The organism is Aeromonas sp. 603404 (genome assembly GCF_049171775.1).
GTDB lineage: Bacteria > Pseudomonadota > Gammaproteobacteria > Enterobacterales > Aeromonadaceae > Aeromonas > Aeromonas veronii_A.
Map to the genome: position 1 here is coordinate 1 of NZ_JAAKPE010000010.1, position 57,671 is coordinate 57,671.

The following is a 57,671-nucleotide window of genomic DNA, read 5'->3' on the forward strand; positions in this document are numbered from 1 at the left end:
TGGTCAGCAGCACCTGTACCGTGCCATCCGTTTCGGTCGCACCCGCATTCAGCGCCTCGACGTTGAAGTCGATGTCACCTTGTGGCGTCACTATCAGCGTCAAGGTCGAAGTAACAACATCAGAACTATCGGTGACCAGATAACTTACTGTAGGAACTGCACCAGAATAGTCAGGAGCGGGGGTAAAGGTGAAAGAGCCATCACTGTTGATGATCAGCGTACCAATGCCAGTAAGGGTCGATGTAACACCTGCGGGAACATCAATATTACTACCCCAGCTATAGCTGATGATGGATTGAGCCAAGGGACCATCCGGGTTGGAGCTATTGGCCAAAAGATCACCACTGACAGGGTTATCTTCATCCATCGAAAATACTTCACTCTCATCCAACAAGAGATTAGTTAGTGGCTCCGGTTCTAACAGTGGTTCAGCCGCTTGCTCAGTGTTGATAATGGGTTCAGCCTGATAATTGGTATCAAAACCGGCCTCGGCAATGGTCGCATCACCGGTTCTATCAATGGTGACAAAGCCACCATTGCCGCTTGCTCCTGCTACCCCGCCAATACCACCGCCACCACCGGCAGCAGGTGCACCACCTGCTGCTGAAGCCTCAAAGTTTTGCGTCGGGTCAACGCCTTGCAAAATTGACTCTTGCAATGCAGCAATGTCAGAAGGAGTGCCCTCCGTGCTGGCACCACCTTGCGGTTGTCCCGGTTCTGCTAATTCGGAACCGGTGGGTACATTCTGCGCTGGTGTATCGTCATAGGGGGAAAGAACAAGCTTGGCATCATCCGCTATGGTCAATTTGGCACCGGGCTGGAGTATTTCCCCCTTTTGCAGGGGGCGACTGCTGCCATCAGCCAGCACAATCTCCACATTCCCTTCGATAGCTGAGACAACCACGGACTTGTCGATGATTTGGGTACGCATATCCATTGCTCCAACGTGACAGATCTTGATGTCTACACCGTAGAGGGAGATAACGTGCTTTTCCGTTGCAATAATCTATAGGTTTGACTGCCCTCAAACCGATATAGAGAATAAAATCGAAAGGTTATTTTTTCTTCATTAAAATCATAACGATATAAATGGAACCAAATAACACCCATATTAATTTGATAATAAAAAAATCAAAAAATATATTGTATTGATATAAAAAATGACCCCATTCGGGGCCATTTCTACACTGCACATATCAATCAAGACAAGGGGAAAGCAGGATGCACAAATCCCTGATAACCATCGATATGCAACTTGGAAAGCAGTTCCACTTGATGTTGATCTTCGACGCGGGTTGCAATGGTGGTCACACCGGCATTGTGTGCAGCTCGGCACACTGCAGCCAAGAATGAGGTGTCAGCACCCGGCTCCATGACCTGACTGGTATAACCGTGATCCACCTTGACATAGGCAGGCGCTAACTCCTCCAGATAGCCCAGTGACTGGAAGTGACGGCCGTAGTGGTCAACCCCCCACTGGAAACCATGGACCTGCAATGCGCCTACCAAAGCGGCCACATGATCTTTGTGCTTCATAATGGCTGCCTCGGGTATCTCGAATAACAGCCGTTCTTTCAATTCGCCATGTTCGACCAGATAGTGCGTCAGCCAGGTCAAAAACTCATCCGAACAAAGCGAACCTGCCGTTATATTAATTGCCAGCACTAGATCCGCTTGTTTGTGCAGTAAGGGAACACATGCATCAAGTATTGCCTGATCAAAATCGCCCCCCAATTTGAACTGTTCGATGGCAGGCAAAAACTGACCGGCAAAATAGTCCGTGCCATCGCGAGAGATAGATGCAAACAACTCGGCATGCAACCTGGCCCCGTTATCAAATCGGCAAGCTGGCTGAGCCTTGAATCGCCAGAGGTGATGCGAAATAGCATCCTGAACCAAATCACGCCATGCCAAGCGCCCCATCAACCCCTGCTCGGCTCCCCCTTCCATGACAACAGCACCACGGCGTTCATTACGCGCCTTGCCGAGTGCATTATCCGCTTTAGTCAACAGGACGGAGAGATCATCATTACCATCACGGCCTGCAATACCAATGACGGAGAGAGGATTACCCTCCGCCATTGGGTTCACGACCAGATCAGCAATACGAGAATTGATAATTTCTGCCAACTCCTTAAGCTGACCCAAATCATCTGTCGGGCAGAGCAGAGCATATTCGGTCGCTGATATCCGCGCCACAGCTGCACCATCCCATCCCTTAAGCTGTTCGCGTAAGATTTGTGCTATAGATTTGACCATATTATCACGGGCAGCAAAACCTTCATCACGGTAGATATCATCGAGCATATCTACCGCAACCAACATGATGCCCCCTTGGCCAGATTCTGCAATCCAGGCATTAACCTGACCAACAAAATAGGCTCGATTACCCAAGCCAGAAACGGCATCCACATAAACTCGTTCACGCAGTTTCTCCGCCTCGTCGGCCTGCTCTTTGAATTGCACCGCCAACTTTCCGGATAAGATGTTGATCGCTTGTACAACCTGCTTCAATTCATAGGTCTTGGGCTCTGGAATGGTATGCCCAAAATGATGCAATTCAATCTCGACGGCCTGCTCACAAATCTGCTTGAGCGGTTTTAACAGGAAATTAAGTGCACGCATAAGCAAGATCGTGGTTACCAAAAATCCAATCACAAACCAGGTCGCCAGTTCGCTCATCCCTGCCCACAGTTCGTGATAGGCTTGTCCTGGGTGGCCCACCACCTTGAGCTTGCCAAGTTGCAGCCAGCCAGACGTCAGAATTGACTCATTGGATACTTCCGGAAACAAGCCAAGTTCAATAAACCAGTCAGGTACACCTTGAATACGGCTGCTGTTTTCTTCTTCAATCACATCTTTCGACGCAAGCAGGTCAAGACGAACCATACGGTAATAACCACCATCAAATATGGCCTTAATCACCGACTCAGCTCCCACCTTGTCGCCATTTTCAAGATAAGGAGTTAATGCCAGTCCCAGTGACGTAGCGGTGTTGATTACCGTTGTCTCCTGCTGTTGTGCCAGATAAGTTCGTGTCGAATTGAATTGCACCCAATACGTAGCTGCAAACAACAGTCCAAACAACAGCAACATGGTGGCCAATAACTGTCTATAAAGCGTCATAGGTTAATCATCCAAATTCACCACAGGCCTAGCCAATCGCCCCGATGTCATGCGATTGCGTAAATCATTCCATAATCCCAAGCGAGATGATTGGCCAGCCAGCTCCCCTTGGCCTCGCGCCTTCATCAACCACAAGTGACTACCGTTAAAACTATAGATAGGTACCAAATCTCGCCGTTGGGTAGCAGGTCGAATAGAGCCTATCAAATTATCCAAAATAACCGGAACAGAAGAGGGGGTCTCATAATATGCCACCACCATGTGGAACTGGTTGTAATCAAGGGCCTTGACATAAACCATCCGCATTTTTTCATCCGGGATCCCCAATTCCAGTAGTGTGGAATATTTGGCAATACTGAAATCTTCGCAATCTCCTCCGGCAGCCCCCAGAAACTCGAGCGGGGTTGCCCAGTAATCTTTCTTGCGCCACAACTTGATGTCATCAACAAAGCGCATTTGATTAAAAAAGTTGTTCACTCTTTCGAGCTTTTTCGCCTCGCTCAGTGCCTTTCCCTTCGTTTCCATCACCAGCATGCGCCAACTGGTTACACGCTTGCCGGCTCTGGCACCATAGGTCTGCTCCGCCCGCTTGATCAAGTTGAGATCTTCCTGTGGCAGAGGCTGGCTGGCACAGAGCAAAAGTGAGAAGGGTAACAGCAGGATCCATAAGGAGTGGCGCAGAGTACGTAGAGATCGGTATCTCCATTTATTGAGGAGATCATACCATCTGCTTCCGGTACCACGCAGGAGTGTCACGTCATATGCCTGCTGCATGATTGCTACTGCACTCCTCAAAAACCGTGCAACCACCTGCTTTAGCCAAACATGGTGACTGCCAGCAGCAGTCACCATGTTGGCGTCCATCATCATCCCGGCGGGATCATTGGCAAACGGTTATTGCCTGGGCTGCCATTCAGCGGGTTGCTTGACGCTAAATGCATTGAGCAGACTTCCTGTCGCATTGAGGATGCGATAGTCCGCCAGCAATGCATCATACTCAGCAGTGATATAACTGCGACGCGCTTCGAACAATTCGTTTTCGGTGTTCAATACGTCCAGCAAGGTTCGCTGACCCAAGCCAAACTGCTTCTTGTATGCCTGAACGGTATCGTAGCTTGCATCCACATGCTCTTTAAGGAAGGTTTTCTGTTTGGCCAGCGACTCTTTCGCATTCCATGCCAAACGGGTTCCCTCTTCTACCTGACGAAATGCATTCAGATGAATGTCTTTCGCCTGAGAGTACAGTGCCGAAGTTGCATTGCTCTCGGCTACGTCAGAACCACCTCGGAACAGGTTGTAACGCATCCGCACCATAGCTGTCAGATCGTCATTGCGACCTTTAACGGCATCAATATCCTCATTCCAGTTTTGGTCCACTTCAAAAGTGACGTTAGGGTAGAAACCGGATTTGGCACCTTCATGCTGATACTTGGCCGCTTCAATATCTTGCAGGGATGAGAGCAGGGTCGGGTGAACTTCTGTCGCCGTTTTCAGGGCAGTATCGAGACTAGCCGGGACCAACTCGGCATTAGGTACCGGTTGAACGAGATCTTTTGGTACCTCGTTAACCACCCGAATAAACTCGCTTTCCGCATCACGGTAGTTGTTTTCAGCGGCGGCTTGGTTGGCGTAGGCCCTGGCAACACGACCATCAATCTGGGTCTGATCAGCAGTAGAACCAAGCCCTGAATCAGTCCGTTTCTGAATGTCGCTACGGATCTGTTCGTGGGTTTCCAGGTTCTGTTTGGAGAGTTCCAGGATCTCCTGCTGGCGCAGCATATTGAGGTAGACCTCAGCCACTCGCAGCGCGGTATTCTCTGCTTCGGAGATCATCGCCAGACGCTGGGCGTTGGCTTCAGCTTCAGTTCGGGAGACGTTGTTGCTGACATCAAAACCATCAAACAACATCTGCCGCAAACTGAGTCCAGCCTCTTTGCGAGTCATGGAGTCATCAATATTGCTGTTTGAACCAGCAGCCCGGGTAGAAGGGCTGTCAGTCTTTTCATAGCCTACGCCGCCACGCAGATCGATCGTAGGATAATAGCCACCCTTGGCGCCATCATGCTGATAGAGGCGTGCCTGGTAGAGATCAAACGCTTCCTTGATCTTGGGATGCGTAGCGAGTGTCTGTGCCACCGACTCTTCCAGAGTCTGGGCCTGACCCAAACTAGGGATCAGGGTGATGCCACTGACCAGCATGGCAACAATCGTTTTTTTCATGTTATCTCCAGTCATGTTTTGTTTTTAGATTGTTGGCTTATCGTTCTCTCAGTGCCGACTGCTTAGCCCGTAAAATCGGCTTAAGTAAATAGTCTAGGACACTTTTTTTACCAGTAATGATATCAGCACTGGCTAACATACCGGGGATGATGGGAAGTGCGTTAAGCTCATCGCCCAAGTAACTCTTCTCGGTACGCACCCGAACCAGATAAAAGGAGTTCCCCTCCTCATCCTGGATCGAGTCCGCACTTATCTGTTCAACCTTGCCATGCAATCCTCCATAGATTGTAAAGTCGTAGGCAGTGATCTTGACGATGGCATCCAGCCCCGGTCGCAGGAAGGCGATATCTTTCGGCGACACCTTGGCTTCAACCAACAAGGTGTCCTCCAGCGGCACTATCTCCATCAAATCCATGCCGGGCTGCACCACGCCGCCCAGGGTGTTGATCTTGAGTTTCTTGATGGTACCCTTGAGCGGAGCAATCACGCTGGTCCGATCAACCCTATCTCGCAAGCCAACCTGCCCTTCTGACAACTGGCCAAGTCGCCCCTGCTTCTCATTCAGTTCCGTCTGGGAGTCAGCACGGAATTTCAGCGCTATGTCATTGCGCTTGGAAATAGTCTCACGCAACACCGAATTGAGTTTTGGTATCAGCAGACGGTTGCTCTCCAGCTCCCCCTGCATCTCGTTGACCTGCCGCTCCAGCTTAATTAGCTCCACTTGAGGCACTATACCCTCTTTTGCCAGTGGACGGCTAATATTGAGCTCTTGTCTGGCCAGATCCACACTGCGATTTACTGTGCGAATTTTGGCATTCAGTTCAATCAGTTCCTGCTCTTTCTGCTCGATCTGTTGACCAAGAATATAGAGCTGGTTCTTCAGGTTATTAAGGCGATCCCGTTGTACCGAGCGTTCACGGTTGGCATATTCGGGAAAGACGGTTTCATAGCCATCCGGGAACTGAATTGGCGCTTCTCCCACCACTACCTGTTCACGCCACCCCAGTGCGGGATCATTTTTAACCTCAACACTGGCCATTTCGGCCCGTAACCGTGCAATATCTCCTTTCAGAGTGACCAGCTCCTGCTCACGCTCTCGAAAATCGGAGCGGAAACGGGTGTCATCGATGCGCAGCAGCGGCTGTCCCTTCTCGACGATATCCCCCTCTTTGACGAAGATCTCTTTGACTATCCCCCCTTCCAGATTCTGGATCACCTGTAGTTGGCGGGATGGGATCACCTTGCCCTGACCCACGGTGACTTCATCCAGCTCGGCCCAGGCAGCCCAGACGATGGCACTCATGAAAAAGAGGAAACAGCACCATAACAGGATGCGGGCACCGGTTGGGGTAGTAAGCAACACAGCTGCCGCGCCGTCATCGACAAACTCCAGATGCTCGGGTGCCGGCAATACATCACCGGAAGGCGCATTTTTGCTGCGTTTTAACCAGTTCATGAGCCCCTTAACCATGGGACACCTCCTGCACGCGCACCTTGCCTTCCTTCAACTGCTGCAACACCACCTCTTTGGGACCATCTGCCACAATCTGTCCCTGCTCGATGACGATAACTCGCGAGGCCACATCCAGCATTGAGGTCTTGTGGGTGATGAGGATCAAGGTGGTTTCCGGGCCCAGTCTGGCGAGCTCCTGTTTGACCTGCATCTCGGACTGGTTGTCCATGTTGGAGGTAGGCTCATCCATCACCAGAATGGGGGGATCATTGAGCAGGGCGCGTGCCAGCAGGATCGACTGACGCTGGCCACCGGAAAGCTGACGGCCACCCTCACCTATCTGCCGATCCAATCCGTTGGGATCACGGTTGGTAAAATTGGTGACGCCCGCCCGCTTGGCAGCACGCAAGACTCTCACGTCATCCACCAGCGGATTACCCAGCATGATGTTGTCTCGCACCGAACCAAAAAAGAGAATGACATCTTGGGGAACACAACCGATATTGCGACGAATCACCGAGGGAGGCAACTGGTCTATTTCGAAACCATCGATCCGGACCGAACCGTCAGTCGGCCGATACAGCCCCATCAACAACTTCTCGAGGGTCGTTTTACCCGCCCCAATCCGGCCGATAATTGCCACCTTTTCACCCGGCTGAATACGCAAATTGATATGGTGCAGGGTGCTGGTTTCCATTCCTGGATATTTGAACGAAACATTTTCGAATTCAATTCGACCGGCAATCACCGGATGATGGATATATTGCTTGCCTTCCTCCTGCTCACCCGGGGTTTGCATGATTTTTTCCAGAATATCCAGTGCAGACTTGGCCTGGTTATAACGGGTCGACAACACTGAGAGTTGCACCATGGGCGCAATGGCACGGCTGGAGAGCATCACGGCAGCAATCATCCCCCCCATGGTGACTAAGCCTTCGGAGATCTGGTAAACACCGACAATCACCAGACCGACCGTCACCACCTGCTGGATATAACTGGCCAGTGACGACATGGAGTTGGTAATTCGCCGTGTTTGTACACCCCAGGTGGAAATATGGGAAACAGCCTGCTCCCAACGGTGCTGGAACAGACTCTCGGCGCCAAAAATTTTGACCGTTTCCAGCCCGGAAATACTTTCGATCAGGTTGGCATTTTTCTGAGAGGCCAGCCGGGAACCCTCTTCGATGGACTTTTTGAGCGGCTCTTGAATATAGAAGCTGTAGGCGATCAGGATCAGCATGGCGACGATGGGGACCACCACCATCACACCGGCAAACATCCAGATAATAAAAAGGAAGAAGACGGCAAAAGGCAGATCGATAAGAGTAGAAACCGTCGCGGAAGTGAAAAACTCCCGCACCGATTCAAATTCCTGCAGATGTTTGGCGAAAGCGCCGGTGGAAGCGGGACGAGACTCCATCCGCATGCCCATCACCTTGGCGAAAATCTTGGCGGACAGCAGCACATCAGACTTTTTGCCAGCGATATCGATAAAGTAACTGCGCAACTGCCGCATCACAAAATCGAAGGTAAAGACCACCATGGCCCCGACCGCCAGCACCCAGAGCGAATCAAATGCCAGATTGGGCACAATCTTGTCATAGACGTTCATGGTAAAGAGGGGGCTGGCGATGGCAAACAGGTTGATCAGAATGGAGGCGATCAGCACATCGCGATAGATTCCGCGAGATTCAAACAAAGTGCTCCAGAACCAGTGGCCATCACGGGTCTCCAGCACCTTGGGAGAGCGCTCGTCAAATTTGAACTGCTTCTTAACGTAAAAGAGACGCCCCAAATACTCATCACCCAGCTGGGCAGCAGTCAGCCATTGGGCGGCATCACCTGCCTGCGGGAAAATCACTTTCCCCTGGCTGCGATCTTCGTTCCACTCCAGCAAAATACAGGCGCCACCGTTACGCATCTGCAATACGCAGGGCAGCAGCAAGGGAGAGATCTGATCAAGCGGCTGGATCACTTCACGGGCAGATAGCCCGCCCCGCTCGGCAGCACGACAAAAGAGTGCTGTAGTCAGTCGTCCGGAGACCAGTGGCAACCCGGTCGTCAGGGCATCCTGGCTGTTGGGCACACCATAAAAGCGGGTCAAGAAGACCAGACACTCCAATAACTCATCGATACGACTTGTTTCTGCTTGCATAGCATCCCGTCACTGCATTAATAAGGTCGATACGAGAGGGGTATCACTCATATTTTCCTGCTATAGCGACTCTAAAAACGAGCCCCCTCCCACAGATGAGCCTGATCAGGGAATAAACCTATCCGGATACATCGTGACACTCACCACCAATTTTCCTTGCATGATGATTGGTAAAACCAGCCTGTGAGCATCATGCCGACGCCTCCCTCAGGTAAATGGAGGTGTTAATTGATAATGGCATTTATTGTGGCGCATCACTATATCAACCTGCAGGTACCAAAACTATAGTTTATGGTATGAACTTTTTATATAACCCTATGTTTTACGTGAAAATAATAATTACGAACTCAATTATAGGTCAGGAAGTATGAAGGGTCTTCCCAGTGCATGACCCTGAGGGCCACTCAAGGAGAGTGCTCGTGCAATGTCCGCCATCGCCGTCCAGCGATTCTCGCACCAGGCGGGAGCAAGCAGGGTTGGGCGGCGCGCCGATGCCGAAATCCGGTGATACACCACCTCGGGTGGTGTGTGCTGGATCATGGCGACAGCGGCTTCCACATACTGCTCCAGCGTCAATACCTCAAGGCGCCCCGCTTGCCACGCTTTGCCAAGAGTACTGCCCTCTACCACATGAAGCGGATGCAGCTTGATCCCCTCAACACCGGTCCCAACGATACGATGCAGGGTATCGAGGCTGTCCATCGGCACTTCGCCCGGCAGGCCGACGATCAGATGAGCACATACCTTGATGCCGCGCTGATGGGCACGTCTTACCGCATCCTCATAGGCGGCATAACCGTGGCCGCGGTTGATCCGTTGCAGGGTCTTGTCATTGGCACTTTGCAGCCCGAGCTCCAGCCATACCTCGTAACCCCGAGCCTGATAGCCCGCCAGCAGATCCAGCACCGCATCCGGCACGCAATCGGGGCGAGTGCCCACGCAGAGCCCCACCATATCGCTCACCGACAGCGCCTCTTCATACATCCGCTGCAGATATTCGACCTCGGCATAGGTGCTGGTATAGGCCTGAAAATAGGCAAGATAGCGCTTGGCACGGGTGACTTCGTCTCGGCGAGCCAGCAGTTGTTGCACCACTGAGAGTTGCTGAGCCGATTCGTCAGCAAAAGAGGATACATTGCAGAAGGTGCAGCCACCGCGGCCCAGGGTGCCGTCCCGGTTCGGGCAAGTGAAGGCCCCGTGGATGGAGAGTTTGTGGATCTTCTGACCGTGACGTTGCTTGAGATCCTGACCGAATGTATTGACGAGTTCGTGTAACTGCATGACACCTCCGCTAAAGGAGCGCCATTGTACGAGCTTGCGCAAAACAGGGGCTGAGCTGGATCAAGCTAGCGGAGAGGGTAAAACATATAAATACCCGACCAATTTTGAATAAATATAGAGAAAAAGCGCAAAAAAAGGATTTTTACAGTTCTTTGACGATTCAAACAGTAAACATCCATATGAAAATGAGACCTGATAACCTACTGTTGAACAATGAAAAATTCAAAGAGACCCGACAGCACACAATTGCAAGCATGGGATATTGAAAATGTGATCCCTTCCGCTGTCGGCCACATCGGGTTGGTAAAATTACTACATTCGCCCATCGTCGCCGAGCACACCATTGAGCCCGTCAATGGCGATATATTTAACCAACAAAATCAAATTACACAGAATAAACACTTCATAACTGCGAGCGAATCCCCCTAACCCGACATTTTGTTATGCGAATGTAACCATGAAGACAAACCTGACCTGCGATTGACCTCGCCAGAAAATCCCATTAGTTTGGAGATTCGCCACGTCAGGCAGACGGAACCACAAGAGCCAATCGCAATTTATGCAGTCAGGTGATGACTGTGCGATACAAGGCCGAGCAAGGGAGAAATGCAATGTCACTATATGATCCAAAGCTGGAGAGGGATAACTGTGGCTTCGGCCTGTTGGCCCACATGGAAGGGGAAGCCAGCCACAAGCTTGTCCGTCTCGCGATGTCAGCATTGGCTCGCATGCAGCACCGCGGCGGGATCTCCGCCGATGGCAAGACCGGCGATGGTTGCGGTCTGCTGCTGCAAAAACCGGACAGCTTCTTCAGAGCTGTCGCCGAGGAGAAGGGATGGCACCTTGGCCGCAACTATGCGGTCGGCATGCTGTTTCTCAACCCCGACCCCGTATTGGCCCAGCAGACCCGAGACATCATCGACGAAGAGCTGGAAAAAGAGACCCTGAGTCTGGTCGGCTGGCGCAAGGTGCCGGTCGATACCAACGTGCTCGGTTCCATTGCCAAAGCCTCCCTGCCCAGCATTGAACAGGTCTTTGTCAACGCCCCGCCCGGCTGGGTCGACAAGGATCTGGAGCGCCGCCTCTATATCGTGCGTCGCCGCATCGAAAAGCGCGTCAACGACGACTACTTCTATGTGGTCAGCCTCTCCAACCTGGTCACCGTCTATAAAGGGCTGTGCATGCCGGTGGACTTGCCGCGCTTCTATCTGGATCTCGCAGACATCCGTATGCAGGCGGCCATATGCGTCTTCCACCAGCGTTTCTCCACCAACACCAGCCCGCGCTGGCCGCTGGCCCAGCCGTTCCGCTATCTGGCCCACAACGGCGAGATCAACACCATCGCCGGCAACCGCCAGTGGGCCAAGGCACGCAGTTACAAATTTGCGACGCCGCTCATTCCCGATCTGCAGGAAGCGGCCCCCTTCGTCAACACCACGGGGTCGGATTCCTCCAGTCTCGACAACATGCTGGATCTCTTCCTCGCCGGTGGTATGGACCTGTTCCGCGCCATGCGCCTGTTGATCCCGCCTGCATGGCAAAAACATCCGAACATGGATGACGACCTGCGCGCCTTCTACGACTTCAACTCCATGCACATGGAGCCGTGGGACGGCCCCGCCGGTATCGTCATGACCGACGGCCGCTACGCCACCTGCGCACTTGATCGCAACGGTCTGCGTCCGGCCCGCTACGTCATCACCAAGGACAAGTTCATCACCCTCGCCTCAGAAGTCGGTACCTGGGACTACACCCCGGACGAAGTGCTGGAGAAGGGCCGGGTCGGCCCGGGCGAGCTGTTCGTGGTGGATACCAGCAACGGCAAGGTGTGGACCAGCTTCGAGATCGATGACGACCTCAAGAACCGCCACACCTACAAGCAGTGGATGGATAAACATTGCCGCCGACTGGTCCCCTTCGAGCAGATGGACGACAGCCAGACCGGTAGCCGCGAGTTCTCCGACGACCAGCTGAAAACCTATCAGAAGCTGTTTGGCTACTCCTTCGAGGAGCTGGATCAGATCATCCGGGTGCTCGGTGAAAATGGTCAGGAGGCGGTGGGCTCCATGGGGGATGATACCCCGATGGCGGTGCTCTCCTCCGGCCCGCGCACCCTTTATGACTACTTCCGCCAGATGTTTGCCCAGGTGACCAACCCGCCCATCGATCCGCTGCGGGAAAACCACGTGATGTCGCTGGCCACCTGTATCGGTCGCGAGCAGAACGTCTTCAACGAGACCTTCGGCCACGCCCACCGGGTGCTGTTCCAGTCGCCGATCCTGCTCTACTCCGACTTCCACCAGCTACTGGCACTGGAAGGTGAGTACTACCGTCATCAGGTGATCAGCCTCAACTTCAAGCCCGAAGAGGGGCTGGAAGCGGCCATCTTGCGTATCTGCGAGGAGGCAAAAACCGCCGCAAAGAGTGGCACCGTGCTGCTGGTGCTGTCGGATCGCGACATCAGCGCCGACACCCTGCCGATCCCGGCCGCCATGGCGGTGGGTGCAGTGCAGCGCACCCTGGTGGACAATAACCTGCGCTGCGACGCCAACATTCTGGTGGAGACCGCAAGTTGCCGCGACCCGCACCACTTCTCGGTGCTGCTGGGCTTTGGCGCGACCGCCATCTACCCCTATCTCGCCTACGAAACCCTGGCCAAACAGGTTGAAGAGGGCGTGCTCACCATGTCCCTGCGCCAGGCGATGGTCAACTACCGCAACGGCATCAACAAGGGGCTCTACAAGGTGATGTCCAAGATGGGCATCAGCACGGTCGCCAGCTACCGCTGCTCCCAGCTGTTTGAGGCAGTGGGTCTGGCCAAGTCGGTGGTCGATACCTGCTTCCGCGGCGTATCGAGCCGTATTCAGGGTGCCGATTTTGCTGACATCCAGCAGGATCAGCACAATCTGGCCCGTCAGGCCTGGCTGGTGCGCAAGCCCCTCCCCCACGGCGGCCTGCTCAAGTTTGTCCACGGCGGCGAGTACCACACCTACAACCCGGATGTGGTGCAGACCCTGCAAACCGCGGTGCGCTCCGGCAACTATGCCGATTACAAGGAGTATGCCCGTCTGGTGAACGAGCGCCCGGTTGCCACCCTGCGCGATCTGCTTGCCCTGAAGAAGGTCGACAATCCGGTCGCGCTGGATCAGGTTGAGCCGGCCGACAAGCTGTTCCCCCGCTTCGACTCCGCCGCCATGTCCATCGGTGCCCTCGGCCCTGAGGCCCACGAGGCACTGGCTGTTGCCATGAACCGCCTCGGCGGTCAGAGCAACTCCGGCGAAGGTGGCGAAGATCCCAAGCGCTTCGGTACCGAGAAGAACTCCCGCATCAAGCAGGTGGCTTCCGGCCGCTTTGGCGTCACCCCCCACTACCTGATGAACGCCGATGTAGTGCAGATCAAGGTGGCTCAGGGGGCCAAGCCCGGCGAAGGGGGCCAGCTGCCCGGTGACAAGGTGACTGCCCAGATCGCCCAGCTGCGCTATTCCGTGCCCGGCGTGACCCTGATCTCGCCGCCGCCGCACCACGACATCTACTCCATCGAGGATCTGGCCCAGCTCATCTTCGACATCAAGCAGATCAACCCGAGCTGTCTGGTGTCGGTGAAACTGGTCTCCGAGCCCGGCGTTGGCACCATTGCCTGCGGCGTGGCAAAGGCCTATGCCGACTTCATCACCATCTCCGGTTATGACGGCGGCACTGGCGCGAGCCCCCTCACCTCGGTCAAATATGCCGGCTCCCCGTGGGAGTTGGGCCTGGCCGAGACCCAACAGGCGCTGGTCGCCAACGGTCTGCGCCACAAGGTGCGGCTGCAGGTGGATGGTGGTCTCAAGACTGGTCTCGACATCATCAAGGCGGCCATCCTCGGCGCCGAAAGCTTCGGCTTTGGCACCGGCCCCATGGTGGCGCTCGGTTGCAAATACCTGCGTATTTGCCACCTGAACAACTGCGCCACCGGCGTTGCCACTCAGGATGAGAAGCTGCGTCGCGAGCACTTTACCGGCCTGCCGGAGATGGTGATAAACTACTTCAAGTTCATCGCCGAAGAGACCCGCGAGCTGATGGCCCAGCTCGGCGTCACCCAGCTGACCGACCTGATTGGCCGCACCGATCTGCTGGAAGCCCTGCCCGGCCTCACCGCTCGTCAGGCCAAGCTGGATCTCTCTGGCATTCTGGCCCGTCCGGTAGCACCAGCAGGCTCCAGCCTGTTCAGCCAGCAGCACAACCCCACTTTCGACAAGGGGCCGCTCAACCTGAAAATGGTGGAAGATCTGCTGGAAGCGGTGGAAACCTCAAGCGGCGGCGAGTTCCGCTACGACATTCGCAACACCGACCGCTCGGTGGGTGCGCGCCTCTCGGGCGAGATCGTCAAACGTCACGGCAATCAGGGGATGGCGGCGGATCCGGTCAAGGTGCACTTCAACGGCACCGCAGGCCAGAGCTTCGGCGTCTGGAACGCGGGTGGCCTTGAGATGATCCTCACCGGTGACGCCAACGACTATGTGGGCAAGGGGATGACCGGCGGCAAGCTGGTGATCAAGCCCCATGTCGGCGTGGCGTTCAAATCCCATGAAGCGGCCATCATCGGCAACACCTGCCTCTACGGCGCCACCGGCGGCAAACTCTACGCCGCAGGCACTGCCGGCGAGCGTTTCGCGGTGCGCAATTCCGGCGCCCTGGCGGTAGTCGAGGGAATTGGCGACAACGGCTGTGAATATATGACCGGCGGCATCGTCACCGTGCTCGGTCAGACCGGCGTCAACTTCGCGGCGGGCATGACCGGCGGCTTTGCCTACGTGCTCGACGAGTGCGGCAACTTCGCCAAGCGCACCAACCCCGAGCTAGTGGAACTGCTGGACGTGGCGGATCTCGCCATCCATCAGGAGCACCTGCGCGGCATCATCACGGCGCACCTCAATGAGACCGGCAGCTCGCGCGCCGAGGAGATCCTGGCCAACTTCGACTCCTATGTGCCCAAGTTCAGGCTGATCAAACCCAAGTCCAGCGACGTGAAATCGCTGCTGGGTCACACCAGCCGTTCCAGTGCAGAACTCAGAATCCAGGCGCAATAAGGAGGGAACCCTATGAGCCAGAACGTATTCCAGTTTATCGATGTCCAGCGGGTTGACCCGCCCAAGAAGCCGCTTAAGATCCGCAAAATCCAGTTTGTGGAGATCTACGAGTCCTTCAATCAGCCGCAGGTACAGATGCAGGCGGATCGCTGCCTCGAGTGCGGCAACCCCTACTGCGAGTGGAAGTGCCCGGTCCACAACTACATCCCCAACTGGCTGAAACTGGCCAAAGAGGGGCGCATTCTGGAGGCGGTGGAGCTCTCCCACCAGACAAACAGCCTGCCGGAAGTATGCGGTCGGGTCTGCCCGCAGGATCGCCTCTGTGAGGGCTCCTGCACCCTCAATGATCGCTTCGGCGCGGTGACCATCGGCAACATCGAAAAATACATCACCGACAAGGCGTTCGAGATGGGCTGGAAGCCCGATCTCTCGAACGTGGTCAAGACCGGCAAGCGGGTCGCCGTCATCGGCGCCGGCCCAGCGGGTCTCGCCTGCGCCGATGTGCTGGCACGCAATGGCGTCACCCCGGTGGTGTTTGACAAGTATCCGGAGATCGGTGGCCTGCTTACCTTCGGCATCCCCTCCTTCAAGCTGGAAAAAGAGGTGATGCAGCGTCGCCGCGAGATCTTCCAGGGGATGGGCGTGGAGTTTCGTCTCGAGACCGAAGTGGGCAAGGACATCACCTTCGCCGACCTGCTCGGCGAGTTCGATGCGGTCTTCCTCGGGGTCGGTACCTACAAGTACATGAAGGGCGGCTTTGCCAACGAAGAGGCGCCGGGAGTCTATGACGCCCTGCCCTACCTCATCGCCAACGCCAACCGGTTGCTGGGCTTTGAGAAGGCGCAAGCCGACTACATCGACTTCGCTGGCAAGCAGGTGGTGGTGCTGGGCGGTGGTGATACCGCCATGGACTGCGTGCGGACCGCCATCCGTCAGGGGGCTGACAAGGTTATCTGCGCTTATCGCCGCGACGAGGAGAACATGCCGGGCTCCAAGCGGGAGGTGAAAAATGCCCGCGAGGAGGGGGTTGAGTTCATGTTCAACCTGCAACCGGTAGCGGTCGAGCTGGATGCCAGCGGTCGCACCGTCGGCATCAAGGTAGTGAGCACCGAGCTGGGTGAACCCGATGCCTATGGCCGCCGCAATCCGGTGGTCATCGAGGGCTCCGAGCAGGTGTTGGCCGCCGATGCGGTAGTGATGGCGTTTGGCTTCCAGCCCAACCCCCAACCCTGGATGGCGGAGTTCGGCATCGAGCTCGATAACCGGGATCGCATCAAGGCCCGCGAGCAGGCGGAATATGCCTTCCAGACCAGCAATCCCAAGGTGTTCGCCGGTGGCGACGCGGTGCGTGGCTCCGATCTGGTGGTGACCGCCATCTACGAAGGGCGCAAAGCGGCCGAAGGGATCATGGACTATCTGGCGGTCTGATCTGACCGGCCACAGCCGTGATGTTCCCTAACAGTCAGCCCCGCCAATGCGGGGCTGATTTTCTATGCGCGCTCACCAACCGCTCATACGCTCCTGGCAGCCGTGAAGATAACTAGATGCAGTGCCTTGCGATGGCTCCTACACTGGGCAACTGCCACGGGAAAAACTCCAACCATTTGAGGCAGAATTTGTGACGTCTATCTGTTACACTTCGCGCCCGCCATTTTCCGGCTCACTCTCTGACTTGATGTCAGGCGCAGCCGTCGGTGGTTACAACCTCCGTCTCGCTCATGCCGAGCTAACCAAGCCAAACACACCCCAGCTGGAACACAGGAACCCATTATGAGATTTGAATCGTTCGATTTTGCCCCCGAGATTTTGCGTGCTGTCTCAGATTGCGGTTATCAGGAGATGACCCCTGTGCAGCAACAGGCGATCCCGGCCATTCGCCGTGGCCGCGATGTGCTGGCCAGCGCCCAGACCGGTACCGGCAAGACCGCCGCCTTCGCCCTGCCCATCTTGCAACGTCTGGTAGACAATCCGGCTCCGGTCCAGCCTTCCAACGCCCGTGTGCTGATCCTGACCCCGACCCGCGAGCTGGCGGCTCAGGTGGCGAGCAACATCAATGACTTCGCCAAGTATCTCGATATCACCACCATCACCATCGTCGGTGGTGGCAAGCAGGACGTGCAGGCCAAGAAGCTCAAAGCGGGCGCACACATCATTGTGGCCACCCCGGGCCGTCTGCTGGAGCACCTCACCGCCTGCAACCTCAGCCTCTCCGGCGTCGAGTGTCTGGTGATGGATGAAGCGGATCGCATCCTCGACATGGGCTTCAGTGCCGATGTGCAAAAGATCCTGCAAGCGGTCAACAAGACCCGTCAGAACCTGCTCTTCTCCGCCACCTTCTCCGACGCGGTGAAGAAGCTGGCCAACCTGATGCTGGATCGCCCGCAGATCGTCAGCGTCAACAAGCAGAACTCCACCGCCGACACCGTCAGCCACACCGTCTATCCGGTCGAGCAGAAGCGCAAGCGCGAGCTGCTCTCAGAGCTGATTGGCAAACAGAACTGGCAGCAGGTGCTGGTGTTCGCCAGTACCCGCGAAAGCTGTGATGTGCTGGTCGAGGAGCTGAACCTCGACGGCATCAAGTCCGCCGTGGTCCATGGCGAGAAGGCCCAGGGCAACCGTCGCCGCGCCCTGCGCGAATTCATGGAAGGCAAGGTACGGGTACTGGTGGCCACCGAAGTGGCCGCCCGTGGTCTGGACATTCCGGATCTGGAATATGTGGTCAACTATGATCTGCCGTTCCTGGCGGAAGATTACGTGCACCGTATCGGCCGTACCGGTCGTGCCGGCAAGCGCGGCATGGCCATCTCCTTCGTCAGCCGTGAAGAGGAGCGTACCCTGCTGGAGATCGAGGCCCTGATCGGCCAGAAGATCCGCCGCATCATGGTGCCGGGCTATGAGGTGAGCAGCCGTGACGAGTTGATCAAGCATTTGCAGGAGCGTCGCCGCTTCGGCAAGCGGCCGCAGCGTGAAGATAACGCCGTAGCCCAGGTGATGGCCGAAGCCAAGCTGCAGGGTCAGCGCCTCAAGCGTCTGGCCGCCGCCAAGAAGCCCCGTCAGCCGAAATAAGGCGGGCAGTTGCTCTATTGAACCGCAAAGGCGCCACTGGCGCCTTTGCCATCTCTGTCATCGGTGTTGACCCCTGGTGGTCAACTGAAGGATTGCTTATGACCTCTCCGACCTACAATCAGGCCCTGCTCGAGATGGCCACCCAGAGCCTGGCCGAACTGGCCCGCACCGCCGAACAAAAGGCGGGCAAGCGCACTCCAGCCCAAGAGAGCCACTTTCTCTGCACCTGGATGGCCGACTCCCTCAAGGAGAAGCGCTTCTCCCGTCTGGTGATGGAAGATTTGAAAGCTTGGGTGCAGCTTGGCCGCACCCTGGGCGCGGGTGCCGATCTCAAGGGATTGCTTGCGCGCATCGCCTTCCAATACCAGTGCGCCATGACCAACCCGCAACAACTGGGGGCCAAGCTGGCTGCCCTGCTGGAGGAGCTCTCAGCAGCAGGCTGGCTGGTGCTGACCGAGAGCGAGGTGGACGCCAAGCTGCGCCTACAATCGGGCGGTCAGGCGAGTCTGGTGGTAAGCCATAGCGAATATGAAGGCCATATCGAGGACGGTGAGCTTGTCAAACCCCTCACCCTCTATGTGCGCGGTGAAGAGAAGGTGCTGGCCGAGGCGGCCTTCAAGCACGGCCTGCTGCTGAGCCAGGGCAACAAGAAAGCCACCCTGGTCAAACACCACAAGGCCTACCGGCTGATGCCGGACAACGCCCAACCGGCGCTGGCACTGCTGAGCGAGGCTCGCCAGAGCGCCTGATCTCGCCTGTTTTCAGCAATAAAAACGGCAGACCCTCATTTAAAGCAGGGCCTGCCGTTTTTTATTGTTCGATGTTTGGTGATGAGGTCTGGTAGTCGTTTAGCGGATCTTGATGCCAATCTGGCCCGCGTCACACCACTCGAACATCACCTCTTCGCTCTTGCCGCAGCAACTGCCACCACAGACCCGACTCTCGCGCTTGATGACCCGCCCCTTGCGCATCCAGACGCCGAGCATGGCCTCCACCGCATCTTCCGAGGTGTGGAAGTGGCGAGCCAGATCACGCCGGCTCACCTTCTGCTGCGCGGCGAGGTAATCCCCCAGCTCGCGCAGGATCATAAGGTCACCACCTTGCGGGCGACGATGTCACCGTGACGGCGACCGGCCCACCAGAGCAGTACCAGAGAGAGGCCATAGCTGACGATCCAGAACAGGCTCTGCTCCGGATGAGCGGCGAAGGTGGCCACCTGATAGAAGAGGGTCGCGCACATAAAGGCCATATAGTTGCACCAGGCCGCGGTAAAGAGGGCCCACTGGCGACCGGTTTCCCGCACCAGGGCACCCATGGCGGCGGCGCAAGGCATGTAGAGCAGCACGAACAAGAGGTAGGCAAAGGCACCAGCCGCCCCATCGAAGTGGGTCTGCATGTTGCCGTAGGTGGAGACATCCACTTCCTGCGCCTCGGCGGCAGCTTTCTGGTCGTCGAGGTTGCCAACATCAAGCCCCATAGGGTCGCTCGGGTTGATCTCCGCCAGATTGGCTGCCACGGCATCGATCGCCTCATGGAAGCTGGCCACCAGCGAGAACTCGCTCGCCTCCTCTTCATCTGCGCCACCACCGGCGTAGAGGCTGTTGAGGGTACCGACCACCGCCTCTTTGGCGAAGATACCGGTGACGATACCGACCGTAGCCTGCCAGTTGTCATCGCGCACACCGATGGGGTGCAGCACCGGGGTCACCGCCTGGCTGATCTTGCTCAGGACCGAGCTCTCCTGCTCCTGATGGCCAAAACTGCCATCGGTACCCAGGGAGTTAAGCACGCTCAGCACGGCAACCACCAGCACGATGGTTTTACCGGCGCCAAAGACGAAGGATTTGAGCTTCTGCCAGGTCTTGATGGCAACGTTGACAGGACGCGGCCACTCGTAATCCGGCATCTCCATCACCATGGAGTCGCTCTTGCCCGGCAGCAGGGTATTGCGCAGCAGCAGGCCAGTGAGCACCGCCACCAGAATACCGATGAGGTAGAGACCGAACACCAGGTTCTGGCCTGATTCAGGGAAGAAGGCCACCGCAAACAGGGCGTAAACCGGCAGACGGGCACCGCACGACATGAAGGGGGCCATGGCGGAGGTCATCAGCCGCTCCCGCTCGGAGTTGAGGGTACGGGTCGCCATCACCGAGGGGACGGTACAGCCAAAGCCCATCAGCATCGGCACGAACGCCTTGCCCGGCAGGCCGAGGCGGCGCATCAGGGCATCCACCACGAAGGCGGCGCGGGCCAGATAGCCGGAGCTCTCCAGTACCGCGAGGAACAGATAGAGGCAACCAATCACCGGAATAAAGGTGGCCACGGTCTGCAAACCAACCCCGAAGCCGTCAGCCAGAATGGCGCCCAACCATTCGGGGGCATTGATCAGCCCCAGCAGGTGGTGCACCCCATCGACAAACAGGGCGCCGCCCATGATGTCGAAGAAGTCGATAAAGGCACTGCCCACCTTGATGGCGAACATGAACATCAGGTACATGACAAACAGGAAGAAGGGGATGCCAATCCAGCGATTGAGCAGCACCCGATCCAGCCACTCACTCTGGGCCTCGGTGAGCTTGCCCTTCTGCTGGCGAGCCTGTTGTACCCACTGGTGGATATGGCCGTAGCGGATATCTGCCAGTTGCAGGTCGATATCCTGCCCTTGATGAGCGCGAGCTACCACATTGGCGGCGGCCGCCTGCTGACCGGGCAGCAGGGTCTCCTGCATCACCGCATCCTCTTCCAGCAGGCGCAGGGCGCGGCCACGGGTAGTGAGGTGATGCGGGGCGAGCAGGGTCTCCAGCTCCGCCAGATCGGTTTCAAGCTCTTGGCCGTAATCGAGTTGCAAGGCTGCTTGCGGCTGACCGATAAACTGCCGGATCTGCTGCTTGAAGGCGGCAACCTGCTTGCTGTTGTGGGCAGAGAGGGCCACTACAGGGCAACCGAGGGATTTGCCGAGCTTGCTATCGTCGATGACGATGCGGCGCTTTTGCAGGATATCCAGCTTGTTGAGCACCACCACCATGGGCAGGCCCAGTTCGCGCAGTTGCAGCGTGAGGTAGAGGGAGCGCTCCAGATTGGCGGCGTCGATGACGTTGAGCAGCAGGTCGGGTTGTTGGCCCTGGGCAAAGCGGCTGGCGATCTGCTCGTCCAGACTGCCATCCTGACCCGCCAGGCTATAGATGCCGGGCAGATCCATCAGCTTGAAGTGATGCTCACCCGCGCTGAACTCACCCATCTTCTTGTCTACGGTGACGCCACTCCAGTTGCCTACCTGCTGGCGGGCGCCGGTCAGGGCGTTGAACAGGGAGGTCTTACCGCTATTGGGGTTACCTACCGTTACCAGGGAATAATTCATACCAGCTCTACCTCTATTTTCTTCTGAACCCACCGCGTGCGAGTGGCAAGCTGCTTTGCAGGTTCGACTTCTTGTCTCTGAACCGCTCCCGGTGACTTTCTTGACCGAAGCGGTAGCCGAACAGGGGGTTATACCGGCTCGACTTCTATTTGCTGGGCCAGACTCTTTTGCATGGAGAGACAGATCCCCTGGCACTGGATCTGGAGCGGGTCCCCCAGGGGGGCGGAGCGCAGATAAATGACTTCAGTCTGGGGCAACAGGCCCATCACCATCAGTTTGCGGCGCAGCGGCCGGGCGAGCTGATTCATATTCTTGATGCGAGCACTCTGTCCCGGTGACAACTGCGTGAGTACCATGACTGACTCCTGAAGTTAAACAATAATAATTCTCTTTTACTTGGGGCATTATAAGCTGTGTCTTCAACTTTTATTTGAGTAAAATCAAACTCCGCTTAGCTAACCCATAAAGTAATGCCATGAGTCACGACAACAACAGCCGCCTCGTTTACAGCACAGATGGCGGCATGATCAAGGAGCAGAGCGCTCCCCAATCCGCCTCCCCCTTCCCCACTGACGGCACCGTGCGCATTCGCCGCGAGACCAAAGGGCGCAAGGGCGCCGGGGTGATCACCATTCATGGCGTACCCGCCGATCAGCAAAAATCCCTGGCCACCCTGCTCAAGAAAAAGTGCGGCACCGGAGGCGGTATCAAGGAGGGAGTGATCGAGATCCAGGGGGATAAACGGGACCTGATCAAAACCGAGCTGGAGAAAGCCGGTTTCAGCGTCAAGCTGGTGGGTGGCTGATCCCCTTGTCACTCATGCGGTTTTTCCCTAGAATGCCCGCTCCCATCGAGGGGGAGTAGTCTCGCACGCCGGTGCCATCCATTGCATGAATACCGGTTTGCGACCCTGATCAACATACTTGGTGCCAAATCACCATGGTCAGGGTGATCCATGCCAGCCATGGATTTGACAAGACCTTTGACGGGCCAGTGCCAATACCGGGGACGGATGGCGCAGGCTTGTCTTTGGTTTATAACAATTCCGTCCCCCGGTCATTTTTATGGAAGCCTTGTTAACCTCAACCCTCAGCGTCGCTATTGCCGAGATCGGCGATAAAACCCAGCTGTTGGCGTTGCTGCTCATCTGCCGTTTTCGCAAGCCCTGGCCCATCATCGCCGGCATGCTGGCGGCTACCTTGCTCAACCATGCGGGCGCTGCCTGGATTGGTGAGTTCATCAGCCGCTGGCTCGATCCCAAGATAATGACCTGGCTGGTCGCCATCGCCTTTATCGCCATGGCTATCTGGATTTTGGTGCCGGACAAGATGGATGACGAGGAGAGCTCGCTGGATAAATACGGCCCCTTTATGGCCACCTTCGTGCTCTTCTTCATCGCCGAGATTGGCGACAAGACCCAGATCGCCACCGTGCTGCTGGCCGCCAAATATGATTCGCTGGTACAGGTCATTACCGGCACCACCCTCGGCATGATGCTGGCCAACGTGCCGGTGGTGCTGATCGGCAAGCTGGGGGCAGACAAGCTGCCGCTCAAGGGGATCCGCATCGCCTGCGCCATCCTCTTCGTCGGCCTCGGGGTGAGCACCCTGATCTTTGCCTGATCGCCTTTTCCGCTGACCAAGCCCTCCACCTCGGAGGGCTTTTTTGTTTGCTGCTTTGTCTAGTGCGTAACCCGCTGTCGCAACCACCTGCCCTACAGCCAAGGGGCAGTGCACGGTTGCGGGGACCTCATGCCATAATGGGGCAAACCTCGTGGAGTCCCCCCATGCACAACGTATCAAGAGAGACGCTTCTCGAATGGGTCAAACAGGGACGGCTGGCGCCAGAGAAGCTGGCGGACGCCCTGACCCTCGCCGATCTTCCCCCCCATCCGGCGCGCTGGCAGTGGCTGTTTGACCGGCTGCTGCTCTGGCTCGGCGCCCTCTGCATCGGGGCTGGCCTCATCTTCTTCGTTGCCTTCAACTGGCAGGAGTTGGGCCGGGTCTCCCGCCTCGCCCTGCTGGAGGCGCCGCTGCTCGCCATGCTGCTTCTGCTGTGGCGCAAACCCCTTGGGGATACCCCCCGTCAGGCGCTGCTGCTCGCCATCGCCCTCAATATCGGTGCCCTGCTGGCGCTGGTGGGTCAGACCTACCAGACCGGCGCCGATCCCTGGCAACTGTTCGCCACCTGGGCGCTGATGCTGGTGCCGCTGGCGGCATTTGGCCAAAGTCCCCTGCTCTGGACCTTAAGCTGGCTGCTCGGCCAGCTGGCGCTGGTGCTCTACTGGCGGCTCGGTTTGTTCACGTTCTTCTTTACCTTCGATGAAGAGGGATTGGGCTGGTGCCTTACCCTGCTCAACGCCGCCCTCTGGGGTCTGCTTCTGCTGGCGCCAAACCGCTGGCGCCTGATGCCAAGCTGGCTGGCGGGCCTTGCTGCCGGTCTGGGGGCCACCCTGCTCACCCTGCTGGCGCTGTTTGATGTCGCCTCCCCGCTGGTGTGGCCGCTCTGGCTTGGCTGGCTCGCTGCGGCCTATGCCCTGTGGCACCACAGATTTATCGCCGGACTCGCCATGGGGTGCCTCAGCCTGATTGCCGTCATCCTCGCGGCGCTGGGCAAGTGGATGGAGCCCGACATCAACGGCTTCTTGCTGCTGAGCCTGATTGCCATCGGCCTTTCTGTCACCGCCGCCCGCTGGCTGCAACAACAACGGAGGTCTCATGAGTGATCTGACCCTTTGGCAAGCACTGCAACAGGCCAATCTGGTGGAAGGGGATCAGCCCAGTGATACCCAGCCCCACTGGTCGAGCCGCTTTATGCTGGGGCTGGTGGGGTGGATTGCCGCCCTGTTCCTGCTCTTTTTCCTGTTTCTCACCTTCGAACAGCTGACCCGCGAGGCCAACAGCGCCCTGCTGCTCGGGGCCGTGCTGCTGGCGGGGGCCTACGCCCTCAATCGCAGCCAAAGCGGCGATCTCTGGGATCAGTTCGTGCTGGCCCTCACCCTAGCGGCCGATGCCTGGCTGCTCTATGGCCTGCTCGATCAGCTGGATCTCCATCATGCCCTGCTCTGGTTTGGGTTGTGCCTGCTGTCCCTTGCCATCGCCGTGCTGTTCGATCACTGGCTGGTGCGGCTGTTTCACAGCGTGGCGGCGGCCCTGCTGCTCACCCTTGGCCTCGCTTGCCTCGGGCTGCAACTGCTGGCGCTGCCGCTGGTGATGGCGGCCATCACCTTCTGCTGGCTGCGGGCAGATAGGGATCCCGCCCGTCACCAACTCTACCACTCCATCACGCTGGGGCTGGCCCTCTCCCTGCTGGTGCTGGGCCGCCTGCACCATCCGCTCTGGGATGGCGGCAGCAGCGTGCTGGACGAACTGGGGCTGTCCCGCCTGCCGCTCTGGCTCAATCCCCTGATCTGCGCCGCCCTGCTGCTGGCGGTGATGGTGAAACTCAAGCTCCCCCTGCTGTTTGGCCTGCCACTGGTGCTGATCAGTGCCATCATCCCCGGCATGGGGGCAGGCGCACTGGTGCTGATCCTCGGGTTTTATGCCGGCAGTCTGGGGCTGATGACCCTCTCGGCCCTGCTGCTGCTCGGTTATGGCTCCCTCTATTACTACGATCTGGGGCTCACCCTGATGACCAAATCCTGGCTGCTGCTGGGCTCCGGCATCCTGCTGCTGGTGGCCCGCCAGCTGCTCACCACCTTTGCGGCAAGGAGCGACTCATGAAACCTGTGACCCGACAACTCGCCCTGTTGCTGAGCGGCCTCGCCATCCTGGCAGGCATCAATGCCACCGTCTGGCGCTATGAGCACGCCATGAGCAGCGGCGAAGTGGTGCTGCTGCGACTCGCCCCAGTCGATCCCCGCTCTCTGATGCAGGGGGATTACATGCGGCTCAACTATGAAATTGCCCGCGAGCTGACCAGCCGCGACGCCCGTGCGACTCAAGACAAGGGCAGCGACACCCTGGTGATCCGCCTCGATGCCCATCAGGTAGCCACTCTGGTGGTCGATGGCAAACCGGATCGGCTCGCCAGCGATGAGCGGCTATTGCAGGTACACCAGAGCGAGCGGCAGTGGCAGATCGGCCCCGATGCCTACTTCTTTGAAGAGGGCACGGGGGAGCAGTACGAAACGACCCGCTACGGCGAGTTCCGGCTGCAAGCCGATGGCAAGACCCTGCTGGTGGGGCTGCGGGATGAGGCCTACCAGCCCATCGGGCAGACCCGCGCCCGCTGGTAACGGCCGTGAGTGGCTATTTACTCTGTTCATGGTCACACTCAAGGGAAGGTTGATCGCTAAGGATGTTCCCAATGAGGATATGGCTGATCTGTCATCTGTTGCTGCTCTGCTGGGCCTCGACGGCCCGGGCTGATCTGGGCAAGCTCGAGTACCTCACCGAAGAGTACCCCCCCTACAACTACAGCGATCCGCAAGGCCAGCCCACCGGGCTTGCGGTCGATCTGCTGCAGATGATCTGGCAACACAGCGGCGTGACGCCCCAGCCGGTGCGCATCCTGCCCTGGGCGCGAGGTTATTACTTGCTAACCCAGAAGCCCAACGTGGTGCTCTTCTCCACCGCCCGCACCCAGGCGCGGGAGGATCTCTTCAAGTGGGTCTGCCCCATCGGCTACTCGGAATACATACTGCTGGGCCGCAAAGCGCGGAACATCACCCTGACCGCCTTCGAACAGATGAGCCAGTACAAGATCAGCGCGGTGCGCTCGGATGCAGCCGAACAGCTGCTGCTCAACAACGGCATGGATGACAACAACATCATCCCGGCCAACCGCCTGTCGCAGGGGTTGAAGATGCTGCTCTCCGGCCGCGCCGACCTGCTCGCCACCAGCAAGCTGGCGGGATATGACGCCATCCGCGAACTGAAGCTGAGCAGCGACGACTTCAACGTGGCCATGGTGCTGAGCGCCGAGCAGCTCTGCTACGCCTTCAGCCGTCAGGTGCCCGACAGCGAGATCACCCTCTTTCAGCAGGGCCTGACCCGCGCCCTCGCTTCGGAGGAGTTTCGCAAATTGCAGGCCAAATACCTGCCGGTGCGCTGACTCTCGGCTGCAGCTGGAATGGCCCCCTCAGTCGCACTATGGTTGCCCGTCAAGGAGCTGGCTATTGCGAACTCGAGCCGTCACACTGTTTGGCATCGTCGATATAGTGAAGGATCTCTTCCATGCGGAAATGGCATCTCTCCCACATCCTACTCCTTCTGTGGGCCAGCTTTGCCCGTGCAGATCTGGACAAGCTCGAATACTGCACCGAAATCTCCCCGCCTTTTAACTTCAGTGACGCAGAGGGTCAGCCCACCGGCCTTGCCGTCGAACTGCTGCAGATGATCTGGCAATATAGTGACCTTTCCCCCCAACCAATACGCATTCTGCCGTGGGCCCGCGGCTACAAAGAACTAAGCAGCAAGCACAATGTGGTGCTGTTTGCCACCGCACGGACACCCGAACGGGAAGCGCTTTTCAAGTGGGCCTGCCCCATCGACAACTCGGACTTTGTGCTGCTTGGCCGCGCAGCTGACAAGCTGACCCTTGTCTCTGCCGAACAAATGAAACAATACAAGATTGCGGTGGTGCGCTCGACCGTATCGAGTCAGCTGTTGCAGGAGCGGGGTCTGGATGAAAGCAACCTTGTCGAGGCAAACCGTCTCAGCCAGGCGGCCAAAATGCTCGCCTCGGGCCGTACCCATCTCTTTGCTACCAACAAGCTGGTCGGCTATCAAACCCTCAAGGACCTCAACATGGATCTGAATGACTTCAATGTGGCCTTTGTGCTCGACAGCAAGCCACTCTGCTATGCCTTTAGCCGTCAGGTGCCAGACAGGGATATAAGCCGCTTTCAACAAGCTCTGGATCGTGCCCGGGCCTCCCCTCAATTTTCGCAACTGCAAGCCAAATACCTGCCACTGCGCCAGTCTCTCTGACCCTCGCAACACAGCACAACATGCCGGCGGCCTCCTGCACTTTTTGCCAAACTGCAAACCCGCCTTGGCGAAATCATCCGGCTTGGTCACAATTGAGCATAGGTATTCCCTTGAGCAGGATAGAGAAATGAAACCATGGATCGGGTTGGCCACACTGCTTGTTACCTCCTTTGCCAACGCCAGCCCCGAGCTGGCAAAGCTTCACTACATTACCGAAGAGTACAAACCCTACAACTACGCCGATGCCAGTGGCGCCCCCACCGGCCTCGCGGTCGAACTGCTGCAACTGGTATGGAAAAAGACCAATACCCCGGCGCAGCCCATCACCATCATGCCTTGGGCGCGCGGTTACTACCTGCTGACCCAAAAGCCCAATGCGGTACTCTTCTCCACCGCCCGCACCCAGGCGCGGGATCCTCTGTTCAAATGGGCCTGTCCCATCGGTTACGCCGAAATCGTGCTGGTAGGGTTGGCCGAGCGCAATATCACCATCACCAAGCTCGATGATGCCAAAGCATTCAATATCGGGGCGGTACGGGCTGATGTGGGAGAACAGTTGCTACTCAACAACGGCTTTGACGAGACCAAGCTGATGGCAGCCAATCGGCTGGCACAAGCGCTGAAGATGCTCACCTCAGGTCGAATCGATCTGGTCTCCACCAACAAAACCACCATGGAACAGCTGATCGTCGAGCAAAAACTCGACCCCGCCCGCTTCAAGGAGCAGTGGGTACTTAGCTCGGAGCAGTTCTGCTTCGCCTTCAGCCATCCGGTAAGCGACGAACTGGTCAAAGAGTTCCAGACCGGCTTGACCCAGGTGCTGGCGAGCAGTGAATACCCGCTGCTGCACAGCAAATACTTCCCTGCCCCCGCCGCCAAATAGCGGCGCAGCGAAAAGCGCCAACAACAAGGGGCCCGCTGCGGGCCCCTTCGCTTTTTACCGTTTGCTCTCACCTGGCCACGTACCAGCACAGCAGCAGCCACCTTGTGAAGGGCGATAAGCTGTTCGATATCGAGCCCCACGACGGCGCCATTCACACCCGCCACTTGTCGCCCACCATCAACCGATCGGCCCGTTCGGCGCCACACAAGATCAGCGGCCTAACGTCGCAGTGCCGCCACGCAACCCAGCTGCTGGGAAGATCTGAAATATAGAAAATCAATTAGATAGCAACATGCCTCGCGGCATCCAGGCATCAATTGCTATCCGCATTCGGGTGTCTGTGCCGGGCATGAAAAAGGGGAGCCAGGCTCCCCTTGTGGCACTTGCGGCGTTAGAACTTGTAGAGCCAGGAGATAGCGGTGAAGTAACCGTTATAGTTCTGGTTAACATGACCCATGCTGTACTCCTCACCGGTGTAGAGGTAGTCCACATCGTGGTAGAACTCGTAGCGCATATCCCAGCGCAGTGACTGCTTCTCGTCGAGCTGATAGAGGGCATAGCCTTCTAGACGGTGTTGCTTGCTGGTCAGGTCGGGGTAGTCATAACCCTTGCTGGCATCTGTCTGGCCACGGCCATAGGAGAAGCTGTAATCCACCCCCAGTTCCAGCGCCAAATCAAACGCCTTCTTCTGGCTTAGACCCACTCCCAGAGTAGTGATTTGGTCACGAACCCGGGTCGAATAGGGATCCCAGTCCGGGGCACCGGTGTAAGCATGGTTCTGGCTTGAGGTGATCCACTGTACATTGCTGAAGAGATGGCCACTGAGATTCTCATCAAACTGCTGGTTAAGGGTCAGATCGATACCATAGTCCTCCCCTTCACTGAGTCCGATGTCAGGCTCCGGATAGTTTGCCCGTGCCCACCACCCTTCCAGCGAGGAGCTTAACTGCTCGCTGAAGGCATACTGCAGATCGCCACGCAGCTCGAACCTGTCACGATTGGCCAGATAGAACTGACGCAAGGTCGGGCTGACATTGGTATTGTTATTCTTCCACTCAGAGCCATCCCGGGTGCTCCAGGAGAGTTTCCCCCCCAGTTGCAGATCACCCACCGGGCGATAGCGACTCTTGAGGAACAATGTCTGCTCATCCGTCTTGCGACGATCCGCGTACTCCCGTTCATCGGCACGATACTGGTAACCCCCGGTTACCTTGACCGATCGACTAAGGCGGTAATCCGCTTCCAGATTGGCTTTACTGTGAGAACGATCCCCCGGCTGCCGTTGTTTGCCAATAACAACCTGCTTGTCCGAGTTGTCCTGCCGATCCCGGTATTCGCCCCCGGCACGCAGAGTCAAATCCCGGCCAAAACGCCCCACCCATTTGGCATTGGTCTGGATGGTATCGATCTCGCCGTGGAAATCGCTCTGGGTGATCGGCACCTGCCGGAAGGCGGCTAGATTGCCATCCGACGTTGCTCGACTGCTGAGAATGCGACCGCTCAGACTCTGCCGGTTCCAGTTGTACTGGCCGGACAAACTGACCTGATGGAAGCTGTTGTCGGGTTCGTAAGCCCGCTCATTGGCATAGGGGTCGCTGGCCGAACCGAAATAGAATGCGGTCTCCTCGTTGCGATAGAGTGAGCCGTTGTAGGCCAGATCAACCAGCCAGCCTTCACCCAGGTAGCTGATGCCACTCTTGACCAGGGTGGTACTGCTGCCATCGACCAGCTTGGGTACAAAGCCCGGCATGCTGCCTATCCCCGGGATGCTGGACTGATAAGTGGTCAGCGTTGCCTCTTTTTTCTCATAAGAGAAATCGGCATAAGGGCGCCATGGGCTCTTGGGGGTATAGGCAAGCCCCATGGTCAACTTCTTGCGGACCACCTCCTTGTCAAATTCGGCCAGAGCGCCAGCCGTCATCGGTGTATCGTCAGGGCGATAGACGCTCTTGCCATGGCTGTTCCAGTAGAAGGGGGTTTCGGAGTAGCCAATTTTGGCGCGCGCGCCATCATAGTACCCTTGCTCCAGTGCCATGCTGAAACGGCGCATTCCGAGATCCCTGGCCTCGAGTGCCCCATAACGGGATCCCTCCCCCCGATACTGCAGGTCAGCGTTGAAGATCCCCAGCATGCCGGTATCGTTGGCGGCGGGCACCCAGTTGCGAAAACGGGTCGCGCCATCATCGTTGATGTAGCCTGTCCCCAGCCCCACCTCACCAAACCAGCCACTCTCGCTTTCACAGGATGCGCAGCGCCAGCGCGCGGTTTTGGCCTCCCTGGCCGATTGCAGAGAGTAATCCTCGACAGCCAGCGGCTCCTCGGTGGCATGGGCCGAGAAGATGGTCAGCAAGGAGAGCCAAAGTGTTGAATGTTTCATGACTTCTCTCCTCAACGTCGCAGGGACTGCCCATTCGGATGGTTGGTCCCGTGGATCTGGTTATGACAGTTCAGGCAACTGCCGCCGCGCACCTTGAGATCCCCCTCGGGGATGGACACGTTGGCATGGGGGGCGCTGTGACACTCCTGACACAACTGGGGCACGCGCTTGTTGAGCAGCGCCTGATTGATGGAACCGTGGGGGCTGTGGCATAGAGAGCAATCCTCGGTCACCGGTTCGTGCTCCCACAGGAAGGGGCCCCGCTTCTCGGCATGGCACTCGTAACAGCTCTCGTTGACGGTTGGCTGTTTCAGGCTGGCCTCATTTTGTGACTGATGCGGGTTGTGGCAGCTGGAGCAGGGCATTTCGCCATTCAGGATGGGATGACTGGTGCGCTTGTGCAGATCCGATTTCTCTGCGGCATGGCAGCTGGTGCAGGTCTCGACCTGTTTCTTGCTGTCCATCACCGGATCCTTGGCCTGGTGCAATGTGTGGCAGCTGGTACAGGAGAGATCCTCGACCGCATGAACACTGGCATGCCAGCCCATCCGGTTGGTATCGGTATGACAGGAGAGACAGACACTGTTCTGCTTCTCGACCGGCACAGGTGAATCGGGACCAAAGGTGATCATCGGCTCCCGTTTCTCTCCTTTGCGAGGATTGCGCGTGTGGTTGCCTGCCGGACCATGACAAGCTTCACACTGCCGGTCGGCCATGGGGCCATTCTGGTTGCCCAGATTGCCGTGCACACTGTGGAATATGCCGGTCGCGGGTTTGCGTGAATCTGAATCGTGGCACTTGAGGCAGGTATCAGCTCCCTTCGGGGAGTATTTTCCCTGGTCAAATTTCTTGTCCAGAGCCGATTCAATCTGGAGTCGCGGATCTGCATCGCCAGCGGGTTGCGCGGCATCGCTCTTGGCCCAGGCTGACAGGCAGCTCAGGGCCAGCATGCCAGCCAATAACCACTGCGTGATGGTCTTTTTCATCTTGTTTCCTTCAACGGCGAAGGGCCAGGGGTTACCCCCTGACCGCAGGATTTCATCAACGGAAGTCGTAGACCTTGTGAACCTTGTCGACACCCTGCTCCTGCCCGACGGCATGGCAAGAGGCACACTGTTCAACACCGGTTGCGGCTTCGATCGTCTCTGCACCAAAGACGGCGCCGTTATTCTTCATGTGGGTAGCCCACTCATCCCCTGCCACCGGGCTATCCGGCTTGACCAACCCCAGCGGTGATTTGAGGTGGCAGCTGGAGCAGACCACCAGCACCGGGCTGAAGTATTTGGGCTGTTTGTTGTCAGCCGTGGTGGCGACCAGAGAGGGGCGCGCGTTCTGCTGGTTGGGCAGGTTGTATTGCCCCTGGGTATGACAGGACTCGCAGTTGCTGATATCGCCCGGGAAGGTAGCACTTCCCCCATGTTTGGCGCCCAGCGCGTGGAAGGAGTGGACGTGATATTTCAGGTCCCCCGGCACCCCCGCATAGAACGAGGTACGGGTCGCGTTGTGGCAACTGGTGCACTGGCTCATATCCTTGGCCGCATGATTGCTCATGTGGACTGCCAGATCCTTGTGACAACTGTTGCAGGAAGCGAGATCCGCACCGGCCTTGAGCAGATAGCTGCTGTCGATGCCCCCTTCGGCACGGAAGTAGGCGCTGACCGGATTGATGGCGATCAGGGAGAGTGCGCTGGCAGTACTGCTGCAAGGCAGCAGATCCCCTGCGGCAAACGCCCCGTTGCGATCGGCTTTACGCGCCACACAGACTCTCAAGTCAGCGATGGTCGCAGCCAGGGTGCCGTTGACCTCGTTGCCCGTCTCTTTGCTGCACAGGAAGCGGCCTGTGCCCTGGCTGACACACTTGCTGAACTCGATCTTGTTGCCAGAGACGAAGGTCTGCGGATTGGTGGTGGCCAGCTCGAATCCCTGGCCCTGATCCCAATTGACCAGAATGGCCGGATTGCCATCTTTGACATATTTCAGCACGTCATTAACGCTCTCGGCCGGCGTACCGTCGACGGTGACGGTCAGTTCGATCTCGATATTGGGAGCGGCATAGCGAACGTCATCGAACGTGAACTGCAGCTTGTCGCGTCCAATCGCCTCGTTGGCCATGTAACCCAGGTGGACCATGTAGGGGGACTTGCTGCTGGCCGGATCAGCGCCATGGCACTGGGTGCAGACTGCGCCACTGTTTATCTTGCCAGTGATGTGAGCATCAAAACCTGTGGAGCTGGTTGAATCGGCATGACAGGCACCACACGCTTTTTCCTGGGCATGTTGCCAGTTACCGGCATTGAGGGTGGCTGGCGTGGCGTCCTTGTGACAGGTATCGCAGTTGCGCGAGTCTTGCGGGAAGTGGCTGACCGTCTTGGTATCCGTACTATCCAGATTGCCATGGTACTTGTGCACTATGGTCGTCAGAGAGCGGCGGGTAGCAATGGCCGGATTGCTCTCGTTGTGACAGGTGACACAGAGTTTGGGGTCAGCGCGATCCGCGTGTTTGATCGCTTGCTTCATGTGACAACTGTTACAACTGCTCTGATCCACGATATCCCGGGTCAAAGCGGCGCGCGTCCCAGCCGGCACCCAGTCCAGCACATAGTTGGTGACGGGGACATTGTTACTGCCACCAAAAAAGATACCCACACGATGAGTCGCCGTTTCATCCCAACTAATCACGCCATTGTTGCTCTGTGAATCAGCAGGATAGGGATCCGGCACTGTGGTGGGGTTAATAGCAAAGGTGTAGCGATATTGCCCATTGCCCAGTGACTCCAGCTTGCCGCTGTTTTCACTGGTGGCTTTGCCGGAACGGTAGATAAAACTCTTCCAGATGGCCGGGTCTTCACGTGTGGCATCGCGGCCGGGGATCATCTTGTTGAGGGTGAATGAGGGGATCGTAGCGCCCAGGTCGTAACCCGAGCCCTGTTTGTCCGTCACGTTGAACTGTACCGAGAGCTGACCATCCGGGGTGAGAACCGGTGTCGACGCCGAGATAATCAGAGATCCAGGGGTTCCTGGAGGAGGGGTGGGTGGCTCACTCTTATCACTGCCATCCCCCCCGCCACCACAGGCCGAGAGGGTGAGCACCATTGCAGCTGCCACCAGCGCTTTCCAGTATTTCATCTTGTTTATCCTTTTTTATCGGATTTTTTATTTCATGTATGAGCTGTCTCAGAAAAGTCCCAAAAACATGCAACATTGAAGCCTTTTGAGCCCCACCTTGGTCAAAAACCATTTCCACCCAAATTATAAGGTTTATGTGGCTCTCGACGTTGACAGAAGTCTCAAAAGCGGGACTGAGCCCACTTTTTCGAATAAAAAAACGGTATAAGCTGTCTTTTTCGATTTTTATGTCAAAGGGAGTGCAAAATGAAGCGAAGCATGAAATGGGAAGTGGTGGGGTTATCTCTGTTGATTGGTTCAATTGGGCCAGCCTTTGCCGGGGTCGACGAGATGGCCAAAACATGTAACGCATGTCACGGTAATCAGGGGATCAGCTCACATACAGATATTCCGACAATCGCCGGAATAGCAGAATCTAATCTTGCGGAGCAGATGCGAAGCTACCTAGATGGCCGCCCTGCTAAGACCGTTAATCATGTCACCGGTGACACCAGCAAACAGGGAAACATGACCGACATTGTTAAGGGTCTTAGCGACGATCAGATCGACGAATTGGCAGCTTACTATGCCGAACTGCCCTACCAGCCGATGAAGCAGCCGTTCGATGCCGCACTGGCCAAAGCAGGACAAAAACTGCATGAGGAGTCAGGTTGCAAGAAGTGTCACTCCGAAGGTGGCTCCGTTGCCGACGATGAAGCCTCCATCCTCTCCGGTCAGCCAAAAGGTTACATACTGATGGCCCTGCAAGAGTTCAAGGCCGGCAAGCGCAGCAATGACGAGAAGATGAATAACGCCATCATTGCCATGAGTGATGCCGATCTCCAGGCGTTGGCCGAGTACTACGCCAGCCAGCAATAACCAAAGCGGTCAGGTTTATCCATTGATCAAGCCCCCACTCTGTCGTGGGTGGGGGACTCTTGCCCGTTTCTGGCATTTTGGGAGGTATTTGTCGCTCTTTTTCTTGTCAGGGGGTGGATAACGCCGCTGAACCTCTTTGATCCGGAGTCCAGTATGAAAAAAATAATGCAGTGGGCCTTGCTTGCCACGATCTGTCTGGGTGCAAGCGAGTTTGCCCTCGCAGCGACCGCCGTCGAACCAGCGTCTGCTGCCGTCAGCACTGTGGCCGATAGCAGTGCCGCCGATGCACTGGCCGCACGCCAGGCCAAAGCCGCGAAGAAAGCCGCAGCCGAGAAAAAAGCGGCCGCCCGTTTCGCCAAGTGTGACAAGTGCCACGACGGAAACGAGGGGATGCATGGCAAGCATGCCAGCGTCACCAACCCCAATACCAATGAAGCGGTGACCTGTACCAACTGTCACGGCAACCCGTCAGCCCAGCACCGCAAACAGCGTGGTGGCATTGTCGACGTGATGCGCTTTGGCGACGATGCCTTCCCGCTCAGCCAGCAAAACGGCGTCTGCATGAGCTGCCATGAGCCCGACGATCTGCGCAAGGCGCTGTGGGCCCACGACGTGCATGCGACTCGCGTGACCTGCACCAGCTGCCATCAGTTGCACCCGGCCAAAGAGCCCATGGTCGGCATCCCCGAGAAGGCCCGCATCAAGCTGTGCGTCGACTGCCACAGCAAGCAGCATGAGGCCAGGCAGCAAGCCGCGGCCAAGGAGGGCGCATGAGCACGACCCGTCGCGAGTTTATGGTGGGGATGAGTGCCAGCGCCTTGATCCTGATGACGGGGTCGCCCCGCGCCCTGGCCAACAGCATGACCATCGGGGGGGTACGCTACGGCATGATCCACGATGAGACCGTCTGCATCGGTTGTACCGCCTGCATGGATGCCTGCCGGGAAGTCAATCAGGTGCCACAAGGGGTAGCCCGCCTGCAGATCCTGCGCTCCGGCCCTGTGGGTGAATATCCGGATCAGGAGTACCGGTTTTTCCGCAAGTCCTGCCAGCACTGTGATAACGCCCCCTGTGTGCATGTCTGCCCGACGGGTGCATCCCATATCCGGGCCGAGGATGGCATCGTCGACATCAACCCCGATCTCTGTGTCGGCTGCCGCTACTGTCTGGCGGCCTGCCCTTATCAGGTACGCTTTATCAACCCGGTCACCCGCATTGCCGACAAGTGCGACTTTTGCCGCAAAACCAATCTGGCCAACGGCAAGCAACCCGCCTGTGTCGAAGCCTGCCCTACCAAGGCGCTGGTGTTCGGCAATCTGGATGATCCTCACAGCCCGATCGCCAGACGGCTGGTGCATGAAACCACCTATCGCTACAAACAGTTCCTCGGCACCTCGCCCAAGATGTATCGGGTACCGAAAGGGGAGGTAAAATCATGAGTCCTCATAACCCGCATCATGACGGTATCCCTCTGCAGATGGTGAGTAGCGAAACGGGAGGTATGTACCATGTGGCATAACGCATTTCACTTCGACTCACTGGTCTGGGATGGTCCCATCGCCATCTACCTCTTTCTGCTGGGGATCTCCGCCGGTTCAGTCACCCTCTCGGTGCTGTTGCGCCAGCGCGGGGCCGGCAGCGAGAGCGGCATCATCAGGGCGACCGCCATTCTGGCCCCGCTCAGCGTGATACTGGGGCTGCTGATCCTCATCTTCCACCTGGCTCGTCCCTGGACCTTCTGGAAGCTGATGTTCCACTATCAGTTCGATTCCGTGATGTCGATGGGGGTCATGCTGTTTCAGGTCTATATGACGGTGTTGTTTGCCTGGCTGGCGGTGGTCTTCAGAGCCGAGATCGAGGGGTTGCGGCGGCACCTGCTGGCGGACAGGTTCGCCTTCATCGATACCCTGATAGGCAAGATGGCACAGATCGAGCGACAGCTTACTCCCCTGTTGTTGTTGCTGGCCGTACTGCTGGGGGCCTATACCGGCTTCCTGCTCTCGGCGCTCAAGACCTACCCCATGCTCAATAACCCGATCCTGCCGGCGCTGTTTCTGGTATCCGGTATCAGCTCAGGGGTCGCCTCCACCATCTTGCTGGCGGTGACTCTGTTCAAGGAGAGCAGCCATAGCAAGGGGGTGAGCTTTGTGCACCGCTTCGAGCGTCCCATGGTGGCTATCGAGATCTTCTTGCTGGTCTGCTTCTTCACCGGCCTCTACTTCGGTGGCGGCCAGCGGGAGGCAGCGATGTGGGCGGCCATAGGCGGCGGCTTCTGGTCGCAGGTCTTCTGGTTTGGCGTGATTGGCATCGGCATCCTGCTTCCCCAACTGTTGGGGCTGTTCAGCTCGCCAGCTCGCCAGCACCAGCGCTCCCACCTGGTGCTGGTCTGCAGCCTGAGCCTGGTGGGGATCTTGCTGCTGCGCTACTTCATCCTCTATGCCGGTCAGATGACGGTGCTGTAACATTGCTGCGTGGATGGGCCAGAGATGTGTTTAGTCCTTACACAGGCTTACACATTTTCGGCTCGTTCTTCTCCACGCAGACTCCCCAACCTTCTCGGCATCCACCATGGGGCCAAAGGCCGGATAAACAACAAGCGCCCAGCCGGGCGCTTGTCGTAGTTATCGTGATGACCGGATTCAGGGTGTTGGGCAGGCGCTTGGCGAGCCGCTGTTGCGGGGCCAGAGGGTGGATCCGTCGCTTTCAGAGAGCGGCAGGAATGTGACGCCTTCGCTCATGTTGGCAGGGGGCAGGTCATCCTCCAGCACATACATCCCCATCGGCAGGCTGCCATAACGCTGGTTGGCCTGCACCTGAGCGACCGCGAGGCTTGAGTAACGCAGGCCGAGCAGATCGAAATGATTGCGCCAGTCCCAACCGGTGAGCCGACTGAGTGCAACCAGCATAAAGTCATTGCCCGGTATGTCGCGCACCCGTTTGCCGCCATAGACCGCATGCCCCGAGTAGGGGAACAGGCTAAAGCCGAGCCTATCCTTGTTGGCATTCCACTGCGCTTCACTGTCGGCTGCCGCGCCGAAGATCCGTGAATGCTGATAGAGCAGGGTGAAGATAGTGAAGCCATCGTTCAGCCGGGTGCCATCAGTCAGGAGCATACGGTGGGCGCGTAATGCCATCTGGATATAAAACGCCATGCGATAGCCGTTGTGGACGGCGTAGGCATTGCTCTTCCAGGGGGCTTCGTAGCGACTCTCGCCGGTATCGAGCACCTTGCAGTTGGCCCCGAGCACGAGGCGGTTGCCACTCCTGTCCCTTACCTGCGCCGCATCAGACATGAACACATAGAAGAGATCCTTGTGATTCATGTGTCCATCCTTGATGGGCGCCGTGTTGCCATCTCTCAGATAATGGGCGCGCCACTTCACCACATAAGGGAAGATGTTGTTGGAGTTTTCCCCCGCCCGGCTGCCGTAGCCACTCCAGTTGTCGGCATCGCCTGCCGCAGCGTACTGCACGTTCAACCGGTTGGTCTGCAGGTTGTGGCCCAGTTCGTGATTGTCGAGCCAGCCGGTCGGGCTGATGCTGCCGGAAGAGTCCCACGGGTTGCCGCTGCAACCGCTGCCGCAATGGGCATTCTGGTCATAGTTGGCATGCTGGATGATGGTGCGGGTATGGAGCGATTCATCGAGACACCCCTCCCCCAACAGTGCCACGCAGGCGTTTTTAACATCCGCAGGCAGCGACTCATCGAGCCCCTTGCCCTGAATTTTCAGGCCCGCCAGGGTGTAGACACCATTGATGTGATCCCGGGCGATGCTGTCGAGCAGGGCATTGGTGTCGGGGATGACGCCCCCCACCGCCTTGGTGAAGCGATCCCGGCGCAGATGCTGTTCTGCGCCATCGGCCCGCAGATCGATATGGGGCAGCTCGGTTTGTTCCAGCCGCTCGTTGAACTCGCGGATCTGCTGCTCATCACTGAAATCCATGATGGCCGGATGACGGGTGACGCCCGTGGCGCTCACCTGGACGGCCAGCGATGCAGCCGCCCCTTCCAGATAGAGGTAGATAGGGCCGCCATAGGGCGAGGTGAAGGTGACGCGGCCCCCCTTGGCCAAGATCAGTCGTCCGGTGGTCAGCTCCAGCGGGGCTCGATAGATCTTCTGCTCATAGGCGCGATTGGTGTTGGGCCTGTGGTAGTTGAGTCGGACGGTAGCGGACACATCGGCGTTATCGGTGCGTCTCAGGGTGATGGTTTGTCCCGGCAGGGCATACCAGCCGGTGGTGGTCCACTGCCCGCTGTAGGGAACCGCAATGCGCCGACTGTCGGTGAGCGTTGCGGGATAGGCATAGTGAGCCGCTTGTCCCTTCACTACCTTGCTGCGATCGGTGACGTACTCCCCCAGATCGGGTTGGGCCGGGGTACGAGTGCGGGCATAGCTCACCAGCCAGTCGGCAAACATCGCCTGCTGCCAGGATTGATGCTCATCCCAGGCGATGGGGTAGTCGATGGCGGCACGGTATTTGTCGGCCAGCAGCAGGGTGGCGGGCAGCAGTGTCGCGCCCTCACGAGCAAAGGGGCTGATCCCGGCCTTGTCGAGGGTGATGGCCCCATTTCTTAGCCAGTCGGCCCCCTGCTTGAACTGCTGGTTGAAGCTCTCCGAGCCACCGCAATTGATAAAGTTGCCGCCGCAGCTATCGAGCCACTGGGTCGTGAAGTTGCGATCCTGAAGGTTGCCAAGCAGGGTATCGACCGCCATCAGCTGGGGGTCGGGTGCCATGATGGAGGTCACTGCCAGATCACTTGCTCTGAGTTTTGACCAGTAGTTGCCCCAGGTGACCAGCCCCATATCGAGATAGAGGGGGCTTAGCAGCGGGCTGGCATCGCGCCGATAGTTGGAGAGCAGCAGCGGGATCCCGGCCGCTTTGGCCTTGGCAATCCCCTGTGCGATCCCCTGATACCCCAGCCCCTGGCGGTCGATATCGCTGATCACGATAAGCTCCGGCGCCATGGTGTCGATACAGTCGCTCAGCGCCTGATAATCGCAGGTATTGGCCGGGTTGATGCTGTGCTTGTCGGGATAGATCGCCTTGAGCCAGTCCCGCATGCCTTCGTTATGGGGAAAATAGACGCTATCGGCGCGACTAGGCATCTGGGTGGTGAGGATGCGCAGGCCATCGCTATCCTTGCCCCGGGTCAGCCAGCCAATCAGCCCCTTGAGCAGCGCCTCGCTCTGTGGGGTGCGGTCAACGGAAAACAGGTTAGCCCCCATGGCAGCCTGACGGTAATCGGCTTGCTCGGAGACCATCACCAGCCCCCGGATCTCGCTCTCCCCTTTGCCATTGATGTTGGAGGGGAGCAGGGTCACCGTGCTCTCAGGCTGGAAGCTGGAAAAGGTGATGGAGTCGTGGCTCGGGTTCCAGCTGATCTGTGCCATTCCCTGATAGAGGCTGCGAACCAGTTCGGTGCGGTGCGCCTCACTGTCGGCAATCGTCGCACGGGCATGGGCGTTCAGGGATTGCTCGCTGGCAAGGGTATGATCTTCCCGGGCAATCGCATTGGCGGCATCGCTGATAAAGCGGGCCGAGATCTGACAATCGGCGCGCATGGGTGCTGTGGTGTAGGTGTTGCCCGTCAGGGTGCCTTCACACCCTGTGATGTTTGCCAACACGAAGCCACTCTCGGGCTGCACGGTGAAACGCCCCTGTTCACCCGCATTCAGGCGCAGGTAGTCGGGACTGACCGCGCCTCCCAGAGAAGCTTGGGTGGTGACGTTGAAATAGACGGCTGCACTCTCCTGCGTGAAGCTGGCCGAGATCTGGCAATCGCTGCGCATGGGGCCAGTGGTATAGGTGAGGCCGTCCAGGGTGCCATCACAGCCGCTTATCTCGGTCAGGAGGTAACCGCTGTCAGCCTGTACCGAGAAGCGCCCCTGTTCACCCGCCGCCAACCGCAGGCTGGTGGGGTTCAACTGTCCGCCCGCGCTGCTCTGGCTGGATGCCTCGAAATAATTGGGGGTGATAGGGGGGCGGATAGGGGTCTCTTCCTGTTCGCCATCACCGCCGCCACAGCCTGTGATCAACAGCGCCAGTAAGGGGGTGAGAACCGTCTTTTTCATTGTTTGATACGTTCCTTGTGTTACGACGGGTGGGAGGAGTCGGTAGTCTAATGAGCGGTTTCGTTTATTTCAACGCTGATTGAATGGTTAATTATCTTTATTTTCAGCACCTTGCATGCTTTTTGGTCGATTGCTGCCCTTGCTGGCGCAGCAGAACCGGTACAGATGGGCCGAACAGCCCATAGGCATACCCGAACTCGCCGTTCTACGTCGGTTCACCGGGTTTACAGGGGGGCGCCGGGCCGCAGGTTTTACCTGCAACCCGCACAGGGGGGATGTCAGACGGATGGATGAGCGGCGGGGTCGATCGTTGCCAGCGCCCGCATCTCCAGCTGCTGCTCGCCGGGGCGACAGACCAGCACCGAGCCTTGCTCGAACCAGTCCCCCAGCACGATGCGCCGCGCGGGCTGGCCATCGAGGATGAAGTCGTGGATGGCGGGTCTGTGGGTGTGGCCGTGGATCATCATCCGGCAGTCTTGCTGGCGCAGCATCTCGTCCACCGCCGCGGGCGTTACATCCATGATGATCTGGCTCTTGTGGGCATTTTCCATCTGGCTTTGGCCGCGCATCTTGCAGGCGATGGCCTGACGGCGAGCGAGCGGCAGCCGCAAAAAGAGCCAGCGCAGCCACTTGAGCTGGGTGATGCGACGAAACTTCTGATACCCCTCATCCAGGGTGCAGAGCAGATCGCCGTGGCTCAGCACTACCCGCTCCCCATAGAGGTCGATCACGCAAGGGTCACCCAGCAGGGTCATCCCCGCGCACTTGGCAAACTGCTGGCCCAGCAGAAAGTCGCGGTTGCCGTGGATAAAGTAGATGGGCACGTTCTGCTGGCTCAGGGCCAAAAAGGCATCGGCCATCTGTTGATGGAGCGGATTGGGGTCATCATCGCCAATCCAGAATTCGAAGAGATCCCCCAGCACATAGAGGGCATCGGCGCCGGGGGCGTCGTGCTCGAGAAAGCGCACCAGTGCCGCGGTCATATCGGGCCGCTGGGCAGAGAGGTGAATGTCACTGATAAAGAGGGTGCTCATGATGTGGGGATCGGGCTCTCGGTCGAAACAGGGCAAACAGGGGTGGCAGAGATAGTAGACACAACAGGGGACGGATCGTGTGCTGCGGGCGCCATCGCGCTAGTTGAGGTATGGATATCGTCACGGGATGGCGGCTGCCATGACAGCTCGGCCAGATTGCATCCCTCCAGCGTCAGCAGCGCTTCATAAGGATCGCCCTCCAGCCCCAGCAACCGGCACATGGCCGCCTCCCCTTTTAGTCCCTCTTCAAGGCGCAGACGTAGCACGTCACGGTAGAAGGCATCACCAAAACGCTCTAGCAGGGCCGCCATCAAGGTGAGGTGGCGCCAGCCGTTCTGCATCTCGATGGGAGCTGGGGTGACATAGAGCTCCAGTAGCCAGCAGGCATCGCTCTTGTAGCAATCGCTATCGATACTCTTCTGCTCGAGGCAGGAAAAGGTGCGCTCCAGCAGCCAGACATTGTCGCCTTTGTCGCTCGCCTGCCAGCCTTGCTCTGCAAAAGTAGCGGCAAACTCGGCGGGATCTGGATGCTGGCAGAGGATATCGAGATCGCTGCCCGGCCGATCCAGGCCGATGGCGAGCGTGCTCACCAGTGCCATATCGGCGCACTGCGCGGCCAGCTCATCCCACACACCGGCGGTGAGCAGGGCATGGGCCGAGCGCTGGCGCGGGTTGCCGTGGGCCAGATAGTCGAGGCGGCGCCAGTTTGGGCTGGCAGTGGAGGAGGCAGATGGAAAAACTGCGGCCGGGGCCGCAGTTTTGTCAGTGCCGAGTCGGCAGAGATCAGTCAGCAAGGGTCACCTTGGTGATCACCACGTCTTCGGTCGGAACGTCCTGGTGGATACGGCCGTAGTTGCCGGTCTTGACGCCCTTGATCTTGTTGACCACGTCCATACCGGCGGTCACTTCACCGAATACGCAGTAGCCGAAGCCCTGAGTGGTAGCGGATTTGAAGTCGAGGAAGTCGTTGTTGTTCACGTTGATGAAGAACTGGGCGCTGGCAGAGTGCGGCTCCATGGTGCGAGCCATGGCGATGGTGCCGATCTTGTTGGACAGACCATTGGCCGCTTCGTTCTTGATGGGGGCGCGGGTGTCTTTCTCTTCAAAGCCCGGGGCATAGCCGCCGCCCTGGATCATGAAGCCGTCGATGACGCGGTGGAAGATGGTGTTGTCGTAGTGACCGTCACGGCAGTATTGCAGGAAGTTGGCCACGGTTTCCGGGGCTTTTTCAGCGTTCAGGGTGAGGGTGATGTCGCCGTGATTGGTGTGCAGAGTGACCATGATATGTCCTTTCATTTGATGCGGACGACGAAGTGCCCGCAGGTGTATGGCATAAAGTGGTGGCAATTCTAGCCCATCAGGGGCTGGCGGCATAGTCTCTCTGGCGCCGTAACCGTGCTGGCAGGCGGGATTGGCCACGTTTTCTGCCTCGTTTTCTGCCCCTGAACGGGGTATCATGACCAACCATTTTACTCACAGGCAGTGGTTAGAAGATGCTGAAGATATACAACACACTCACTCGTCAAAAAGAAGAATTCAAACCTATCCACCCGGGCAAGGTGGGCATGTATGTGTGTGGTGTCACCATCTACGATCACTGTCATATCGGCCACGGCCGCACCTTCGTCGCCTTTGATGTGGTGGCTCGCTACCTGCGTTACGCCGGTTACGACCTCACCTACGTGCGCAACATCACCGACGTGGATGACAAGATCATCAAGCGTGCCGCCGAGACCCAAGTGACCTGCGACGAGCTGACCGAGCGGCTGATCGGCGACATGCACGCCGACTTCGACGCCCTTGGCATGGTGCGCCCGGATATCGAACCGCGCGCCACCCAGCACATCGAAGAGATCATCGAGCTGGTGCAATCCCTGCTGGAAAAAGAGCACGCCTACGTGGCGGATAACGGCGATGTGATGTTTATCGTCGAATCCTACGCCGACTACGGCAAGCTCTCCGGTCAGGATCTGGAGCAGCTGCAAGCCGGTGCCCGTGTCGACGTGGTGGATGCCAAGCGCAATCCGCTGGACTTCGTGCTGTGGAAGATGTCCAAGCCGGGCGAGCCGACCTGGGAAAGCCCCTGGGGCCCGGGCCGTCCTGGCTGGCACATCGAGTGCTCCGCCATGAACTCCAAGCACCTTGGCAACCACTTCGACATCCACGGCGGCGGCTCCGATCTGCAGTTCCCGCACCACGAGAACGAGATCGCCCAGTCCTGCTGCGCCCACGGTGGCGATTACGTCAACACCTGGATGCACAGCGGCATGGTGATGGTGGATAAAGAGAAGATGTCCAAATCCCTTGGCAACTTCTTCACCATCCGCGACGTGCTGGCTCACTACGACGCCGAAACCGTCCGTTACTTCCTGATGTCTGGCCACTACCGCAGCCAGCTCAACTACTCGGAAGATAACCTCAAGCAAGCCCGCGCCGCGCTGGAGCGGATGTACACCGCCCTGCGCGATCTGCCGGCAGCCGCCGCTGCCGGTGGTGACGAGCAGGTGGCTCGCTTCAAGGAAGCGATGGACGACGACTTCAACACCCCGGAAGCCTACTCCGCCCTGTTCGATCTAGTGCGCGAGATCAACCGCCAGAAGGGTGAAGACATGGCCGTTGCCGCCGCGCTGGGCGCCCGTCTGCGCGAGCTGGGCGCCGTGCTCGGCATCCTGCAGCAAGACCCCGAGGCTTTCCTCAAGGGTGATGAGGCGGACGAAGAGGTTGCCGAGATCGAGCGCCTGATCGCCGAGCGCAATCAGGCCCGTGCCGACAAGAACTGGGCCGCGGCGGATGCCGCCCGTAACCGTCTCACCGAGATGGGTATCGTGCTGGAAGACAGCGCCGGCAAGACCAGCTGGCGCCGTGCCTAAGGGCCGCCGGTTGACGATCTGACGCAGAGCGCAGCCCTTGGGCTGCGCTCTTTTTTTCAGGGCCCAGCGCTTGGTTCAAGGCGCGGCCCATGCAAGCGAACATAAGGAAGATGGCACCATGAAGATATCCAGCTGGCCCGTGCTGGCACTGGCTCTCTCAGCGGCGGCCCTGATCGCCCCGGCCCATGCGGGCACCACCACCAGCGGCAAACTCGATCCGGCCGCCAGTGCCCGCGCCAAGGCCAAGGTGGCCCAGTTTCTTGACTGGGAGCGCCAAGTCAAACCGAGTGGCCTCTATCAGAGCGATCTTGGCGGCGCGCTGCCCACTATCGTCTCCCCCGAGCTGCTCTGCCTGCTCAATGCCGCCTCAAAGGCGCGCGAAATCGCCACCCGCGAGGCCCCCGACGAGAAGCCCCCCTTTGTCGAGGGCAACCCCTTCCTGCCCAACGCCTGGGATAACCTGCTGGGCTCGGAGATCCTCTCGTCGCGCGCCATCGCCGGCAGCCGGGATCGCAGCGAGGTCAAGGTGCGCTTCACCTTTGGCGAGCCGGGTACCCCGCTCGACGCCCCCAGCGGCACCTACCGTTTTGTCAGCACCTATCTGGTACAGGACGGGCCGCAAGGCGCCCGCATCACCGATATTGACGCTGGCGGCAGCTGCGACTTCTGCCAATCCGGCAGCCTGCGCGCCGCCCTCTACGAGACGCTCACCGCCTATCCCGCCGCAGGGGGAGAGCAGTGCAAGGGGTTGGGGAAATAGGGTTTTGGCTTGAGAGAGAAAGTGTTTGGGGAATAGAAATAAAAACCGCAGCTCAAGGCTGCGGTTTTTATATGGACAATTACAGTATTATAAAAAATTTCAGGTGGGATGCTTGATGGCATTTTAATGTATGAAGAAACCTATGCTTTTTAGTTTGTTTTTTTCAGGATCCTTTAGTTTTTTTACTGCCCAGATTAAATAATGTTTAGGTCTAGATGACGCGACATAAGCAAATCTTGCTGATTCAGTATCTGGAGATTTAATCCAATTTAGCCAGTTAGAGTCATTGCCTGCTTGTGGCGATGATATGACGACTGTGACGTCATGTGTTTCACCTTTTGCTCCGTGAATTGTTGATTTTCGGTATGAAATCATTGGTTTGAACGCTGTGCCTAATGTAGTTGTTACTTCTTCTTCTGATAATCCGGAAGGAGAAACTAACTTTACATCATCTAAGCTAGATATCGATTTGGCTATTAATTCAGAGCAAAATTTTTGTTTTGATAGGGAGTGAATAAATTGCTTTGCTAGTTTAGTCCATACAGACCATGATTTATCCATGGCTTTTAGATCATGATTTACAAGATAGTTCAATGAAGCACATAAAAATTTTCGCCACATAAGATTGGAAGAGATTGATTGAGGACAATTAAAACTATTAGGTCTATAACTTTCCTTAAGGTGATGACTAATAAACTCGGAGAAAAGTTGTATGGATGTATTCAGGTCATCAGGGTCATCAATATTAAATAATTTGATGGACAGAGCTAGTTTCTGTATGTTTTTTAACTTTTCTATATTAGTCTGGAACTTTTGCAGGATAGAGTGTCCTCTTGATAAAATTACGTTGTTCTCGAATTGAGAAAATATTTTATCAAAGCTGCTCACAAGCTCTGTAGGGCAGACATCATATTGCATCACTATGCATCTTGGTTCGAGCCAAGATATATTTCCTATTATATCCGAGCGGCCGGTGATTTTGGCACAAACGTTAATTATATTTTGGCAACTACGAAAATTTCTAGTTAGCTTTAAGTGTAAAAAATCATTGTTAGTAACAAACTCTGTAACTTTAATTGGTTCAACATCGCGGAAACCATAGATGGCTTGATGAAGATCCCCCACAAAATGCAATGTGGCCCCATTGTTTGCAAGAGCTTGAAGGATAGTTAGTTGCTCTTCTGATAGGTCTTGGCATTCATCGATAATAATCAATGGGTAGCGCTTTGCAAGTAACTCGAAATATTGTTGGAACTTGCTGTCATTGACAGCCATGATAGCTAGATATTCAATATCTTTATAGGTAGCAAATCCCCCTTGAAACATTCTTAATTTAGTGTCTTGAAAATCTTTAATTTGCCAGTCGGTTAGAGTCAGTTTGCTTAGAGCTTTATCTGTTATCGGATCCCCAGTGTTAAATATAATTCCATCGCTTTTCATGTCAAAAGAAAAGTGATGGGCATATATATTTCCTCTCTGAGCATAACTATACTTTGTTCTATAACCCAAAGTAACAGATGTATCAATTATTTTTATTGATGCATCATTTCCTTCCTCTACATATTTTGTCAACTCTGTTACTAATGGGGAAACAATATTTTTATAGATGAAGCTATCAAATGTTCCGAGAGTGTGAGGGAACATTACCTTTGCTTGCAATAGATGTGTTGAGATTCTGTTCGTCAGTTCATCGGTAGCGCTATTAGTAAAAGATAATATTGCAATTCCTCCGGGATACTGACCCCAAGAACTAATTTCTTTTGCTACTTTTGCAGAAACCACCTCAGTCTTTCCACTACCGGGGCATGCCTCTAAAAAGGTGTGTTTATTAATACTGGAATTGATATATTTCAATTGTTCTTCAGTAAATTCCATGAACATCAAATTCCTATATGGTGTTTAATGATGATGCCCATAGAATGGCATTTTTAATATAATTTGGGACAGAGAAATTCTGTGGGTTTTCTTGAATTTTATCTGTCATTATTTGGGCGAACATGCCTTTTCCTATATTGTCATCATCAATTCTATTAAGAATTTTATGTGCTGCAATGGCGACTTCTTCCTGTGATTTTTTAGTCCAATCCTCACTCGACATTGCTGTGAATTCATCAATTATTGAACTTTTACCACTTATAGGTTTAGGCCACAGAGAGGCTATTATTTCAGACATTAGTGCTGCATTATTCCCCTCCATTGCAAGGTCATATTCTAGAGTCTTATATTTACTAACGAACAATCTAGCATAGGTTGAGGTGTTAATTGATTCAACCAGCTTTATTGCATGATTTGTTCCATGCATTAAATTTCCTTCATATGGAATGAAGTCAACATCAATTTCTTGTGATTCATCTTCGGTTGCTGTATTTGTGTTTTTAACTTTTATTTTCTTGGGCGGATCTAAATCAGTTATACCCGCACATCTAATCGGGATACTACAGTGTTCAGTGTCTTCATCGTCGCAGGTTTTGATATTGCAATATAGCTGCATGAAGTGTTGAAAATATATTCCGTTAAGATTGATTGTTGAAATTCCTAAGTCCTCAAGGCTATTCTTTCCATTTTCTTGATCGTTAAGCACGATTCTGGCAATGGCAGGGAGTAGCATTTGTTCTGCAATACCCTCAACAAGAATAACACCACTTGCAAATAACAAATTGGATTTTGTGACATCTAACCAACGGTTAATAAATTGAGTGCTATTTGGCTTTAGTCCACAATTCTTTAATGGGGTTGCAACAGGATTATGAGATTTTGATAAGTGGATGATAGATTCAATGTCAACAGATGAAGCCAAAACAGTAGAGTGGGTAGTTACAATAACTTGAACGTTTTTGTTATTTTCAGCGACGTTTTTTAGGTAGTTTAGTAACCTAATTTGTAGTTGAGGATGTAAATGAGCCTCAGGCTCCTCAATGAGAAGTAGTTTTAAAAGAGGCTGGTCATCATCCCCATCATTCAGTGTGAGCTCTGCAAGAATTGATGCAATATATAATAGGTTATTATATCCTAAACTGTTCTGGTTTAGGTTTCTGAATAGTTCTCTATCATCTTTTGATAAATTAGGGAAAAACAATAAAGTTAAACTTTCCGCAATCCTAGTGAAATCAGTTTCAGCAAACTGAATGCTTGTGTTTTGCCCAAAATGATAACCTATTGCTTTTGTGAGATTTTCTGTTATCAATTCATTTGCGTGTTTTATGCTCAGGCCATCATCAGTTGCAAGAGATGTATTAAAATCTTTTATTTTCTCCTCAAGTGGATGTAACTTTCCATTCTTTTTGCATCTCATGAGTTCTTTATGGTTTATTGCTTTAAGTAATTTTGATAAACGTGATTGACGGCCATTGGATAGCTTTAATTCTGCATCACGTAAAGGCGGTAAATATACACATTGGATGAGCTCTAAAAGTTCTGGGTCAAACTGAGAACTACGTGAGTTACCGCCCCAAATCACTCTTTTAAAACGACCAAACCTTTCTTTATTTTCAACTTGTAAATTTAAGTGAGCGGTTTTTTTTGAACCAACCCACGGGAGTAATGCCACTTTGTCAATTAAATCTAAATCATCAAATTCTGCTTTAATGGAAAAGAATTGGTATGGATTATCATTTGACTCGAAGGAGTTGAAAAAATCATCACTGCTGATGTTGTATCTTCCAGACTCAGAGTCGTGAAAGAGTTGTCTAATAGCGCTTATTATTGCTGTTTTTCCTGCACCATTCTCACCTACTATTACATTTAGCCCATTTGTTAGTTGGATTTTAAAGTTTTCATTGAAACAACGAAATCCTTGAACATTTAGTTCATGTAAATACATGTTGATTCCTGCTTAATTAGTTTATAAAAAGTCGATAGTTTTAGACGAGGGCTGTATATTCGTTTTGCGAAGCGTAATCGGGCGTTCGAGAAATAAGGTGTTATTACTGTGAAATACTCACTATCGGGCCTTCAATATAAAACCGTTCCCCGATAGGGACATCTGCTGCTTGTCGTTGTATTGACCATGATTTTTTCACCTATGCAACCATCTTGATGAAGTCTGTTGCATAGGTGCGACAATCTGATCTCGCCATGGGGTGGGCGATGGGCTGGCAGCGAGACAACAACCCGCCCGATCTTTGCCCCGAATAGGCTGGGGGCTGTTAGCGCGGTGCAATGCGCTGCGCTTGTTGCACCCTACGTCTGTTTACCGGCCTCGGTGTTGCGGGTTGGCTGTTGCCCCCTGTTGTTCGCCGGGGTGAGCCCGTTTGTCCCATACCGTAGGGTGCAATGAACGAAGTGAATTGCACCTCAATTCGACGCGGGGTTGCTTGCAGCGTCAGGCTTGGCGGATTGCGTCATGGGCTTCACCTGCAAGGGGAGCGGTTAGCACGGACGATTACGCTACGCTAATCGACCCTACCGACCCTGCTGGCGAAGCCATGCCAACGGGGTTGGTGACCCCTCACCCTAACCCTCTCCCGCAGGGGGAGAGGGGACGGTTACCGCGGTGCAATGCGCTGCGCTTGGTGCATCCTACGCTTCTCCCGCAAGGAGAGAGTTAGCGCGGACGATTACGCTTCGCTAATCGACCCTACCGACCCTGCTGGCGAAGTCATGCCAACGGGGTTGGTGACCCCTCACCCTGGCCCTCTCCCGCAAGGGGAGAGGGGACGGTTACCTTGGCGCAGGGGCGGGAGACCGGCTGGTCTCCGTTAAAGACGCTACCGCCCCTGACTGTCGCTGCCACATTGCGCCGTTGACCTTGGTTTGGGAAAAGGGGCCAACAGGCGCCGCCAAATATCTTACGGATTCATTGAGCGCTTAACTATGGCGGCCATCACGCAACTATCAGAAACCAGAGGTTTTTTTGCGCTGGCACAAGCTTTTGTTAATTACTGATTGATTAATTGTGGGGTAAACCTTGTGCGGTTGGTCGCCTTGGGCAATCCGTTGCTATCACCTTGATTTAAAACGGCGATCACAGACTTTTTGCGCCGTATGCCTAGACTGGGTTGGCCGCGGTCGCTGACCGCCGCCTCTGGATCAGCAGACAGGGTATAACTGAGCTGGCTCACCCCTATGTGTCACTGATGGAGGAGTCGGCCATGTCCGCTACCCGTATCTGGATTAAAAACCCCCTTGCCACCTTTACCCCCGAAGCGGTCGATGGCCTCGGCGGGCTGGTGATTGAAAACGGCCTGATAAGCGAGGTGCTGGCGGCAGGCCAGCAGCCTGCCAAGCCGTGTGATCAGCTGTTCGATGCCCGCGACCATGTGGTGCTGCCGGGCCTTATCAATACCCACCATCACTTCTACCAGACCCTGACTCGCGCCTGGGGGCCGGTGGTCAATCAGCCGCTCTTCCCCTGGCTCAAGACCCTCTATCCGGTCTGGGCCAGATTGACGCCGGATGCGCTGGCGCTGGCGAGCAAGGTGGCGATGGCGGAGCTGCTGCTCTCGGGCTGCACCACGGCTGCGGATCACCACTACCTCTTCCCGCGCGGAATGGAGGAGTCCATCGATATTCAGGTGGCGGCGGTGCGTGAGCTGGGGATGCGCGCCATGCTGACCCGCGGCTCCATGAGCCTTGGCGAAGATGAGGGGGGCTTGCCGCCGCGCCACACGGTGCAGGGGCAGCAGCAGATCCTCGATGACAGCTTGCGGCTGGTGCGCCAGTATCACGAGCGCGGCGCCGGGGCGCAGATCCAGATTGCGCTGGCCCCTTGCTCCCCCTTCTCGGTGACCGAAGAGATCATGGTGGAGAGCGCCAGACTCGCGGCCGAGCTCGATGTGCGGCTGCACACCCATCTGGCGGAGACGCTGGATGAGGAGGCGTTCTGCCTTGCGCGCTTTGGCCTGCGCACCGTCGATTATCTGGAGAAGGTGGGCTGGCTTGGCGATCGCACCTGGCTGGCGCACGGCATTCATTTCAATCCGGACGAGATTGCGCGGCTGGGGGCGGCGGGCACCGGGGTGTGCCACTGTCCGGTCTCCAATATGCGGCTCGCCTCCGGCATCTGCCCGACTCTGGATCTGGAGGCGGCCGGTGCGCCGGTGGGGCTCGGGGTGGATGGTTCGGCCTCCAATGATGCCTCGAACCTGATGCAGGAGGCCCGTCAGGCGCTCTATCTGCAGCGGCTGCGCTACGGCGCCGAGCGCATCACCCCGCGCAAGGTGCTGGAGTGGGCGACCGTTGGCTCGGCAAGGCTGCTCGGGCGCGGCGATCTCGGTGAGCTGCTGCCCGGCAAGCAGGCAGATCTGGCGCTGTTCAAGCTTGACGATCTGCGCTTTAGCGGCAGTCACGATCCCATCGCGGCCCTGATCTTGTGCGGCGCCGAGCGGGCCGATCGGGTGATGGTGGGCGGCAAGTGGCGGGTGGTGGATGGCGCCATCGAGGGGCTGGATATCGAGCAGCTTATTGCCCGTCACAAGGTGGCCGCCGCCGCGCTGGTGCATGGCTAGCCGACTCTGGTGCCACTCTGCCAATAGCCGCAAAGCTGTTCTCACTGGTGAGCCGCGGACCACCTTGCTCTGCTTTCGGGCAAGACTTGGGCCGATAGCATCGGCCCGCAGCCTGCGGCTTCCTCTCTCTTGGCCCTTGCCTCTTTCAAGGAAACCTCTGGATAGACAACTGGTACCAGCCCCTCTCCTTTCTACCGGGGCAGAACCTGAGGCGCCTGTACTTCCCCCGATAGGGAGGGCCTATTTCATCAGGCAGCCTCTGCTGCTGACCAGCGCCCCTTACTTGTGACCCCATGGAGTCGGATAGCGAAATGGAGGGATCTCCCGTTTCAATTGGGAGTAGATGACAAGTGCAGGGAGGATAATCCACCACCTCACAGCCAGGCATAGCAAGCATATGAGGGGCTTTTTTCCCCCTGCCGGAACATGCTTCCCCTAATCTCGGAGGAATATCACAAGGCCTGATTAGTCGACGAGAGACAACAAAAAACCCGCAAAGCCTTTGGCTATGCGGGTTTTGATATTTTTTAAGACTGTAATATGGTGCCCGAGGCCGGAATCGAACCGGCACGACGCGAACGTCGAGGGATTTTAAATGCTATTGGCAAGCCTTTAAAATCAAATAGTTATTTTAAAACAATGAGTTATGAATGCGATATAGAGTGACAAAATGCGGTGTTCTGCGAGCTGTGTGGATCAAATGTGGACACTACCGCAGCTTGTTCACTGTCAGCGGATTGAGCCGCAAAGCATCTTCAAGGTGGTCCGGGGCAAAGTGGGCATAGCGCATTGTCATGGTGATAGTTGAGTGCCCGAGTATCTTTTGCAACACCAGAATGTTACCACCGTTCATCATAAAATGGCTGGCAAAGGTGTGCCGCAGCACATGGGTACTCTGCCCCGCCGGTAACTGGATCCCAGCCTTGTTGATGGCGGATTCAAAGTGGTGGTAGCACTCACTGAACAGTTTCCCCCTGCGCTTGGGGATGATGTCGATCAGCTCTTGGTTGATGGGCACGGTTCGGCGCTTTCCGCCTTTGGTGTGAGTGAAGGTCAACCGGTTCTGTGACACCTGCGACTGGGTCAGGTCCTGGATTTCTCCCCAACGCGCCCCCGTGGCCAAGCAGAGTCGCACCACAATGCCGAGGTCTGGATTGCTGGCCGTGTCGCAAGCATCGAGCAGGGCCTTGATCTCGTCAGGGTACAGAAACGCCAGCTCTGATTCGGTAACCCGGTAAAGCCGCATCCCGGCTAACGGATTCTCTGCCGTCCACTCACCCAACCGCTTTAGTTCATTGAACACGGCTCGCAGGTAAGCGTGATCACGGTTCACCGTCGATGCGCTCACCCCCTTCCCTTCTTGCGTCGCCGCCCGTCGATCGCTCACTACGCCAGAGAGACGCGCCTCACGGTATTTGGCAAAGTCATTACCGGTAAACTCAGCAGCCAGTGGGTTGCCCAAGCTTTCGCAGATCAGCAGCAGTTTGGAGCGACGCTGCTCACCATCACGCAAGCTCTGGCCATGCAGGCCATACCAACGTTCAACCAGATCAGACAAGCGCCGGGTATCTGCCACAGGTTCGGCGGCCTGCTCATCATCACCCAGCCAAGGTTTTTCAGCGAACTGTTCAAGCTGCCACAGCTCCCAAGCAGCCGCCTCGCCTTTGGTGGCAAATCGCTTGCGCCTGCGCGGCCCATTGCGACCACCCGGGCGAATATCGGTAAGCCAAGGTAGTGGCTTGCCGTCGTCAAGTTTGCGAACGGTCATTTATCAATTCCAACTGTTGTGACCAATCTCTAGGAATATGTTGTTTATTCATTGAATGCCGCATTAAGAAAATGAACCCCAGTCACACAACGCGATTTCAAATCAGGGTCTTCACCAGTTATGTGCATTTCAATGTGCAGAGATCCGCCTTCTTTTCTAAATGGCATGACCTCGCCATTCATACCTTTGAAACCTTGTTTCTGAAGAGGGTAAAAAAATGCTAATCTAGTCTCTTGCTCATGTATGAAGGTTATCGGCTTGTAAAAAACAAGATCGCTACTATTCTTCTCAAATAACAATTGAAATTCATGATAGTATTGAATGTCGCGAAAAATTACTTCTGAACCGGGGTAGTCATCGTTCAGTATAGAATCCATCTCGTTCTTGAGGATGTCTAAATTTATCTCAACACAGACATCAGCCTTAAAAATCTTAAATAACTCAGCATCATTCTTGCGTTTGCTAAAGCAGACACAGTAGCAATGACGAACAGGAACAGACATGGTCGGATGATCATATAAGTCTGATGAATTAATATCAAACCCATTAATTTTAATTTTCACATCTTCCTTGTCAAGCTTAAATGACTTTTGCTCCTCTTCATCCCGCATGCTCTCATTTTCGATTCTTTTATAATGACTTATGTCGCTAAGCCTTGGTAATCTCTTACCAGAAATAAGACCAGATAAGTACTCTCTCTTTCCATATAAATAGCGAATGGTCATAAATCACCTGTGATTGTTGGTATTCCATTGGGAATTTATCCCGACAAGCCAGAGTATTTTCTTGCTGTAATAGAGATTACGGATGGTTATAATCCCAATTTTTCCTGTATGGCCTCTTTTCCTAATTCATATTGAATTGCATTAGTGTCTAACGCTAGGAGAATTAACGGCCTCACATATGTAATGTAGGAAAATGAGATTGGTCCTTGCCATGGATAGTCTACTGCCTCCTTTCCACTTCTTTGACGCAAGTTATTTGCTATATCATGGATGTCATCCTTATCCAATCCTTCAACGCCAAGTCTTTCGGCTCCAATCACACCCAAATCAGAAAAGTAAACTCCCATTTGCTCTTTGGACATGTAAAGTGTTTGCCATTTCATCGAATGCCAAGTAGCTCCTGGCAAGTACGTCTCTTCAGTAAAATCGAAGTCATAGAATGAAAGAACCGTACTGATGAAAATATACAGACCAATTAGTGCAGGCATAATCTCCCCCTAAATTCATATAATCTCGACTGGTTCAATGATGACCAACGAGTATCTATTTTTTCGCCGTATTGTACCGCTGCATTTTTGTGTCTGCGGGCGTCATATACATGGGTGCCAGCAGACGTGCCCGCCATCATGTCGATATGGTTTGCATATTTCTTTGCAGGAGGAGCAATAAGAACCGCCATTGCAGACAAACCAACCGCTACACCGATGGCTGGCGGCTATACCGCCAACGGTTCCGAGGCGATCCGCACCCAGTCCTCTTCGTTGATGATCTGGATGTCCTGCCCTTTTTCCTTGGCTTTGATAGCGGCTTCAATCTTGCGTCCATGGCTGGTGAACATCCAATCTCGACTAGCTAAACTCCCGACGATCAACACATCAAGATGAGTTGTAACTCCCTTAATTGGAGAAGCGCCAAGCAGCTTAGCTTGCTGTTCTAGGTTATGGCGGGTGTCGGATAGGAATTTTCCTGTGAAGCATACTGTTTTGCCTTGGAGAGTCATCACATCTCCATCAGCAAAGAACTCAGTCGCCAATCCGGCAGCTAAACCTGATTCAGTGAAACGCTGGCCAGAGATTTGTTTTACCAGCTCCAACAGGTCTTCTCGTTCATCTTCAGTGATCTTACCGTCGGACAGAATATCGTTGAGGCGGCTGAACAGCAGACTACCCGGCCAAGAGGCCAAGAGGTCACGGTGCTTAAGTAATAATGAACTGAGCGCGAGAACCTCTTGCTCAACAATGTTGCTATCAGCACTAATGCCCTGCAGGAAACCAAGCAGCATGTTAACCAGCGCATCCATGTTGTCGTGCTCAATTTCGTTGTACTGCAACACATCGTTGAGTAGGTTCAGCAGGTCTTCTTTTTCATCAGCAGTGATAACACCGTCTTCGAGAACATCATGGATGAGGTCTTGAATATCGAGGAAATCACCATCTTTTTTGAACTCGGAATCCGATTTCAACCAAGTAGCCATAAAGAGGACTTCAGTATCATTGAGACGCTGATCAGCTGTGATTCCGCTCAAAATACCGTGAAGGCTGATCAGGGCTTTTTGCTTATTGCGCTTGTAACCGAATGACATTGGAACATCATGGAACTCTGACATGTTTTCTCCCTAAAACGTCTTGTCAGCCCAAGCATGTCGACCAATGTTTTTTCATCTTGGTTTGGCTATAAGCTGGCAACGGATGCAAAAACAGGGCCTATTAGCGCCCTGTTACTCTTTTTCTAAATATTCTGTGTTCTACCATCACGCCGATGATCTCGATGTGCTGCCGATCGGAGTGCATGGAAGGGTAATCATCATTAAGGGGGACAAGCTCAAACACCTCTTGCCCGTTTTCATCGATGCCGCGGGGTCGGAACTTCTTGAAAGTAGCTCCTTCGCTACCGTTCTTGGCAACAACATAATCGCCAGGGCGAGGTGACTCATCAGGGTCAACGATCACCAAGTCCCCTTCATTAAAGATCGGAGTCATGGAATTGCCGCGCAGCCAGAGACCGAAGCCACGAGGGCCAATATCGATACTGGCAGACACATACTCGACATTGCCGTCGAAGGTCGTGGCCTGCTCGCACATCTCCCGCCAGTTACCAGCCTGGACATAGCTGATTACGGGGATCCGCTTGCCCTGCGGTATTACCGCAGGTTCAACATTGTGGAACCCTGGGACTTGTTGATGTGATGAAATATCGGCGCCATTCCCCGTCAACAACCAATCAACTGTCACGCCAAGGGCTTCGGCTAAATCATTGAGATAACGCCCTTTTGGCTCTGCGCCTCCTCTCTCCCAATGACTGACGGCCACACGAGTCACACCAACTCGGGCAGCTAACTGATCTTGTGTAAACCCACAGGCTGAGCGCCGGGTTTTAATGCGTTCGCTTACGTTCATGTAAGAGAGATTACACCTCAAGTTACGTAACTAGATTTACTTTTTGGGTAAATTAACTTGCGCTCATGCTTTTCATGATCGTAAAGTAAGTTTCGTAAGTTAGTTAACCAAGGTGCTATCGACCATGAAAACAGCAGACGCAGTAGCTCACTTTGGGGGAATAGCCCCCTTAGCAAAGGCATTGGGTGTGAAGACACAGGCGATCTCTCAATGGAAAGAGAAAGTCCCTGAACTGCGCTCCTACCAAATCGAAGTGCTGACTGGTGGGAAGTTGAAAGCTGCTCCAGTAACAAAGCACTCGCGCCCAGCGCATTAAGGAGATCGCCATGACGATGGAAAACCATCCTGTCGAGCCCATCACCGAGGTACTGCGTGAGCTGGCGGCCATCAAGCAAGGGCTGGCCTTGCAAGCCCTGCCGGCTATTCCGCTCGATGCCTTTTTGGACATGCTGCTCGACGTCTACAAGTTCAAGCTCCCCAAGCGCACCGCCCAGGACATGATTGCCGATGGCCGCATTCCCATCATTCCCAAGCTGCGCGCCGGCGATCAGCCCTGGGTCAATCTGGTGCGCTGGCGCGAGATGGCCAGCGAGCCGGAGCAGTATTTCAAGCTGGTCAATGAGAACTCCGGACGGCGGCTGGCAAGCCGTGCGCTGACCAAGAAGCCCATGTCCCGCTCTGTGGCTTGATCAC

Annotated in this window: 45 protein-coding genes; 21 read left to right on the forward strand and 24 right to left on the reverse strand. The window is 55.8% G+C overall.

Annotated features, from left to right (window positions below):
* The 7 genes from G5306_RS13635 to G5306_RS13665 form a co-directional block, all read right to left on the reverse strand.
* Nucleotides 1–931 (reverse strand): retention module-containing protein (locus tag G5306_RS13635; RefSeq protein ID WP_421255798.1); only part of this gene is annotated, 931 nt, incomplete at its 3' end.
* A gap of 269 nt (nucleotides 932–1,200) precedes the next feature.
* Nucleotides 1,201–3,126 (reverse strand): EAL domain-containing protein, encoded by a 1,926-nt coding sequence (locus tag G5306_RS13640; RefSeq protein ID WP_216953336.1) that lies wholly within the window; start codon nucleotides 3,124–3,126, stop codon nucleotides 1,201–1,203.
* Between the two features lie 3 nt (nucleotides 3,127–3,129).
* A complete protein-coding gene (locus tag G5306_RS13645) occupies nucleotides 3,130–3,882 on the reverse strand; it encodes a transglutaminase-like cysteine peptidase (RefSeq protein WP_227343029.1) in 753 nt (250 codons plus the stop codon).
* 138 nt (nucleotides 3,883–4,020) lie between these two features.
* Complete coding sequence (locus G5306_RS13650; protein WP_216953335.1) at nucleotides 4,021–5,346, reverse strand: TolC family outer membrane protein; 1,326 nt, start codon at nucleotides 5,344–5,346, stop codon at nucleotides 4,021–4,023.
* 37 nt (nucleotides 5,347–5,383) lie between these two features.
* Complete coding sequence (locus tag G5306_RS13655; RefSeq protein ID WP_266135587.1) at nucleotides 5,384–6,817, reverse strand: HlyD family type I secretion periplasmic adaptor subunit; 1,434 nt, start codon at nucleotides 6,815–6,817, stop codon at nucleotides 5,384–5,386.
* Nucleotides 6,810–8,954, reverse strand: a complete 2,145-nt coding sequence (locus G5306_RS13660) for a type I secretion system permease/ATPase (protein ID WP_266135586.1) — start codon at nucleotides 8,952–8,954, stop codon at nucleotides 6,810–6,812. Before G5306_RS13660 ends, G5306_RS13655 begins: the two co-directional genes overlap by 8 nt.
* 351 nt (nucleotides 8,955–9,305) lie before the next feature.
* The gene (locus G5306_RS13665) at nucleotides 9,306–10,235 is read right to left on the reverse strand and encodes a TIGR01212 family radical SAM protein (RefSeq protein WP_421252349.1); all 930 of its coding nucleotides are present in this window, start codon (nucleotides 10,233–10,235) and stop codon (nucleotides 9,306–9,308) included.
* A 611-nt stretch (nucleotides 10,236–10,846) separates the two neighbouring features.
* On the opposite strand from G5306_RS13665, the gene gltB reads away from it, so the two are divergent.
* From gltB to G5306_RS13685, 4 genes are all read left to right on the forward strand, one after another.
* Complete coding sequence (gltB, locus tag G5306_RS13670) at nucleotides 10,847–15,304, forward strand: glutamate synthase large subunit (protein WP_421312990.1); 4,458 nt, start codon at nucleotides 10,847–10,849, stop codon at nucleotides 15,302–15,304.
* 12 nt (nucleotides 15,305–15,316) lie between these two features.
* Entirely contained in the window at nucleotides 15,317–16,732 is a 1,416-nt protein-coding gene (locus tag G5306_RS13675) for an FAD-dependent oxidoreductase (RefSeq protein WP_421312991.1), read from the forward strand.
* A 342-nt stretch (nucleotides 16,733–17,074) separates the two neighbouring features.
* Nucleotides 17,075–18,370: a DEAD/DEAH box helicase gene (locus G5306_RS13680; RefSeq protein ID WP_202005518.1), complete on the forward strand. Its 1,296-nt coding sequence runs from the start codon at nucleotides 17,075–17,077 to the stop codon at nucleotides 18,368–18,370.
* A 98-nt stretch (nucleotides 18,371–18,468) separates the two neighbouring features.
* Complete coding sequence (locus G5306_RS13685; protein ID WP_320545978.1) at nucleotides 18,469–19,119, forward strand: DUF2913 family protein; 651 nt, start codon at nucleotides 18,469–18,471, stop codon at nucleotides 19,117–19,119.
* Between the two features lie 99 nt (nucleotides 19,120–19,218).
* On the opposite strand, the gene G5306_RS13690 is transcribed toward G5306_RS13685, so the two are convergent.
* From G5306_RS13690 to G5306_RS13700, 3 genes are all read right to left on the reverse strand, one after another.
* Nucleotides 19,219–19,458, reverse strand: coding sequence for a FeoC-like transcriptional regulator (locus G5306_RS13690; RefSeq protein ID WP_005350974.1), 240 nt, complete (start codon nucleotides 19,456–19,458; stop codon nucleotides 19,219–19,221).
* Nucleotides 19,455–21,728 (reverse strand): Fe(2+) transporter permease subunit FeoB, encoded by a 2,274-nt coding sequence (gene feoB, locus G5306_RS13695; protein ID WP_266135580.1) that lies wholly within the window; start codon nucleotides 21,726–21,728, stop codon nucleotides 19,455–19,457. Before feoB ends, G5306_RS13690 begins: the two co-directional genes overlap by 4 nt.
* A 128-nt stretch (nucleotides 21,729–21,856) precedes the next feature.
* Nucleotides 21,857–22,084, reverse strand: a complete 228-nt coding sequence (locus G5306_RS13700) for a FeoA family protein (RefSeq protein ID WP_005337384.1) — start codon at nucleotides 22,082–22,084, stop codon at nucleotides 21,857–21,859.
* A 119-nt stretch (nucleotides 22,085–22,203) separates the two neighbouring features.
* Between G5306_RS13700 and G5306_RS13705 the strand changes: the two genes are divergently transcribed.
* The 8 genes from G5306_RS13705 (at nucleotide 22,204) to G5306_RS13740 (ending at nucleotide 28,544) form a co-directional block, all read left to right on the forward strand.
* Entirely contained in the window at nucleotides 22,204–22,533 is a 330-nt protein-coding gene (locus G5306_RS13705; protein ID WP_005337385.1) for a translation initiation factor, read from the forward strand.
* A 259-nt stretch (nucleotides 22,534–22,792) separates the two neighbouring features.
* Nucleotides 22,793–23,350, forward strand: coding sequence for a TMEM165/GDT1 family protein (locus tag G5306_RS13710; RefSeq protein WP_005337386.1), 558 nt, complete (start codon nucleotides 22,793–22,795; stop codon nucleotides 23,348–23,350).
* A gap of 164 nt (nucleotides 23,351–23,514) precedes the next feature.
* Nucleotides 23,515–24,453, forward strand: coding sequence for a DUF2157 domain-containing protein (locus tag G5306_RS13715; protein WP_216962134.1), 939 nt, complete (start codon nucleotides 23,515–23,517; stop codon nucleotides 24,451–24,453).
* On the forward strand, nucleotides 24,446–25,450 hold the full coding sequence (locus tag G5306_RS13720; RefSeq protein WP_421312992.1) for a DUF4401 domain-containing protein: 1,005 nt from the start codon (nucleotides 24,446–24,448) through the stop codon (nucleotides 25,448–25,450). Before G5306_RS13715 ends, G5306_RS13720 begins: the two co-directional genes overlap by 8 nt.
* Nucleotides 25,447–25,965 (forward strand): GDYXXLXY domain-containing protein, encoded by a 519-nt coding sequence (locus tag G5306_RS13725; RefSeq protein ID WP_421312993.1) that lies wholly within the window; start codon nucleotides 25,447–25,449, stop codon nucleotides 25,963–25,965. Before G5306_RS13720 ends, G5306_RS13725 begins: the two co-directional genes overlap by 4 nt.
* Before the next feature lie 71 nt (nucleotides 25,966–26,036).
* The gene (locus tag G5306_RS13730; RefSeq protein ID WP_421312994.1) at nucleotides 26,037–26,783 is read left to right on the forward strand and encodes a substrate-binding periplasmic protein; all 747 of its coding nucleotides are present in this window, start codon (nucleotides 26,037–26,039) and stop codon (nucleotides 26,781–26,783) included.
* A gap of 122 nt (nucleotides 26,784–26,905) precedes the next feature.
* Nucleotides 26,906–27,661, forward strand: a complete 756-nt coding sequence (locus G5306_RS13735; RefSeq protein WP_216953322.1) for a substrate-binding periplasmic protein — start codon at nucleotides 26,906–26,908, stop codon at nucleotides 27,659–27,661.
* Between the two features lie 127 nt (nucleotides 27,662–27,788).
* The gene (locus tag G5306_RS13740) at nucleotides 27,789–28,544 is read left to right on the forward strand and encodes a substrate-binding periplasmic protein (RefSeq protein ID WP_216953321.1); all 756 of its coding nucleotides are present in this window, start codon (nucleotides 27,789–27,791) and stop codon (nucleotides 28,542–28,544) included.
* Nucleotides 28,545–28,935: 391 nt separating this feature from the next.
* On the opposite strand, the gene G5306_RS13745 is transcribed toward G5306_RS13740, so the two are convergent.
* The 3 genes from G5306_RS13745 to G5306_RS13755 are packed head-to-tail and all read right to left on the reverse strand — an operon-like array spanning nucleotide 28,936 to nucleotide 34,047.
* Nucleotides 28,936–30,921 carry an MtrB/PioB family decaheme-associated outer membrane protein gene (locus G5306_RS13745; RefSeq protein ID WP_421312995.1) on the reverse strand — a complete coding sequence of 662 codons (1,986 nt, stop codon included), beginning with the start codon at nucleotides 30,919–30,921 and terminating at the stop codon, nucleotides 28,936–28,938.
* Nucleotides 30,922–30,932: 11 nt separating this feature from the next.
* Nucleotides 30,933–31,907 (reverse strand): DmsE family decaheme c-type cytochrome, encoded by a 975-nt coding sequence (locus G5306_RS13750; protein ID WP_227342431.1) that lies wholly within the window; start codon nucleotides 31,905–31,907, stop codon nucleotides 30,933–30,935.
* Between the two features lie 55 nt (nucleotides 31,908–31,962).
* Nucleotides 31,963–34,047, reverse strand: coding sequence for an OmcA/MtrC family decaheme c-type cytochrome (locus G5306_RS13755; RefSeq protein ID WP_421262828.1), 2,085 nt, complete (start codon nucleotides 34,045–34,047; stop codon nucleotides 31,963–31,965).
* A 258-nt stretch (nucleotides 34,048–34,305) separates the two neighbouring features.
* On the opposite strand from G5306_RS13755, the gene pdsA reads away from it, so the two are divergent.
* The 4 genes from pdsA (at nucleotide 34,306) to nrfD (ending at nucleotide 37,367) form a co-directional block, all read left to right on the forward strand.
* Complete coding sequence (pdsA, locus tag G5306_RS13760; protein ID WP_421262938.1) at nucleotides 34,306–34,905, forward strand: periplasmic diheme shuttle PdsA; 600 nt, start codon at nucleotides 34,306–34,308, stop codon at nucleotides 34,903–34,905.
* A gap of 153 nt (nucleotides 34,906–35,058) precedes the next feature.
* A complete protein-coding gene (gene nrfB / locus G5306_RS13765; protein WP_005346804.1) occupies nucleotides 35,059–35,679 on the forward strand; it encodes a cytochrome c nitrite reductase pentaheme subunit in 621 nt (206 codons plus the stop codon).
* Nucleotides 35,676–36,344, forward strand: coding sequence for an Nrf-like electron transfer protein NetC (netC, locus tag G5306_RS13770; RefSeq protein ID WP_421312996.1), 669 nt, complete (start codon nucleotides 35,676–35,678; stop codon nucleotides 36,342–36,344). The genes nrfB and netC overlap by 4 nt, the downstream gene beginning before the upstream one ends.
* A 69-nt stretch (nucleotides 36,345–36,413) precedes the next feature.
* Nucleotides 36,414–37,367 carry a cytochrome c nitrite reductase subunit NrfD gene (nrfD, locus tag G5306_RS13775; RefSeq protein ID WP_421262829.1) on the forward strand — a complete coding sequence of 318 codons (954 nt, stop codon included), beginning with the start codon at nucleotides 36,414–36,416 and terminating at the stop codon, nucleotides 37,365–37,367.
* A 177-nt stretch (nucleotides 37,368–37,544) separates the two neighbouring features.
* On the opposite strand, the gene G5306_RS13780 is transcribed toward nrfD, so the two are convergent.
* From G5306_RS13780 to G5306_RS13795, 4 genes are all read right to left on the reverse strand, one after another.
* Nucleotides 37,545–40,979, reverse strand: a complete 3,435-nt coding sequence (locus G5306_RS13780; RefSeq protein WP_421312997.1) for an ImpA family metalloprotease — start codon at nucleotides 40,977–40,979, stop codon at nucleotides 37,545–37,547.
* A gap of 278 nt (nucleotides 40,980–41,257) precedes the next feature.
* A complete protein-coding gene (gene lpxH / locus G5306_RS13785; RefSeq protein ID WP_421312998.1) occupies nucleotides 41,258–42,013 on the reverse strand; it encodes a UDP-2,3-diacylglucosamine diphosphatase in 756 nt (251 codons plus the stop codon).
* Entirely contained in the window at nucleotides 42,010–42,807 is a 798-nt protein-coding gene (locus G5306_RS13790) for a DUF4269 domain-containing protein (protein ID WP_216953311.1), read from the reverse strand. Before G5306_RS13790 ends, lpxH begins: the two co-directional genes overlap by 4 nt.
* The gene (locus G5306_RS13795) at nucleotides 42,797–43,294 is read right to left on the reverse strand and encodes a peptidylprolyl isomerase (RefSeq protein WP_033115878.1); all 498 of its coding nucleotides are present in this window, start codon (nucleotides 43,292–43,294) and stop codon (nucleotides 42,797–42,799) included. Before G5306_RS13795 ends, G5306_RS13790 begins: the two co-directional genes overlap by 11 nt.
* 212 nt (nucleotides 43,295–43,506) lie before the next feature.
* Between G5306_RS13795 and cysS the strand changes: the two genes are divergently transcribed.
* Both cysS and G5306_RS13805 read left to right on the forward strand, forming a co-directional pair.
* Nucleotides 43,507–44,883, forward strand: coding sequence for a cysteine--tRNA ligase (cysS, locus tag G5306_RS13800; protein ID WP_106843960.1), 1,377 nt, complete (start codon nucleotides 43,507–43,509; stop codon nucleotides 44,881–44,883).
* Nucleotides 44,884–45,001: 118 nt separating this feature from the next.
* A complete protein-coding gene (locus G5306_RS13805) occupies nucleotides 45,002–45,643 on the forward strand; it encodes a hypothetical protein (RefSeq protein ID WP_127006522.1) in 642 nt (213 codons plus the stop codon).
* Nucleotides 45,644–45,766: 123 nt separating this feature from the next.
* Here the strand turns inward: G5306_RS13805 and G5306_RS13810 are convergent, their stop codons facing one another.
* Together G5306_RS13810 and G5306_RS13815 are read right to left on the reverse strand one after the other, a co-directional pair.
* A complete protein-coding gene (locus tag G5306_RS13810) occupies nucleotides 45,767–47,518 on the reverse strand; it encodes a UvrD-helicase domain-containing protein (protein WP_421312999.1) in 1,752 nt (583 codons plus the stop codon).
* Between the two features lie 13 nt (nucleotides 47,519–47,531).
* Nucleotides 47,532–49,463, reverse strand: coding sequence for an ATP-dependent nuclease (locus G5306_RS13815; protein WP_421313000.1), 1,932 nt, complete (start codon nucleotides 49,461–49,463; stop codon nucleotides 47,532–47,534).
* Between the two features lie 1,270 nt (nucleotides 49,464–50,733).
* On the opposite strand from G5306_RS13815, the gene G5306_RS13820 reads away from it, so the two are divergent.
* Complete coding sequence (locus tag G5306_RS13820; RefSeq protein ID WP_421313001.1) at nucleotides 50,734–52,089, forward strand: 8-oxoguanine deaminase; 1,356 nt, start codon at nucleotides 50,734–50,736, stop codon at nucleotides 52,087–52,089.
* Between the two features lie 709 nt (nucleotides 52,090–52,798).
* Here G5306_RS13820 and G5306_RS13825 read toward each other — a convergent pair.
* The 5 genes from G5306_RS13825 to G5306_RS13845 form a co-directional block, all read right to left on the reverse strand.
* On the reverse strand, nucleotides 52,799–53,857 hold the full coding sequence (locus tag G5306_RS13825; protein ID WP_421313002.1) for a phage integrase: 1,059 nt from the start codon (nucleotides 53,855–53,857) through the stop codon (nucleotides 52,799–52,801).
* 44 nt (nucleotides 53,858–53,901) lie between these two features.
* Nucleotides 53,902–54,582 carry a hypothetical protein gene (locus G5306_RS13830; protein WP_421313003.1) on the reverse strand — a complete coding sequence of 227 codons (681 nt, stop codon included), beginning with the start codon at nucleotides 54,580–54,582 and terminating at the stop codon, nucleotides 53,902–53,904.
* A gap of 86 nt (nucleotides 54,583–54,668) precedes the next feature.
* A complete protein-coding gene (locus G5306_RS13835) occupies nucleotides 54,669–55,070 on the reverse strand; it encodes a hypothetical protein (RefSeq protein WP_421313004.1) in 402 nt (133 codons plus the stop codon).
* A 227-nt stretch (nucleotides 55,071–55,297) separates the two neighbouring features.
* Complete coding sequence (locus tag G5306_RS13840) at nucleotides 55,298–56,188, reverse strand: BRCT domain-containing protein (protein WP_110303030.1); 891 nt, start codon at nucleotides 56,186–56,188, stop codon at nucleotides 55,298–55,300.
* 100 nt (nucleotides 56,189–56,288) lie between these two features.
* Nucleotides 56,289–56,978: a LexA family protein gene (locus G5306_RS13845; RefSeq protein WP_421313005.1), complete on the reverse strand. Its 690-nt coding sequence runs from the start codon at nucleotides 56,976–56,978 to the stop codon at nucleotides 56,289–56,291.
* Between the two features lie 124 nt (nucleotides 56,979–57,102).
* On the opposite strand from G5306_RS13845, the gene G5306_RS13850 reads away from it, so the two are divergent.
* Both G5306_RS13850 and G5306_RS13855 read left to right on the forward strand, forming a co-directional pair.
* Entirely contained in the window at nucleotides 57,103–57,294 is a 192-nt protein-coding gene (locus G5306_RS13850) for a Cro/CI family transcriptional regulator (protein ID WP_129503805.1), read from the forward strand.
* Nucleotides 57,295–57,304: 10 nt separating this feature from the next.
* Nucleotides 57,305–57,667, forward strand: coding sequence for a hypothetical protein (locus tag G5306_RS13855; protein ID WP_421313006.1), 363 nt, complete (start codon nucleotides 57,305–57,307; stop codon nucleotides 57,665–57,667).
* The last annotated feature ends 4 nt before the right edge of the window (nucleotides 57,668–57,671 follow it).

What these genes read in the sequence shown, in the direction of transcription:
- G5306_RS13640 (WP_216953336.1), bottom strand. Translation starts at nt 3,126, where the DNA reads ATGACGCTTTATAGACAGTTATTGGCCACCATGTTGCTGTTGTTTGGA.
- G5306_RS13650 (WP_216953335.1), bottom strand. Translation starts at nt 5,346, where the DNA reads ATGAAAAAAACGATTGTTGCCATGCTGGTCAGTGGCATCACCCTGATC.
- G5306_RS13655 (WP_266135587.1), bottom strand. Translation starts at nt 6,817, where the DNA reads ATGGTTAAGGGGCTCATGAACTGGTTAAAACGCAGCAAAAATGCGCCT.
- G5306_RS13660 (WP_266135586.1), bottom strand. Translation starts at nt 8,954, where the DNA reads ATGCAAGCAGAAACAAGTCGTATCGATGAGTTATTGGAGTGTCTGGTC.
- G5306_RS13665 (WP_421252349.1), bottom strand. Translation starts at nt 10,235, where the DNA reads ATGCAGTTACACGAACTCGTCAATACATTCGGTCAGGATCTCAAGCAA.
- gltB (WP_421312990.1), top strand. Translation starts at nt 10,847, where the DNA reads ATGTCACTATATGATCCAAAGCTGGAGAGGGATAACTGTGGCTTCGGC.
- G5306_RS13675 (WP_421312991.1), top strand. Translation starts at nt 15,317, where the DNA reads ATGAGCCAGAACGTATTCCAGTTTATCGATGTCCAGCGGGTTGACCCG.
- G5306_RS13680 (WP_202005518.1), top strand. Translation starts at nt 17,075, where the DNA reads ATGAGATTTGAATCGTTCGATTTTGCCCCCGAGATTTTGCGTGCTGTC.
- G5306_RS13685 (WP_320545978.1), top strand. Translation starts at nt 18,469, where the DNA reads ATGACCTCTCCGACCTACAATCAGGCCCTGCTCGAGATGGCCACCCAG.
- G5306_RS13690 (WP_005350974.1), bottom strand. Translation starts at nt 19,458, where the DNA reads ATGATCCTGCGCGAGCTGGGGGATTACCTCGCCGCGCAGCAGAAGGTG.
- feoB (WP_266135580.1), bottom strand. Translation starts at nt 21,728, where the DNA reads ATGAATTATTCCCTGGTAACGGTAGGTAACCCCAATAGCGGTAAGACC.
- G5306_RS13700 (WP_005337384.1), bottom strand. Translation starts at nt 22,084, where the DNA reads ATGGTACTCACGCAGTTGTCACCGGGACAGAGTGCTCGCATCAAGAAT.
- G5306_RS13705 (WP_005337385.1), top strand. Translation starts at nt 22,204, where the DNA reads ATGAGTCACGACAACAACAGCCGCCTCGTTTACAGCACAGATGGCGGC.
- G5306_RS13710 (WP_005337386.1), top strand. Translation starts at nt 22,793, where the DNA reads ATGGAAGCCTTGTTAACCTCAACCCTCAGCGTCGCTATTGCCGAGATC.
- G5306_RS13715 (WP_216962134.1), top strand. Translation starts at nt 23,515, where the DNA reads ATGCACAACGTATCAAGAGAGACGCTTCTCGAATGGGTCAAACAGGGA.
- G5306_RS13720 (WP_421312992.1), top strand. Translation starts at nt 24,446, where the DNA reads ATGAGTGATCTGACCCTTTGGCAAGCACTGCAACAGGCCAATCTGGTG.
- G5306_RS13725 (WP_421312993.1), top strand. Translation starts at nt 25,447, where the DNA reads ATGAAACCTGTGACCCGACAACTCGCCCTGTTGCTGAGCGGCCTCGCC.
- G5306_RS13730 (WP_421312994.1), top strand. Translation starts at nt 26,037, where the DNA reads ATGAGGATATGGCTGATCTGTCATCTGTTGCTGCTCTGCTGGGCCTCG.
- G5306_RS13735 (WP_216953322.1), top strand. Translation starts at nt 26,906, where the DNA reads ATGCGGAAATGGCATCTCTCCCACATCCTACTCCTTCTGTGGGCCAGC.
- G5306_RS13740 (WP_216953321.1), top strand. Translation starts at nt 27,789, where the DNA reads ATGAAACCATGGATCGGGTTGGCCACACTGCTTGTTACCTCCTTTGCC.
- G5306_RS13745 (WP_421312995.1), bottom strand. Translation starts at nt 30,921, where the DNA reads ATGAAACATTCAACACTTTGGCTCTCCTTGCTGACCATCTTCTCGGCC.
- G5306_RS13750 (WP_227342431.1), bottom strand. Translation starts at nt 31,907, where the DNA reads ATGAAAAAGACCATCACGCAGTGGTTATTGGCTGGCATGCTGGCCCTG.
- G5306_RS13755 (WP_421262828.1), bottom strand. Translation starts at nt 34,047, where the DNA reads ATGAAATACTGGAAAGCGCTGGTGGCAGCTGCAATGGTGCTCACCCTC.
- pdsA (WP_421262938.1), top strand. Translation starts at nt 34,306, where the DNA reads ATGAAATGGGAAGTGGTGGGGTTATCTCTGTTGATTGGTTCAATTGGG.
- nrfB (WP_005346804.1), top strand. Translation starts at nt 35,059, where the DNA reads ATGAAAAAAATAATGCAGTGGGCCTTGCTTGCCACGATCTGTCTGGGT.
- netC (WP_421312996.1), top strand. Translation starts at nt 35,676, where the DNA reads ATGAGCACGACCCGTCGCGAGTTTATGGTGGGGATGAGTGCCAGCGCC.
- nrfD (WP_421262829.1), top strand. Translation starts at nt 36,414, where the DNA reads ATGTGGCATAACGCATTTCACTTCGACTCACTGGTCTGGGATGGTCCC.
- G5306_RS13780 (WP_421312997.1), bottom strand. Translation starts at nt 40,979, where the DNA reads ATGAAAAAGACGGTTCTCACCCCCTTACTGGCGCTGTTGATCACAGGC.
- lpxH (WP_421312998.1), bottom strand. Translation starts at nt 42,013, where the DNA reads ATGAGCACCCTCTTTATCAGTGACATTCACCTCTCTGCCCAGCGGCCC.
- G5306_RS13795 (WP_033115878.1), bottom strand. Translation starts at nt 43,294, where the DNA reads ATGGTCACTCTGCACACCAATCACGGCGACATCACCCTCACCCTGAAC.
- cysS (WP_106843960.1), top strand. Translation starts at nt 43,507, where the DNA reads ATGCTGAAGATATACAACACACTCACTCGTCAAAAAGAAGAATTCAAA.
- G5306_RS13805 (WP_127006522.1), top strand. Translation starts at nt 45,002, where the DNA reads ATGAAGATATCCAGCTGGCCCGTGCTGGCACTGGCTCTCTCAGCGGCG.
- G5306_RS13810 (WP_421312999.1), bottom strand. Translation starts at nt 47,518, where the DNA reads ATGGAATTTACTGAAGAACAATTGAAATATATCAATTCCAGTATTAAT.
- G5306_RS13815 (WP_421313000.1), bottom strand. Translation starts at nt 49,463, where the DNA reads ATGTATTTACATGAACTAAATGTTCAAGGATTTCGTTGTTTCAATGAA.
- G5306_RS13820 (WP_421313001.1), top strand. Translation starts at nt 50,734, where the DNA reads ATGTCCGCTACCCGTATCTGGATTAAAAACCCCCTTGCCACCTTTACC.
- G5306_RS13825 (WP_421313002.1), bottom strand. Translation starts at nt 53,857, where the DNA reads ATGACCGTTCGCAAACTTGACGACGGCAAGCCACTACCTTGGCTTACC.
- G5306_RS13830 (WP_421313003.1), bottom strand. Translation starts at nt 54,582, where the DNA reads ATGACCATTCGCTATTTATATGGAAAGAGAGAGTACTTATCTGGTCTT.
- G5306_RS13835 (WP_421313004.1), bottom strand. Translation starts at nt 55,070, where the DNA reads ATGCCTGCACTAATTGGTCTGTATATTTTCATCAGTACGGTTCTTTCA.
- G5306_RS13840 (WP_110303030.1), bottom strand. Translation starts at nt 56,188, where the DNA reads ATGTCAGAGTTCCATGATGTTCCAATGTCATTCGGTTACAAGCGCAAT.
- G5306_RS13845 (WP_421313005.1), bottom strand. Translation starts at nt 56,978, where the DNA reads ATGAACGTAAGCGAACGCATTAAAACCCGGCGCTCAGCCTGTGGGTTT.
- G5306_RS13850 (WP_129503805.1), top strand. Translation starts at nt 57,103, where the DNA reads ATGAAAACAGCAGACGCAGTAGCTCACTTTGGGGGAATAGCCCCCTTA.
- G5306_RS13855 (WP_421313006.1), top strand. Translation starts at nt 57,305, where the DNA reads ATGACGATGGAAAACCATCCTGTCGAGCCCATCACCGAGGTACTGCGT.